General features: G+C 71.6%; 47 protein-coding genes, 1 pseudogene and 1 riboswitch (1 of these 49 running past the window's edge). Of the genes and pseudogenes, 16 read left to right on the top strand and 32 right to left on the bottom strand.

Annotation, left to right across the window (positions count from 1 at the left end):
* The 19 genes from IEZ13_RS05370 to IEZ13_RS05280 all read right to left on the bottom strand — a co-directional run.
* On the bottom strand, nt 1-52 hold the beginning of the coding sequence (locus IEZ13_RS05370) for a DUF167 domain-containing protein (RefSeq protein WP_229794470.1). Its footprint begins 227 nt before the window's first position; 52 of the gene's 279 nt are visible here — the first part of the coding sequence; its start codon is at nt 50-52; the stop codon falls past the left edge of the window.
* Nucleotides 53-72: 20 nt separating this feature from the next.
* Nucleotides 73-870, bottom strand: a complete 798-nt coding sequence (locus IEZ13_RS05365; protein ID WP_183217426.1) for a hypothetical protein — start codon at nt 868-870, stop codon at nt 73-75.
* 32 nt (nt 871-902) lie between these two features.
* The gene (locus tag IEZ13_RS05360) at nt 903-1,718 is read right to left on the bottom strand and encodes a DivIVA domain-containing protein (protein WP_183217424.1); all 816 of its coding nucleotides are present in this window, start codon (nt 1,716-1,718) and stop codon (nt 903-905) included.
* A 43-nt stretch (nt 1,719-1,761) separates the two neighbouring features.
* Nucleotides 1,762-2,067, bottom strand: a complete 306-nt coding sequence (locus tag IEZ13_RS05355) for a YggT family protein (protein ID WP_183217422.1) — start codon at nt 2,065-2,067, stop codon at nt 1,762-1,764.
* Nucleotides 2,068-2,109: 42 nt separating this feature from the next.
* The gene (locus IEZ13_RS05350; protein WP_183217420.1) at nt 2,110-2,925 is read right to left on the bottom strand and encodes a cell division protein SepF; all 816 of its coding nucleotides are present in this window, start codon (nt 2,923-2,925) and stop codon (nt 2,110-2,112) included.
* A gap of 231 nt (nt 2,926-3,156) precedes the next feature.
* Nucleotides 3,157-3,864, bottom strand: a complete 708-nt coding sequence (locus tag IEZ13_RS05345) for a YggS family pyridoxal phosphate-dependent enzyme (protein WP_183217418.1) — start codon at nt 3,862-3,864, stop codon at nt 3,157-3,159.
* Between the two features lie 37 nt (nt 3,865-3,901).
* A complete protein-coding gene (gene ftsZ, locus IEZ13_RS05340; RefSeq protein ID WP_183217416.1) occupies nt 3,902-5,026 on the bottom strand; it encodes a cell division protein FtsZ in 1,125 nt (374 codons plus the stop codon).
* Between the two features lie 294 nt (nt 5,027-5,320).
* On the bottom strand, nt 5,321-6,085 hold the full coding sequence (locus tag IEZ13_RS05335) for a cell division protein FtsQ/DivIB (protein ID WP_229794469.1): 765 nt from the start codon (nt 6,083-6,085) through the stop codon (nt 5,321-5,323).
* Between the two features lie 5 nt (nt 6,086-6,090).
* The gene (murC, locus tag IEZ13_RS05330) at nt 6,091-7,527 is read right to left on the bottom strand and encodes a UDP-N-acetylmuramate--L-alanine ligase (RefSeq protein ID WP_183217414.1); all 1,437 of its coding nucleotides are present in this window, start codon (nt 7,525-7,527) and stop codon (nt 6,091-6,093) included.
* A 25-nt stretch (nt 7,528-7,552) separates the two neighbouring features.
* The gene (murG, locus tag IEZ13_RS05325) at nt 7,553-8,656 is read right to left on the bottom strand and encodes an undecaprenyldiphospho-muramoylpentapeptide beta-N-acetylglucosaminyltransferase (protein WP_183217413.1); all 1,104 of its coding nucleotides are present in this window, start codon (nt 8,654-8,656) and stop codon (nt 7,553-7,555) included.
* Nucleotides 8,656-10,089 (bottom strand): FtsW/RodA/SpoVE family cell cycle protein, encoded by a 1,434-nt coding sequence (locus IEZ13_RS05320; protein ID WP_183217411.1) that lies wholly within the window; start codon nt 10,087-10,089, stop codon nt 8,656-8,658. The genes murG and IEZ13_RS05320 overlap by 1 nt, the downstream gene beginning before the upstream one ends.
* A gap of 65 nt (nt 10,090-10,154) precedes the next feature.
* A complete protein-coding gene (gene mraY / locus IEZ13_RS05315; protein ID WP_183217409.1) occupies nt 10,155-11,273 on the bottom strand; it encodes a phospho-N-acetylmuramoyl-pentapeptide-transferase in 1,119 nt (372 codons plus the stop codon).
* A complete protein-coding gene (locus IEZ13_RS05310) occupies nt 11,270-12,655 on the bottom strand; it encodes a UDP-N-acetylmuramoyl-tripeptide--D-alanyl-D-alanine ligase (RefSeq protein ID WP_183217407.1) in 1,386 nt (461 codons plus the stop codon). The genes mraY and IEZ13_RS05310 overlap by 4 nt, the downstream gene beginning before the upstream one ends.
* Nucleotides 12,652-14,157, bottom strand: a complete 1,506-nt coding sequence (locus IEZ13_RS05305; RefSeq protein ID WP_372441839.1) for a UDP-N-acetylmuramoyl-L-alanyl-D-glutamate--2,6-diaminopimelate ligase — start codon at nt 14,155-14,157, stop codon at nt 12,652-12,654. The genes IEZ13_RS05310 and IEZ13_RS05305 overlap by 4 nt, the downstream gene beginning before the upstream one ends.
* 56 nt (nt 14,158-14,213) lie before the next feature.
* A complete protein-coding gene (locus IEZ13_RS05300; RefSeq protein WP_183217405.1) occupies nt 14,214-16,520 on the bottom strand; it encodes a peptidoglycan D,D-transpeptidase FtsI family protein in 2,307 nt (768 codons plus the stop codon).
* A 6-nt stretch (nt 16,521-16,526) separates the two neighbouring features.
* Nucleotides 16,527-17,111 carry a cell division protein FtsL gene (ftsL, locus tag IEZ13_RS05295; RefSeq protein WP_189285728.1) on the bottom strand — a complete coding sequence of 195 codons (585 nt, stop codon included), beginning with the start codon at nt 17,109-17,111 and terminating at the stop codon, nt 16,527-16,529.
* Between the two features lie 62 nt (nt 17,112-17,173).
* Complete coding sequence (gene rsmH, locus IEZ13_RS05290; RefSeq protein WP_183217401.1) at nt 17,174-18,268, bottom strand: 16S rRNA (cytosine(1402)-N(4))-methyltransferase RsmH; 1,095 nt, start codon at nt 18,266-18,268, stop codon at nt 17,174-17,176.
* Between the two features lie 310 nt (nt 18,269-18,578).
* Entirely contained in the window at nt 18,579-19,010 is a 432-nt protein-coding gene (gene mraZ / locus IEZ13_RS05285) for a division/cell wall cluster transcriptional repressor MraZ (protein ID WP_183217399.1), read from the bottom strand.
* A gap of 385 nt (nt 19,011-19,395) precedes the next feature.
* Nucleotides 19,396-20,208, bottom strand: coding sequence for a C40 family peptidase (locus tag IEZ13_RS05280; protein WP_229794467.1), 813 nt, complete (start codon nt 20,206-20,208; stop codon nt 19,396-19,398).
* Between the two features lie 6 nt (nt 20,209-20,214).
* Nucleotides 20,215-20,352, bottom strand: a riboswitch (cyclic di-AMP (ydaO/yuaA leader).
* A gap of 440 nt (nt 20,353-20,792) precedes the next feature.
* On the opposite strand from IEZ13_RS05280, the gene IEZ13_RS05275 reads away from it, so the two are divergent.
* The 3 genes from IEZ13_RS05275 to IEZ13_RS05265 are packed head-to-tail and all read left to right on the top strand — an operon-like array spanning nt 20,793 to nt 23,513.
* Nucleotides 20,793-22,013 carry a Mur ligase family protein gene (locus IEZ13_RS05275; protein ID WP_183218328.1) on the top strand — a complete coding sequence of 407 codons (1,221 nt, stop codon included), beginning with the start codon at nt 20,793-20,795 and terminating at the stop codon, nt 22,011-22,013.
* On the top strand, nt 22,003-22,719 hold the full coding sequence (locus IEZ13_RS05270; RefSeq protein WP_183217397.1) for a type 1 glutamine amidotransferase: 717 nt from the start codon (nt 22,003-22,005) through the stop codon (nt 22,717-22,719). Before IEZ13_RS05275 ends, IEZ13_RS05270 begins: the two co-directional genes overlap by 11 nt.
* 50 nt (nt 22,720-22,769) lie before the next feature.
* Nucleotides 22,770-23,513, top strand: a complete 744-nt coding sequence (locus tag IEZ13_RS05265; RefSeq protein WP_183217395.1) for a TVP38/TMEM64 family protein — start codon at nt 22,770-22,772, stop codon at nt 23,511-23,513.
* Between the two features lie 350 nt (nt 23,514-23,863).
* On the opposite strand, the gene aroA is transcribed toward IEZ13_RS05265, so the two are convergent.
* A complete protein-coding gene (gene aroA / locus IEZ13_RS05260; protein ID WP_183217393.1) occupies nt 23,864-25,120 on the bottom strand; it encodes a 3-phosphoshikimate 1-carboxyvinyltransferase in 1,257 nt (418 codons plus the stop codon).
* A gap of 65 nt (nt 25,121-25,185) precedes the next feature.
* The gene (leuS, locus tag IEZ13_RS05255; RefSeq protein WP_372441840.1) at nt 25,186-27,987 is read right to left on the bottom strand and encodes a leucine--tRNA ligase; all 2,802 of its coding nucleotides are present in this window, start codon (nt 27,985-27,987) and stop codon (nt 25,186-25,188) included.
* 434 nt (nt 27,988-28,421) lie between these two features.
* Between leuS and IEZ13_RS05250 the strand changes: the two genes are divergently transcribed.
* The 3 genes from IEZ13_RS05250 to IEZ13_RS05240 are packed head-to-tail and all read left to right on the top strand — an operon-like array spanning nt 28,422 to nt 33,204.
* Entirely contained in the window at nt 28,422-29,456 is a 1,035-nt protein-coding gene (locus IEZ13_RS05250) for an AAA family ATPase (RefSeq protein ID WP_183217389.1), read from the top strand.
* Between the two features lie 2 nt (nt 29,457-29,458).
* Nucleotides 29,459-30,757 carry a DUF58 domain-containing protein gene (locus IEZ13_RS05245; RefSeq protein WP_183217387.1) on the top strand — a complete coding sequence of 433 codons (1,299 nt, stop codon included), beginning with the start codon at nt 29,459-29,461 and terminating at the stop codon, nt 30,755-30,757.
* Nucleotides 30,754-33,204: a transglutaminase TgpA family protein gene (locus IEZ13_RS05240; protein WP_183217385.1), complete on the top strand. Its 2,451-nt coding sequence runs from the start codon at nt 30,754-30,756 to the stop codon at nt 33,202-33,204. Before IEZ13_RS05245 ends, IEZ13_RS05240 begins: the two co-directional genes overlap by 4 nt.
* A gap of 218 nt (nt 33,205-33,422) precedes the next feature.
* On the opposite strand, the gene IEZ13_RS05235 is transcribed toward IEZ13_RS05240, so the two are convergent.
* From IEZ13_RS05235 to IEZ13_RS05200, 8 genes and pseudogenes are all read right to left on the bottom strand, one after another.
* Nucleotides 33,423-33,812, bottom strand: a complete 390-nt coding sequence (locus IEZ13_RS05235) for a DUF3040 domain-containing protein (protein WP_183217383.1) — start codon at nt 33,810-33,812, stop codon at nt 33,423-33,425.
* Nucleotides 33,813-34,140: 328 nt separating this feature from the next.
* Nucleotides 34,141-35,388, bottom strand: coding sequence for an alkaline phosphatase family protein (locus IEZ13_RS05230; RefSeq protein WP_183217380.1), 1,248 nt, complete (start codon nt 35,386-35,388; stop codon nt 34,141-34,143).
* Nucleotides 35,389-35,439: 51 nt separating this feature from the next.
* Nucleotides 35,440-36,180, bottom strand: coding sequence for a methyltransferase domain-containing protein (locus tag IEZ13_RS05225; protein WP_183217378.1), 741 nt, complete (start codon nt 36,178-36,180; stop codon nt 35,440-35,442).
* Between the two features lie 26 nt (nt 36,181-36,206).
* Nucleotides 36,207-36,581 carry an SSI family serine proteinase inhibitor gene (locus IEZ13_RS05220; protein ID WP_229794466.1) on the bottom strand — a complete coding sequence of 125 codons (375 nt, stop codon included), beginning with the start codon at nt 36,579-36,581 and terminating at the stop codon, nt 36,207-36,209.
* Nucleotides 36,582-36,644: 63 nt separating this feature from the next.
* Nucleotides 36,645-40,100, bottom strand: coding sequence for an error-prone DNA polymerase (locus IEZ13_RS05215; protein ID WP_183217373.1), 3,456 nt, complete (start codon nt 40,098-40,100; stop codon nt 36,645-36,647).
* Between the two features lie 12 nt (nt 40,101-40,112).
* On the bottom strand, nt 40,113-41,888 hold the full coding sequence (locus IEZ13_RS05210) for a DNA polymerase Y family protein (protein ID WP_229794465.1): 1,776 nt from the start codon (nt 41,886-41,888) through the stop codon (nt 40,113-40,115).
* A gap of 457 nt (nt 41,889-42,345) precedes the next feature.
* Nucleotides 42,346-42,988: pseudogene (locus IEZ13_RS05205) on the bottom strand (hypothetical protein); the annotation flags it as partial.
* Between the two features lie 446 nt (nt 42,989-43,434).
* Nucleotides 43,435-43,932: an SAV_6107 family HEPN domain-containing protein gene (locus tag IEZ13_RS05200; protein ID WP_183217371.1), complete on the bottom strand. Its 498-nt coding sequence runs from the start codon at nt 43,930-43,932 to the stop codon at nt 43,435-43,437.
* A gap of 485 nt (nt 43,933-44,417) precedes the next feature.
* On the opposite strand from IEZ13_RS05200, the gene IEZ13_RS05195 reads away from it, so the two are divergent.
* From IEZ13_RS05195 to IEZ13_RS05165, 7 genes are all read left to right on the top strand, one after another.
* The gene (locus IEZ13_RS05195; protein WP_183217369.1) at nt 44,418-45,224 is read left to right on the top strand and encodes an SDR family NAD(P)-dependent oxidoreductase; all 807 of its coding nucleotides are present in this window, start codon (nt 44,418-44,420) and stop codon (nt 45,222-45,224) included.
* Between the two features lie 30 nt (nt 45,225-45,254).
* Entirely contained in the window at nt 45,255-45,728 is a 474-nt protein-coding gene (locus IEZ13_RS05190) for a YbaK/EbsC family protein (RefSeq protein WP_183217367.1), read from the top strand.
* A 99-nt stretch (nt 45,729-45,827) separates the two neighbouring features.
* The gene (locus tag IEZ13_RS05185) at nt 45,828-46,463 is read left to right on the top strand and encodes a monooxygenase (RefSeq protein WP_229794508.1); all 636 of its coding nucleotides are present in this window, start codon (nt 45,828-45,830) and stop codon (nt 46,461-46,463) included.
* Nucleotides 46,460-47,017, top strand: a complete 558-nt coding sequence (locus IEZ13_RS05180; RefSeq protein WP_183217363.1) for a GNAT family N-acetyltransferase — start codon at nt 46,460-46,462, stop codon at nt 47,015-47,017. The genes IEZ13_RS05185 and IEZ13_RS05180 overlap by 4 nt, the downstream gene beginning before the upstream one ends.
* 3 nt (nt 47,018-47,020) lie before the next feature.
* Nucleotides 47,021-47,746: a carotenoid biosynthesis protein gene (locus IEZ13_RS05175; protein WP_183217362.1), complete on the top strand. Its 726-nt coding sequence runs from the start codon at nt 47,021-47,023 to the stop codon at nt 47,744-47,746.
* A complete protein-coding gene (locus IEZ13_RS05170; protein ID WP_183217361.1) occupies nt 47,743-48,825 on the top strand; it encodes a glycosyltransferase family 2 protein in 1,083 nt (360 codons plus the stop codon). Before IEZ13_RS05175 ends, IEZ13_RS05170 begins: the two co-directional genes overlap by 4 nt.
* Before the next feature lie 185 nt (nt 48,826-49,010).
* Nucleotides 49,011-50,447 carry a phytoene desaturase family protein gene (locus tag IEZ13_RS05165; RefSeq protein WP_183217360.1) on the top strand — a complete coding sequence of 479 codons (1,437 nt, stop codon included), beginning with the start codon at nt 49,011-49,013 and terminating at the stop codon, nt 50,445-50,447.
* 34 nt (nt 50,448-50,481) lie between these two features.
* On the opposite strand, the gene IEZ13_RS47415 is transcribed toward IEZ13_RS05165, so the two are convergent.
* The 3 genes from IEZ13_RS47415 to IEZ13_RS05150 form a co-directional block, all read right to left on the bottom strand.
* Nucleotides 50,482-52,200 carry a substrate-binding domain-containing protein gene (locus IEZ13_RS47415; protein WP_183217359.1) on the bottom strand — a complete coding sequence of 573 codons (1,719 nt, stop codon included), beginning with the start codon at nt 52,198-52,200 and terminating at the stop codon, nt 50,482-50,484.
* Between the two features lie 95 nt (nt 52,201-52,295).
* Nucleotides 52,296-53,051: a class I SAM-dependent methyltransferase gene (locus IEZ13_RS05155; protein ID WP_183217358.1), complete on the bottom strand. Its 756-nt coding sequence runs from the start codon at nt 53,049-53,051 to the stop codon at nt 52,296-52,298.
* Nucleotides 53,052-53,104: 53 nt separating this feature from the next.
* Nucleotides 53,105-54,028 (bottom strand): LysR family transcriptional regulator, encoded by a 924-nt coding sequence (locus tag IEZ13_RS05150; RefSeq protein WP_183218324.1) that lies wholly within the window; start codon nt 54,026-54,028, stop codon nt 53,105-53,107.
* Nucleotides 54,029-54,192: 164 nt separating this feature from the next.
* Between IEZ13_RS05150 and IEZ13_RS05145 the strand changes: the two genes are divergently transcribed.
* The 3 genes from IEZ13_RS05145 to IEZ13_RS05135 are packed head-to-tail and all read left to right on the top strand — an operon-like array spanning nt 54,193 to nt 57,535.
* The gene (locus IEZ13_RS05145) at nt 54,193-54,840 is read left to right on the top strand and encodes a succinate dehydrogenase cytochrome b subunit (protein WP_268240083.1); all 648 of its coding nucleotides are present in this window, start codon (nt 54,193-54,195) and stop codon (nt 54,838-54,840) included.
* A gap of 2 nt (nt 54,841-54,842) precedes the next feature.
* A complete protein-coding gene (locus IEZ13_RS05140; protein WP_183217356.1) occupies nt 54,843-56,792 on the top strand; it encodes a fumarate reductase/succinate dehydrogenase flavoprotein subunit in 1,950 nt (649 codons plus the stop codon).
* On the top strand, nt 56,792-57,535 hold the full coding sequence (locus IEZ13_RS05135; protein ID WP_183217354.1) for a succinate dehydrogenase/fumarate reductase iron-sulfur subunit: 744 nt from the start codon (nt 56,792-56,794) through the stop codon (nt 57,533-57,535). Before IEZ13_RS05140 ends, IEZ13_RS05135 begins: the two co-directional genes overlap by 1 nt.
* Nucleotides 57,536-57,671 lie beyond the last annotated feature (136 nt).

Below are 57,671 nucleotides of genomic sequence, written 5' to 3'. Positions count from 1 at the left end.
AGCGGCCGCCCACCCGGGTCCGGCCGGCGCCGGGACGCACCCGCACCGGCACCGAGACGCCCGCCGGGCCCCTCAACGCTGGTGGGCCACGGTGGCCACCAGCCGGTCCACCGGCCGGCACAGGCCGCACGGGCTGAAGCCGAGCTCGACCGCCTCGTTCACCGGCAGCGACTCGGTCAGCCGGCCGACCAGGTGCGGGCAGTCCGCCATGTGGTAGCGGGGCCGGCCGTCCACCACCAGCACCTCGGTGTCGAACCGCGCGACCAGCACCGCGTCGGCCGGCCGCACCGACTGGGGCAGCGGCTCGTCGTCGGGGTCGTCGGCGTCCGGCTCGTCGAACTCGTCCGGCTGCTCCACGGTGGCCCCGGCGGGGGCCGGGCGCCACGCCTGCTCGTCGGACGCCCCGGCGAACGGTGGGACGTCCTCGGAATCCGGGGTGGAATCCGCCGCGGAGTCAAAATCGGCATAGTCTGCGTGAGCGGGCCCCGCGGGCTCCCCGACGTCACCCGGATGAGGGTCTCCGGACGCCCGCGCCTCCTCCACATCGGCCGGATCGGGCTCGTCATAGCTGCGGGATTCGCCTGCGGCGGCCACCGGCTCGGGGGCAGAATCGCTAGCGTTGGTGGCGGCGGGAGCCGGCGACACCGGTTCGTCGAACTCGGGATCTCGGCGAGCGGGGCGCGGCGGCACCTCGAAAGCGCCCTCGGCCGCTCGCCGTGTGGCGGCCTGCCGGGTCCCGATGACGAGAGCGACCGCGGCCAGCAGGCTGACCACGATCGAGGCTATGAGAAGGCTGCTCGAGCCGTTGACCAGCCCTAGCGCGAGAAACAGAACCGCGACGGGGATGAGCAGGAGACTAGCAACGATCATGGCTCATCCTCGTCGCGGTGCGGGGGGCCGTGTCAGCGACCCGATTCGATGGAGTTGGTCCGGCTGCCGCCGTACGATCCGGCAAGACCGGCCGCGGCGAGACCGCCCGAACCGCCCACGGCCCGGTTGGAGTCGGCGCGGGTCAGCTCGGCCTCGAGGCCCTGACCGCGGCCGTCCAGGTCGCGGAGCTGGCTCTCCAGGTAGGCCTTGAGACGGGTGCGGTACTCCCGCTCGAACTGCTTCAGCTCCTCGATGTGCTTCTGCAGCGCGGTCCGCTTCGCGTCCAGGCCGCCCATGGCCTCCTGGTGGCGCTGGCGAGCGTCGCGCTCGAGGGCGTCGGCCTTGGCCCGGGCCTCGCGGGTGACCTCCTCCGCCTTGGAGCGGGCGTCGGAGAGAAGCTTGTCGGCCTCGCGGCGGGCGTCGGCCACGTGGTCGTCGGCGGTGCGCTGGGCCATCATCAGCACGCGCAGGGCCTGCTGCTCGCCGTCCGCGGCACTGGCGCCGGCACCGGCGCCGGGGCCCTGCGCACGGACCTGCTCCAGCTCGGCCTGCATCTGCCGGGCGGCCTGCTCGGCCGCGGTCTTGTCACGCTGGACACGGTCCAGCTGCGCCTTCAGCTCGTTGAGCTCGGCCGCGAGGCGGGGGTCAGCCGCGGGACCGGCGGGAGCGCCGCCCCGGCCACCACGCTCGACCTGGGCACGAAGCTCTGCGTTCTCCTCGATCAGACGGGCGAGCTCGCGCTCCACCTCGTCCAGGAAGGCGTCGACCTCCTCCTCGTCATACCCCCGCTTGCCGATCGGGGGCTTCTTGAAGGCGACGTTATGAACGTCGGCCGGGGTCAGCGGCATCGAAACTCCTCGGGTCAGTCGCGGCCGCGGTTGGGGCTGCTGTCTAGCTGTATTGCACGATCAGTCTTGCCAATACGAAGTCCATGAGCACGAACAGGATAACCAGCAGCACGATGGAAGCCAGGTCCAAACTCACGTTACCAATGCGCAGCGGTGGGATCACACGCCTCAACGCGTTGAGGGGCGGATCCGTGACGCTCCACACGGCTTCGAGTGCGGCCGAGGCGCCCCGGCTGGGTTGCCAGCGCCGTCCGTACTGGAGCACCGCACTCAGCACAAACCTGGCCAACAGCACCATGAAGAAGAGATACAGCAATATGTAGAGGATCTGGAACACGATCGACAGCACGTCAGGCGGATCCCTCGTTCGGGTCAATCAATTCCGGGTCGATCAGCTCGAGGTGAAGAAGCCACCCTCAGCGATCTTCGCCTTGTCCTCCGCGGTGACCTGCACATTTGCCGGAGAGAGCAGGAAGACCCGGTTGGTCACGCGCTCGATCGTACCCCTCAGGCCGAAGGCCAGCCCGGCGGCGAAGTCGACCAGCCGGCGAGCGTCCGACTCATCCATCTCGGTCAGATTGATGATGACCGGGACCCCGTCGCGGAAGTGCTCGCCGATGGTCCGCGCCTCCCGGTAGGTGGTCGGGTGCAGCGTGGTGATCTGGTACCGCTGCTCCTCCTCGACCTGGCGCTGGCGGACCGGCTCCGGATGCGCGGGCTGAGGCTTGAGGGCCAGGTTGTCCCGCGTGGAGTAGGTCAGGGCGCCGGACGGCTCGGGCGCGACCGACGGCCGGGTGATGGAGCGGACGCTCGCCCGATCGAGGCGCTCGCTCTCCTCCCGGTCCAGGTCGGCGCGCGACGAACGGTCCAGGTCACCGCGGGACGAACGGTCCAGATCGGCGCGCGACGAACGGTCCAGATCGGCGCGGGACGAACGGTCCAGGTCGCTGCGGGACGGTCGGTCGAGGTCACCGCGCGACGAGCGGCGGTCGGAACGGGCCCGCGGAACGGCGCGCTCCTCCTCGTCCTCGTCCTCAGCGAACTCGTCGGAGTAACGGTCGCTGGAGTAACGGTCGGGGCGCTCGCGCTCACGCTCGCGCGAACGGTAGGAGCTCTCCCGGTAGTTACGGTCCTCGTAACCGCGGTCGTCGTCCTCCTCGACGAGGCCGAGCCACACGCCCGCCTTGCGAAACGCGCCTCCGCTCATGCCTGAGCCCCCTCTTCCTGCCGAGAACCCATGGCCCCCACCTCCGTCCGCTGTTGCGGCCCGCGCCCCCTGGCGTGCCGCGTCCCCCCTCACGAGCCGGAAACAAGGTCCGATTCGGACCCCCGACCCGTTGCGACGCCGCGTCGTCGGACGCACCGGCCGCGGTGTGGATCATGACCCGCGACAGGTCGCGTAAAACAACACCTGTGTAGTTTGCTGCCCGCGGCAAGGCTACCGCAGCGAGTTTCGCATCCCGAGTAAAGATGTACCGATCCGTACGTGTGTCGCCCCGTGCTGGACGGCGGCCTCCAGATCCCCGCTCATCCCCGCCGAGACGGTCGTCGCACCGGGATGTTCGGAGGCCATCCGGCCTGCGATAACGGCCAGCCGGGCGAAGGCCGCGCCGGGGTCCTCACCGAGCGGCGCGACGGCCATCACGCCGCCGAGCCGCAGGCCCTCCGAGGAGGCCACCGCGTCGGATACCCGCCAGAGATCGTCTTCGGTCACGCCCCCGCGCGCCGGGTCGGCGTCCAGGCTCACCTGGACGAGCACCTCCAGCGGGACCTCCCGTCCCACGGCGGCCTTCGCCAGCGCGCCGGCGAGGCGGAGCGAATCGACCGACTCGACCACGTCCGCGTACCGGATCACCGATCTGACCTTGTTGCGCTGCAACTGGCCGACGAAGTGCCAGCGCGGGTGCACGCCGGCGGCATGCACCTCGGCCGCCTTGGCGGCCGCCTCCTGGTCCCGGTTCTCCGCCATGTCGGTGACGCCCAGCCCGGCGAGCAACAGGACGTCGCTCGCCGGGTAGGTCTTGGTCACCGCGGTCAGCGTGACCGCCCCGGGCGGCCTTCCGGCCGCCACGCAGGCACGCGCGATGCGCTCCCGCACCTGTTCGAGAGAGGCGGCGAGCTCAGCGCGCCGTCCGGGGTCGGTCAAGGGTCAACCTTCTTGGAGGTACGGGAGAGGGCGTGCCTCAGGAGCCGTTCTTCAGGAAGTCCGGCACGTCCACGTCGTCGAAGAGCACCCGGCTGCGCGGCGGCGGGGTGCTCGCCGGCGGCGGGGTGACCGGCGGCGGGACCGGCGGCAGCGAGGCTCCCCCGGTGGCCGGGGCCGGCACCTTGCGCATCGGCTCGGCCGGCTTGTAGGAGGGCGAGCCCGCGTCGAAACCGGCGGCGATCACGGTGACCCGCACCTCGTCGCCGAGAGCGTCGTCGATGACCGCGCCGAAGATGATGTTCGCGTCCGGGTGGGCCGCGTCGGTGACCAGCTGGGCCGCGTCGTTGATCTCGAAGAGCCCCAGGTCGGAGCCACCGGCGATGGAGAGCAGCACGCCGCGGGCGCCGTCCATGCTCTGCTCCAGCAGCGGGCTGGAGATCGCCTTCTCGGCCGCCTCGACCGCGCGGTTGTCACCGCGCGCGCTGCCGATGCCCATGAGCGCGCTGCCGGCGTTGCTCATCACGCTCTTGACGTCGGCGAAGTCCAGGTTGATCAGACCGGGGGTGGTGATCAGGTCGGTGATGCCCTGCACACCGGAGAGCAGCACCTGGTCGGCCTGACGGAACGCGTCCATCATGCTGATCCCGCGGTCACCCAGGGCGAGCAGCCGGTCGTTCGGGATCACGATCAGGGTGTCGCACTGGTTGCGCAGCTCGTCGATGCCGGCCTCGGCCTGCACCTGGCGGCGCTTGCCCTCGAAGTTGAACGGGCGGGTCACCACGCCGATGGTGAGAGCGCCCAGCTTGCGGGCGATGTTGGCGACCACGGGCGCGCCACCGGTTCCGGTGCCGCCGCCCTCGCCACAGGTGACGAAGACCATGTCGGCGCCCTTGAGCACCTCTTCGATCTCGTCCCGGTGGTCCTCGGCGGCGTTCTTGCCGACCTCGGGCTGGGCGCCGGCGCCCAGGCCACGGGTCAGTTCCCGGCCGACGTCGAGCTTGACGTCGGCGTCGCTCATCAACAGGGCCTGTGCGTCCGTGTTGATGGCGATGAACTCGACGCCCTTGAGCCCAACCTCGATCATGCGGTTCACAGCGTTCACGCCGCCGCCGCCGATGCCGACGACCTTGATGACCGCAAGGTAGTTGTGTGGAGGTGTCATCGGGCTCAGCCATCCCTTCCAGGGTTGGCGGACGTCGACGGCCCCTGCGGTCCCGGGAACCGCACTTCGACATCCGCTGCCGTACAAGGGAGGGCGAGGAAACCCTCACCCTCTACTAGAGGTTCAGAGTTATGTCAACCATTCGAACCTCTCGGGGCAACGTATGCGGACATGCGGCCTCAACCAAAGACCCGGAGCGGCGTGTCGCGTCCGCTTACGTGGTGAGTATCCGACTGACCCGTAACCTTGAACCATTTATTGCGTTCGTGATGCTTTGTCCGTTTAGCGGCATGACTAGCGAATGGTCACCACCGACGGGGCGCTCACGTCGATCTCGTCGCCCTTCTCCCGCAGCAGCGCGGTGGCCACGATGCTCTTCTGCTTGCTCGCGGTGTCGTCACCCCAGATGACCACCCGGCCCTTGCGCAGCTCCAGGCGGATCTGCACCGGCGAGGCCACCGAGATGGCCACCAGTTGCTCGCGCAGTTCGTCACTGAGCGCGGCCAGCACGGTCAGCGCCGAGCCGGTGTTCTCGTCGTTGCGGCCGGGTGTCGCCACCCGGGCCAGTGGCAGGCCCTTCGGTGTGGCGACCGCACGGAACGGCACACCCTCGTCGTCGATCAGCAGGAACTGCTCCCCGGCCGGCACCGCGGCCACCGGGGTGCGCTCCACCAGCTGAATCTCCACGGTCGACGGCCAGCTGCGGGTCACCAGCACCCGGTCCACCGGCGGCAGACCGCGCACCGCGGCGGCCACCGCGTCCAGGTCGACCCGGGCCAGCGGGCGGTCCGGCTCGACCGCGGCGGCGGCCCGCACCTGGTCGGCGGTGAGCACCTGGGCGCCCACCACCCGGACCTCCCGCACCCCGAACAGCGAGGTGCCGTAGACCACCCAGGCCAGGCCACCGGCCAGCAGCAGGACGCCCGCCCCGGTCAGCCAGGGCATGGCGGCACGCAGGCGCCGCTCCCGGGCGCGGGCCATGAACCGCCGCGCCGACGGCGGCACGGCGTCGGTGTCCGCCCGGACCAGCCGCCAGTTGCGCGTGCCCCCGCCCGCCACCGGAACTACCGGGCCAGGTCCGGCTGCTGGTCCGCCTCGGCCAGCGCGGCCAGCAGCTCGTCGCCCATCAGCGAGATCGGGGGCGCCCCCATGGTCACCACCACGTCGCCCGGACGGCTTCGCCGGACCACCTCGGCCGGCACGTCCTGCCAGTCCGGCACGAAGACCTTGTGCTCGTCGGGCAGGTCGATCGCCGCGGTCAGCGCCCGGCCGCCCTCGCCCGGGCCGCGGGTCTCGCCCGGACCGAACACCTCCATGCAGATCACCTCGTCGGCCACCTGGAGTCCGTCGGCCAGCTCGGCCTCCAGGTCCCGGGTCCGGTACACCCGGTACGGCTGGAACACCACGAGCAGCCGGCCGTCCCCGGCCACCTCCCGCAGCGTCCGGAGCGCGGCCTTCACCGAGGTCGGGTGGTACGCGTACTCGTCGTACACCCGCACGCCCGCCGCGATGCCCTTGCGCTCGAAGCGCCGCCGGACCCCCGGGAACGACTCCAGCGCCTCGACCACCTTCTCCAGCGGCAGGCCCAGCTTCAGGGCGGTGAGCACGGTGGCCGCGCTGTTCAGGCCCATGTGGGTGCCGGGCAGCGCCAGCTTGAACTCGCCGAGCGGCGCACCGTCCAGCTCGGCCCGGTAGCGGACCCCGCTCACCGACGAGACGACGTCGAAGATCCGCAGGTCCGCGCCCGCCGACTCGCCGTACGTGTAGACGGTCTTCCCGGCCGCCCGCAGCCCGGCGATCAGCTCCTCGGTGCCCGGCCCGTCGGCGCAGGTCACCACGAACCCGTCGGCCAGCGAGCCGAACTCGAGGAACCCGGCCTTCAGCGTCTCCAGGTCACCCCAGTTGTTGAGGTGGTCGCCCTCGATGTTGGTGATGATCGCGACATGCGGCCGGTAGATGAGGAACGAGCGGTCGTGCTCGTCCGCCTCGGCCACGAAGTGCGGCCCGGTGCCGTGGTGCCCGTTCGACCCGGCGGCCGACATCTCGCCGCCGATCACGAACGACGGGTCGTGCCCGGCGTGCTGCAGGATCACCGTCATGATCGACGTCGTGGTGGTCTTGCCGTGGGTGCCGGCCACCGCGATGGTCTGCCGGTTGGTCATCGTCGCGGCCAGCGCCTCGGAGCGGTGCAGCACGCGCAGCCCGCGGCGGCGCGCCTCGACCATCTCCACGTGGTCCTGCGGGATCGCGGTCGAGTAGACCACGGTGTCCACGCCGTCCAGGTTGGACGCCTCGTGTGCCATGTGCACCGTGCCGCCGAGCGCCCGCAGGGCGGCCAGGGCCGGCCACTCCCGCAGCTCGCTGCCGGAGACCGGCACGCCCCGCGTCAACAGGAGCCGGGCCAGGCCGGCCATGCCGACCCCGCCGATCCCGATCAGGTGCACGCTGCCCAGGTCCTCGGCGGTCATCTCACCGGCCGGCGTCAGCTCCGCCGTGTTCACAGTTCCACTCCCTCAATCCGCAGCATCAGCTCACCGCTTCGAGAACGAAGCGCAGGAGCTGCTCGTCACCGTCACGCCGGCCGTAACCCGCCGCCGCCGTGCCCATCTGGGCCAGCCGCTGCCGGTCCCGCGCCAGCGGGATGATGTTGCGCTCGATCCAGTCCGGCGTCAGCTCGCTGTTGTCCACCAGCAGGCCACCGCCCGCCTCCACCACCGGCAGCGCGTTGCGGCGCTGCTCCTGGTTACTGAACGGGTACGGCACATAGATCGCCGGCATGCCGAGCGCGGTGGTCTCGGCCACCGTGATCGCACCTCCCCGGCAGAGCATCAGGTCGGCGGCAGCGTAGCCGAGCTGCATGTCCGACAGGTAGGGCACGACGACATAGGGCACGGGCAGGTCGTTCGGCACCTCGAACGGGTCGTTGCGCCCGCCCTGCACGTGCAGCACCTGGATGCCGGCGTGGGCCAGGCGCTTGGCCGCGGCGGCCACGGCCAGATTGATCGTACGAGCGCCGGAGGAGCCGCCGGAGACGAAGAGCACCGGCAGGTCCGGCCGCAGTCCGAAGTGGTACAGGGCCTGGGGGCGCAGCGCCGGCCGGTCCATGTGGGTGATCCCGGTGCGCAGCGGCACGCCGACCAGCCGGGCGTTGCGCAGCGCCTCGGCCTGCTCCAGCTGGTGCGGGAACCCGACGGCGACGCGCTTGGTGAACTTCATGCCCATCCGGTTGGCCACGCCCGGCGGAACGTTCACCTCGTGGATCACGATGGGCAGTTCCCGGCGCCAGGCGGCCAGGTAGGCGGGCACCGACACGTACCCCCCGAAGCCGACCACCACCTCGGCCTCCACCTCGTCGATGATCTCGCCGGCCGCGTGGGCGGACCGGTACATCCGGTCCGGGGTGCGCAGCAGGTCGAGGTTGAGCGACCGGGGCAGCTGGAACGCCGGGATGGACCGCAGATCGTAACCGGCGGCCGGGATCAGCTGGTTCTCCATGCCCTTGGGGCTGCCCAGCGTGGTGATCCGAATCTGGGGGAAGTGGCGCCGCAGAGCATCGGCGAAGGCGAGCAGCGGATAGATGTGCCCACCGGTGCCTCCTCCGGCGAGAACGACCGACCGCAGCGGACCCATCACCGTCTCCTTCCGCCCCCCGAGGTTTCGGGTGCCCTGCCGGCCTTCTTCTGGGCAGGCGGGCGCTGCTGTCCCGGCCGCCGCGGCGGGGGGAGCGGCGGCAGCGGGGCCCAGACTAGCCGCACCCATCGCGGCGTCGGACGGGCGTTCAGGGCACGGGACGCGTCCGGTTCCGCACGGGCGAAGGACGCCAGCATCCCGATCGCCGCCATGGTGACGATCAGGGCGCTGCCACCTGCGGAGATGAACGGTAGCGGAAGGCCGGTGATGGGCAGCAGCTTCACCACGCCGCCCATGTTGATCACGGCCTGGGCGACCAGCCAGGAGGTGATCGCGGTGGCCGCGAGGCGGCGGAACGGGTCGGTCACCCGGCGGGCGATCCGGAAGCCGGTGTACGCCAGCACCGACAGCAGCACCAGCACCACGCCGCAGCCGACGACGCCCAGTTCCTCGGCCACGATCGCGAAGATGAAGTCGTTGCCGGCCTCCGGGACGTAGCCCCACTTGAGCGCGCTCTTGCCCAGGCCGACCCCGAACCAGCCGCCCTCGAAGATCGCCGACCGGCCCTGGATGAGCTGGTAGCACCAGCGCCCGGCCTCGGTGGTGGTGTCGCAGTTCTCCAGCGGCTCCATGAAGGCGGTCAGCCGGCGCCACCGGTAGTTCTCCGCGTCCGCCGCGCCCGACCCGGCGCCGCGGGAGGCGGCCGCGATCAGCAGGCCGACGCCGGCCAGGCCCAGCACACCCAGCGCGCCGAAGACCCGCAGCCGCACCCCGGCCGCCCAGAGCAGGCCGACGATCAGCGCCAGCAGCACCAGCATGGTGCCCAGGTCGTTGTAGCCGACCAGGACGAAGAGCAGGCCGATCACCGGGAACAGCGGCATGGCCAGTTCCCGCCAGTGACCGAGCAGCGGTCCCTTGCGGGCGATCACGTCAGCGCCCCACAACACCATGGCGAGTTTGGCCAGCTCGCCCGGCTGCATGCTGACCGGGCCGAAGTACAGCCAGTTCAAATGGGCTACGAGCGGGCCGAGCGTCGGGTCGCCGTCGGCGTTCCGGATCAGCACACCCAGCGAGGCCAGCGCGATCATCGCGGCGAGGAGGGCGAGCAGAAGGACGGAGATGACGAGCAGGCCCCGGCCGAGCACCCGCAACGTGACCGCGGGCAGTCGCTGGCAGATCCAGAAGGCGACCAGGCCGAGCAGCGCGTACACCGCCTGGCTGCTGATGTCCGTGAAGGCGTTGCCCTTTTCGGCGTACGCCTTCACGGAGGTCGCCGAGAAGACCATGGTGAGGCCGATCAGCAGCAGCAGGGTGCAGCTGCTGATCAGCAGGTAGTACGACGACAGGGGTCTGGCCAGCAGCCCGTGCACCGCGGGCAGCAGCTGCCGGCTCAGTGACGGGCGGGCCGCTTTCTGGATACGGTCGTCCGCCATACCCCCATCTTCGTCCGATGTCCACCTTCCGCCGCGTCACGTCGATGGCGTGTCGCGGGGGAGATCTATCCCATGACCGCCAGGTGGTCGCTGTAGAACAGGCCCAGACCGATGGCGGCGCAGATGCCCGCGATGATCCAGAACCGGACCACGATGTTGACCTCGCTCCAGCCGGCCAGCTCGAAGTGGTGCTGCAACGGCGACATCCGGAAGACCCGCTTGCCGGTGGTCTTGAACGAGATGATCTGGATGACCACGGACATCGTGATGATCACGAAGAGACCGCCGATGATGACCGACAGCAGGGTGGTCCGGGTGGCCACCGCGAGGCCGCCGATCAGGCCGCCCAGCGCCAGCGCGCCGGTGTCGCCCATGAAGATCCGGGCCGGGTTGGTGTTCCACCAGAGGAAGCCGACGCAGGCCGCCGCGGCCGCCGCGGCGATCATCGCGATCTCGAGTGGGTCCCGGACCTGATAACAGTGCTGCGCGGTGAGCGAGCCCGCCTGACCGACGTAGTCGTTGTCACCGCACCAGTGCCGGTACTGCCAGAACCCGATCAGCGAGTACGCGCCGAGCACCAGGATCGAGGCGCCGGTGGCCAGGCCGTCGAGGCCGTCGGTGAGGTTCACGCCGTTCGACATCGCCATGATGACGAAGACGAACACCATGACCGAGCCGACCTTGCCGACGTCCAGCCAGCTCACGTCCCGGATGAAGGAGATCTGCTCGCTGGCCACGGTCTGCCCGTTGGTGCTCGGGAAGTACAGGGCCGCGATGCCGAAGCCGGTGCCGATCAGCAACTGGCCGAGCAACTTGCCCTTGGCGCTGAGACCGTCCGAGTTGCGCTTGCGGACCTTGAGGAAGTCGTCCATGAAGCCGACCGCGCCACAGAAGACGAAGACGCCGAGCAGGACCAGCGCGGTCATGGTCGGCTTCTCCTGGGCGATCTGCCGCTCCGGGAGCGTGGTCAGGGCCACGTGCCCGGCGACGTACGCCAGGACGGTGGCGAGGATGAACGCCACGCCGCCCATCGTCGGGGTGCCCCGCTTGCCCAGGTGGGTCTGCGGGCCGATGGTGCGGATCGGCTGACCGGCCTTGAGCGCCGAGAAGACCCGGATCGCGATCGGGGTGCCGAAGAGCGAGATGAGAAAGGCGACCGCGGCCGCGACGATGACTGCCCTCACGTGGGCTGAACCTCCTCGGGGTGCCGCAGCCAGTCGGCGACATCCCATGTGCGGTACCGGGAACCCTTGACCAGCACGACGTCGTCGGCGTGCAGGTCCTGTTGCAGAATCTCGATCGCGGCGGCCTGGTCGGCGGCGAAGTGCCCCGTGCCCCGCCACCCGGCCACGCCGGCCGCACCGTCCAGAATCGGACTGGCCTCGCCGGCGACCGCGATCAGCCGGTCCACGCCCAGCTCGGCGGCGAGCCGCCCGACCTCGGCGTGCCCGGACACCTCGAACTCGCCGAGCTCGGCCATGTAGCCGAGCACGGCGGTGGTGCGCTTTCCGGAACCCATCGACGCCAGCGCCCGCAGCGCGGCCGCGGTCGACGAGGGGTTGGCGTTGTAGGAGTCGTCGATGACGACGATCCCGTCCGGCCGGGTGAAGACGTCCATCCGGCGGCCGGAGACGATCCCGACCTCGCCGAGCGCCGCCACCAGGTCACCGAAGTCCATGCCGGCGGCCAGCGCCACGGCGCCCGCCGCGAGCGTGTTGGCCACCTGGTGCTCCCCCGCCACGGAAAGCCGGACATCTCCGATTTGAGAGCCATCGGAGAGCCGGTAGGTGGCGCGGCCGGCGGAATTGAGCGATATATCCGAAGCTGTCAAGCCGCCCCGGGACCCGACCAGCACCACGGTGGCCGAGGTACGCGACGCCATCGCCGCCACCAGCGGATCGTCCGCGTTCAGGATCGCGGTGCCGGACGACGGCAGCGCCTCGACCAGCTCCCCCTTGGCCCGGGCGGTGCCCTCCACGGAGCCGAACTCGCCGATGTGCGCGGCGCCCACGTTCAGCACCACACCGATCGACGGCTGGGCGATCTCGGTCAGGTAGTGGATGTGCCCGATCCCCCGGGCGCCCATCTCCAGCACCAGGAACCGGGTCTCCTCGGTCGCCTGCAACACCGTGTACGGAAAACCGAGCTCGTTGTTGAGCGACCCGGCCGGCGCCACCGTCGGCCCCAGCCGGGACAGCAGCTGGCCGATGTAGTCCTTGGTGGTGGTCTTGCCGGACGACCCGGTCAGGCCCACCACGGTCAGCTTGTCCAGCCGGGCGACCACCACCCGGGCCAGGGCGGCCAGGGCGGCCAGCGGGTCCTCGACCACGACGCCGGGCACGCCGGTGTCCCGGGAGCCCAGGACCGCGGCGGCGCCCCGCTCGATCGCGACGCCCGCGAAGTCGTGGCCGTCCACCTTCTCCCCCGCGAACGCCACGAACAGACCGCCCGGGCCGATCTTGCGGGAGTCGTACTCGACCGGGCCGGTCACGATCACCGACGGGTCGCCGCCGGTCACCCGGCCACCGGTGATCTCGGCGATCTCGCCGAGCGGGAGCGGGATCATGCGTGAGCCTCCAGCGCCTGGGCGAGCTCGATCCGGTCGTCGAACGGCAGCACCTGACCGTTCACCTCCTGGCCCTGTTCGTTGCCCTTGCCGAGCACCGCGATCACGTCACCGGCGACGGCCTGCCGGACCGCCTCCTCGATCGCCGCCCGCCGTCCGGCCACCTCGATGACCTTCGCGGCCGTCGGCGCCTCTTCCGCGCCCGCGCGCACCGCGTGGCGTACGGATGCCGGGTCTTCGGTCCTGGGGTTGTCATCGGTGATGATCACCAGGTCGGCGCCCTGCGCCGCGGCCGCCCCCATCAACGGCCGTTTGCCCTTGTCCCGGTCGCCGCCGGCGCCGATCACGCAGACCAGCCGCCCACCGCGCGCCGTGGCCAGCTCGCGCAGCGCGGCCAGCGCCGCCACGATGGCGTTCGGCTTGTGCGCGTAGTCGACCACACCGAGGACCTCGCCGGGCGCCTCGACCTGCTCCAGACGGCCGGGCACGCCCCGGCAGGCCGCGATGCCCTCGCCCGCGACCGCCGGGTCGATACCGACGGCGACCAGCAGGGCCAGCGCGAGCAGCGCGTTCGCCACGTTGTGCAGGCCGGGCAGCGCCACCCCGGTCGCGACGGTCAGGCCGTCCGGGCCGTGTGCCGTGAACCGCTGACCGAATTCGGACGGCCGCACGTCGGAGGCCCACCAGGTGGCCGCCGTGTCCCCGGCCGCCGAGTAGGTGATCGTCCCCTCGCGGAACAGGCCCATCACGGCCGGGTCGTCGTGGTTGAGCACCGCCACTGCGGACCGGCCGTCGAAGAGCCGGGCCTTGGCCGCGAAATACTCCTCCGAGGTCGGGTGGAAGTCCAGGTGGTCCTGGCCGAAGTTGGTGTACCCGGCGGCGGCGAACCGGATCCCGTCGGCCCGGCCCATCACCAGCGCGTGGCTGGAGACCTCCATGACCACGGCCTGGACGCCGCGCTCCAGGGAGGCGGCGAGGACCGCCTGCAGGTCGGTGGCCTCCGGGGTGGTGCGGACGCTCTTGACCACCAGGTCGCCGAGACGGGTCTCCACCGTGCCGACCAGGCCGGTCACCAGCCCGGCGGCCCGCAGGCCCGACTCGACCAGGTACGACGTGGAGGTCTTCCCGGCCGTGCCGGTCACGCCGATCATGGTGAGCCCGCGGGACGGCTCCCCGTAGATCGCCGCCGACGCGGCGCCGAGCACCGCCCGCGGGTCGGCGGCGACGAGCGCGGGCAGCCCCGCGGCGAGCGCGGCGGGCAACCCGGCCGGGTCGGTCAGGACGGCCACCGCGCCGGACCGGGCGGCGTCCGCGATGAACTCCGCGCCGTGCCGGTTGGCGCCGGGCAGGGCCGCGTAGAGATCGCCCGGACGAACCGCACCGCTACTGTGGGTGATACCGGTGACCGGGACGTCACCGCCGGTCAGCTCTGCCGGTATCAGCTCCGCCAGCCGCGTCATCAGGCACGGCGTGACGGTCTCGGGACGTGGAATGCCGGACACGGCGTCAGACCCTACCCCGTACCCGGGGACTTGCTGTCAACGCCATGCGACCCGCTTCACTCCTTGATCTTGAACTTCGGCACCTTGCTACCGGACGGTGGCACATGGTTATGAAGAAGGGTGTAGTTCATCATCTCGCTGAACGCCGGGGCCGCCACGTCACCGCCGCCACCCTCCCGCACGTCCATCGATACGCCGATCACGTACCGCGGATTGTCGGCCGGCGCCATGCCGATGAAGGAGCTGGCGTTGTGGCTGGTGTACTGGCCGTCGATGAGCATCTTGCCGGTGCCGGTCTTGCCCGCCACCCGGTAGCCCTGGACCGCGGCCGCGCCACCGGTGCCGCCGTCGACGTCCACGACCGCCTCCATGATCAGGCGCAGCTGGCGGGCCACGTCGGTGTCCAGCACCCGGTGCGTCTCCGGCGCGGCGGCCGGGGTCACCTCGCCGTCCTCGCCGGAGATGGTCGCCTTGATCAGGTGCGGCTGGATGTAGACACCGTCGTTAGCGATGGCCGCGAACCCGGCCGCCATCTGGATCAGGGTCGCCGAGACGCTGTGGCCGATCGGCACCGAGCCGTACGAGGAGCCGCTCCAGTCCTCCGGCTCGAGCAGCTCGCCCTCGGCCTCGCCGGGCATCCCCTCGCCGGTGGCCTTCCCCAGCCCGAACTTCCGCTGGTACTCGTAGACCTTCTCCTTGCCGAGCCGGTCGGCGATCAGGATCGTGCCGACGTTCGACGAATAGGCCATCAGCCCCGGCAGGGTCATCCGGGTGCCGGTGTCCTGCGGATGGGTGTCCTCGAACTTGGTGTCGCCCTTCTTGATCGCCGGACCGATCTCGATGAGCTCGTCCGGCTTGATCAGACCCTCCTGGAGGGCCGCGCCGAAGATGAACGCCTTGTGGCTCGACCCCGGGTCGGTGACGATGCTGCTGGCCGCGTCGATCCGCTCGTCGGCGTCGTACTTCTCGGCGTCCGCGGCGTTGTAGGGCGGGTAACTGGCCTGGGCCAGCACCTCGCCGGTCTTGATGTCCAGCACCACGGCGCTGCCCACCGTCGCGTTCTGCTTGCGGCCGGCCGTGTTGAGCACCCGCTGCACCTGGTACTGGAGGTCCTGGTCGATGGTGAGCTGGAGCGAGCTGCCCGGCTGGGCCGATGTCTCCTGCTGGAATCCGCTCGGGATCGGCAGGTTCAGCTTCTTGCCGGTGCCGACCTCGAAGACCCGCTTGCCGTCGGTGCCGTGCAGCAGGTCGTCGTAGCGCGCCTCCAGCCCCTCGAGACCGTGGTGGTCGTCGCCGGTGAAGCCGATCAGGTTCGCCGCGAGGTCCCGGCCGGGCACGTCACGCCGCTCGTCGGAGTGCGTGTAGATGCCGGGCAGGCCCAGCTCCTCGATCTCGTCGGCCACCGCGACCGGCACACCACGGGCCAGGTAGCGGAACTTCAGCCACTTGCCGAGCACCTGCTTGCGCCGCATGTCCTCGAGCAGCTCGGACTGCCGGATGCCGAGCAGCGGCGCCAGCTTGGCCGCCGTGCCGGCCACGTCCTTGCGCAGGTCCTCGTTCTCCGGGTCCACGTAGACGTAGCGCGCCTCCACGCTGTGCGCGAGCACGTGGCCGTCCCGGTCCAGGATGCTGCCGCGCGGCGCCGGCAGCGCCACCGTGCTGAGCCGGTTCTCCCGAAGCTTGAGCAGGCTCTCCGCCTCCTCCGGGGAGGTCGCCACCTGGAGCACCACGAGACGGACCCCGATGGTGACGAACAACGACAGCGCGAGCACGGTGCCGAGCCGCAGCCGGCGGGTGCTGTTGGCGAGCTTCGGCGGCTCCGCCGGGACCGGCTTGGGCCGGCTGGCCACGGTCCGTCGTGGTCCGGCTCCGCCGTTTCCGGTACGGGCATTCCTGGTACGCGTGGACGACTCGCGTTCACGCCGCTCCGGTTGCCGTTCCCGGGGTTTGTCCGCGGCCCGGGGTTTGTCGGCCCTGCCGCCCCGGGGCTTGTCCACCTTGCTCTCGCGGGGTTTGCCGGCCTTGCTCTCCCGGGGTTTGTCGGCCTTGCTCTCCCGGGGAGCGGGCGGCTGCTCGGCCGGGCGGCCGCGACCACGGGTCCGCTGGCCGCTCTCGCCCCCGTCGAGCACCTGTAGCGCCGGCCGGAACGGGTCGGCGTTGCGGCCCCCGGTACGTGGCAGGCGCCCCCGCTCGGCCACGGTCCGGCCGCGCGGGGTGTACGCCCGCGCCTCCCCGATGCTGGAGAAGCCGCGCCGGCCCTCCCGGGGGTCGTCGGGCTGCTCGTCGCCCGGCAGGTCACGTGACGAACCGCGCCGGGGCTGTTTGCCCCGGCGCGGTGCCTCGTCCTCGTCTCGCGGCGTCATGCCGGCCTACTCCCCGGCGCCCGCGGACGGCGTGCCCGCCCGGCTCAGGTCATCCGACGCGGTCGGGGGCCGGTCGCCCTTGCCCGGCACCGGCGTCCGGACGATGGTGCCCTCCGGCAGCCAGATCACCGCGGGCGAGTCGGCCGGCACCAGACCGAGCCGGCGGGCCGCCGCGGCCAGGCTGCCCGGACCGGACTTCTCGACCAGCTGCCGGTCCAGCTCCTGCTGCTGCTTGTCGAGCGCCACCTTCTCCTTGCGGAGCGCGTCGAGCCGGAAGGACCGCTCCACGGTCTTGGTGTTGATCAGCAGGATGCCGACCACACCGACCAGGACCACGGCGATCACGGCCGCCGCGAAGGTGGCCCGTGGCGCGCGGATCGGCAGCGGCGGCGCGACCCACAGCCGGGCGCGGCCCGTGATCGGCGGCGCGTCGCCGGTCACCTCGATGTTCAGCGCGGTGGCTCCGTCGACCGAAGCAGCCGGCTTACCCGCGCTCCGGCCCCGGATCCCTGACCGGCGCGTGTCGGAACTCCCGGACGACCGGCGTGCCCCCCGCACACCGTTGCGCCCGGTCTCGGCATCGCGGCTCACCCCGGCGTTGTCGCGCGGTTGCGCCGATCGGCCCCCCGGCCGCGGCGCTTCGGATCGCTCGCTCATGCTCGTCCCTCCCCCTCTACCTCGTTCGCCCCCGGGCGTAACCGCCCTCGTCCCCCGCGAGTTGTAGACATCCGGGGCCGTTCGCGGACCGCCCCGACTGCCTGGTTGTGCTTACGGCTCTGCTCCTGCTCGTCGATCCGTTCCACGGCGCGCAGCTTCACCGAGGCCGCCCTCGGGTTCTCCGCCACCTCCGCCTCGCTGGGCGGCTCGGACCCACGGGTCAGCAGCCGCAGACTGGGACCGGTCCCGGGCAGTTCGACCGGAAGGTCGACCGGCCCGGTACTGCGCGACCTCGCGGTGAGTTCGCGCTTGACGATCCTGTCCTCCAACGATTGATAACTCATCACCACAAGACGCCCCTTGGGCGCCAACACGTCCAAAGCAGCAGGAACCGCTCGCTCGAGCACTTCCAGCTCGCCGTTCACCTCAATGCGTAGTGCCTGAAATGTCCTTTTTGCCGGATTTCCACCCGTTCGCCGCGCGGCGGCCGGGATGGCGTCCTTCACCAGCTCGGCCAGACGGGCGGTCGACGTGATCCGGCCCTTCGCCCGCTCGCGCACGATCGACGAGACGACCCGCGGCGCGAACTTCTCCTCGCCGTACTGCCGCAGGATGCGCACCAGCTCACCCGGCGCGTACTCGTTGACGATCTCCTCGGCGGTCACCCCGCGGGACTGGTCCATCCGCATGTCCAGTGGGGCGTCCTGCGCGTACGCGAACCCGCGGTCCGCCTCGTCCAGCTGCAACGAGGACACCCCGAGGTCGAACAGTCCGCTGTGGATCGCCGGGATGTCCAGCTCGGCGAGAACCCGGGGCAGTTCGTCGTAGACGGCGTGCACCAGACGAGTCCGGTCGCCGAACCGGATGAGGCGGTGCCGCGCGTGCGCCAGCGCCTCGGTGTCCCGGTCGAGTCCGACCAGGACCACGTCCGGAAACCGCTCCAGGACCGCTTCGGCGTGCCCGCCCAGACCCAGCGTGAAATCGACGTGGACGGCGCCCGGCAACTCCAGAGCGGGAGCGAGCAGTTCAACGCAGCGCTCGAGCAGCACCGGCACGTGTGTGCCCCGCGGCTCCCCCATGTCGCCCCCCAAGTTGCCTTACCCGTCCGCGTCTCACCCGGTTGTTCAGTTACTGCCGTTCCGGCCCGGTCCGCCCTCCGTACCGCCAGATCCCCATCCGCTCTGTCCGACGCCGGTGAACCGGCTCCGGACACACGCCTGGCGCCGGGGAAGAGGCGCCAGGAGCGGGAGCGGCTGGAGATCTCGCAGTACGGCGGCATCGAGGATTGTTCACGACGGTGGAGACCGGAGCCTCACCGTCACCCGATCCGCTACTCACGGAAGGTCGTGAACAACCCTCGGACGATCCGGGCCGTCGCGGCGGCCCACCGAGTGCCACGCCCTACAGTCCGCCGGGCAGCACCCCCTCCTCGATGCCGGCGAACTCTTCCTCGCTCGCCGAGAGGTAGTCATCCCAGGACTGCTTGTCCCAGATCTCGACCCGGGTGCTCGCGCCGATCACCACCAGATCGCGACCAAGACTGGCATACTCCCGCAAATGGGCAGGAATGGTCACTCTGCCTTGCCTGTCGGGCACCTCGTCATGCGCACTGGCGAAGAACACCCGGCTGTATGCCCGGGCCGCCTTGTTCGTCACCGGCGCCTCACGGAGCTGGCCGGCGATGCGCTGGAACTCCGGCATCGGGAACACGTAAAGACAGCGTTCCTGCCCCTTCGTGATCACGACACCTCCCGCCAGCTCATCACGGAACTTCGCCGGGAGGATCAGCCGGCCCTTCTCGTCGAGGCGCGGAGTGTGCGTGCCGAGGAACATCGGCCCCCACCCCTTTGCCGTGGCGCCCGCTCCTTCGCGGAGGGAGTGGACCGCCTGTCAACTCGGGCCGGCAGGTCCGGCTGCGCTCCTCCGCCCCTGCCACTGCGCCCCACTCTACTCCACTTCCCTCCACCTGCAACCCGAAAGCGATCGCTCGCGAGGCCTTTTCGCGGACGAAACCCCTGTTCACAGGTGGTGGAGTGGAGTGGAGGGCCCAGCGCATGATCAACCCCGTCCGGTTTCCGACATCGGGCGCTCCGGGTACGAAAACACCCGCCCCCGGAGCGTTGAGGGCGGGTGTGTGGAGGAATGTGGAGACGCCTGTGGGGTGTGACCCGAACCGGGTCACACCCCACCGCGCTGTTCCTTACTACTACTACGGGCCCTAGGCGACGAGGCGCCGCACCACGTAGTTCTTGTTCCAGATCTTGTGCTTGCCGACCCGGGCCCCGCTGTGCGGCGAGTCGTAGACGTAGCCGTTCCCGGCGTAGATCCCGGCGTGGTAGCCGTACGACCCGTTGCGGAAGATGATCAGGTCGCCGATCCGCTTGTTGCTCTTCGAGACGGACTTGCCGTACTTCTGCTGCGAGTTCGCCTTGTGCGGCAGGCTCTTGCCGGCCGCCTTCTTGTAGACGTACTTGGTGAAGCCCGAGCAGTCGAAGCGCTTCGGGCCGGCCGCACCGAACAGGTACAGCGCGCCCTTGTGCTTCTTGGCCTCGGCCAGGACCTTGGCGCCACTGGCGCGGACCGTGACCTTCATCTTGTTGGTGGCCTGCTGGTTGTACCCGGTCCCGGTGAACAGAGTCCGGACCCACACCGTCTTGGTCGGCTTCGCGGTCAGCGTGACCGCGCCGCCCTTGACGGTGTCGGTGTCCCAGGTACGCCAGGCGCCGTTGCTCCAGCCCTGGAGACGGACCGTGCCCTTGGCGACCTGGCCGGTGGCCGGGTCGATCACCTTGGCGGTGACCTTGAGAGTGGAGCCCCAGGCCAGGCTACGGGTGCTGGCCTTCGTGGCGATCTGGGGCGTGATCTTCGCGGCTGCCGCACTGGCGGTGACCGGGGTGACGGTGGCGGTCGCGGCCGCCGCCGGTGATGCGGCGACCAACTGGCCGGCGCAGAGGCAGAGCCCCAGGGACAGTGCGACGGTACCGGTGCCGACGGACGTGCGACGACGCCGGCGCGAACTGTGTTCGTGCACGGTAAAGAGATCCCTCCGGCACGCCTGCGAGGTTAGCTGTCGGGTTCGGGCGGGAAGGCATGCCCGGCCGCGGGTGGGTGCGGCTTCACCCCGAGGTCGCTCCCGGCTCCGTCACCCGTGGAAGCCGGGTGGCGCGGGAGAGACCAGAAATGGGTCCCCCGTCCCTGCCCCCGATTGCCTTGTCGTGGTCTGGCCAACTGCGGTGTCGCACCGTCCGGTCCGGGGCAGGGCTCGGCGTGAACCGGTCCGGTGCGGCCGGCGGGCGGTGTGCCGCCGGCGAATCTTTGGTACCTGAATTCGGCCATGATCGTCAGCGCCACATTGATGACTCTCCGTGTTTGGCATATTTGGCGCTGTCCAATTTGTTACCTCGGCGAGACAAATGCCGCTACGCAATGTGCCTATCTAATAACGCTCGGTCGAGGGTTACGGGTGAATCAGGACACAGAAAAAGTCCGTCACCCTGTTGGGAGCACGTCCGAATCGTCCGGACCTCGGAAAAGCCGAAGTGGTCGGTGATCTTGACCGTCTGGCAACTCGACGTAACCTTCGCGTCCGGTACCCTCGCTGGCGTGACGGACGGAATGCCTCTCATCGCCAAGGTCGCGACCTCCGTGTCGAAGACCGCGGCCGCGCTCTCCAGGGCCGCCGGTCGCGGCGACGGCTCGGTGATCGGTGGCTGGATCGGTCTGAAGATCGACCCCGATCTCCTCGCCCACCTCGCGTCGGGCCGCGCCGTCGCGCTGGTCTCCGGCACCAACGGCAAGACCACCACGACCCGGCTCACCGCGGCCGCCGTCGGCGTGCTCGGCCGGGTCGCCACCAACTCGTTCGGCGCCAACATGCCGACCGGCCACACCTCGGCGCTGGCGAAGGAGGGGCACACCCCGTTCGCCGTGCTGGAGGTGGACGAGCACTACCTGCCCCAGGTCATCGACCAGACCCGGCCCAAGGTGGTGGCCCTGCTCAACCTCTCCCGCGACCAGCTCGACCGGGCGAAGGAGGTGGCCATGATGGCGCAGCTGTGGAAGACCACGCTGGCCGGCCACCCCGACATCCGGGTGGTCGCCAACGCCGACGACCCGATGGTGGTGTGGGCGGCCAGCAGCAGCCCGCAGACCACCTGGTTCAGCGCCGGCCAGCGCTGGCACGACGACTCGTTCGTCTGCCCGGAGAGCGGCCACCCGATCGAGCGGTCCGGCGGCGACTGGTGGTGCACCGGCTGCCCGCTGCGCCGCCCGCGCCCGCAGTGGGTGGTCGAGGACGAGGGCGTGATCGATCCCCGCGGCGACTGGCACCTGGTGAAACTCCAGCTGCCCGGCCGGGTGAACATCGGTAACGCCGCCACCGCGCTGGCCGTGGCCGGCGAGTTCGGGGTCCGCCCGATAGAGGCGCTCCCCCGGCTCTCCCGGGTGGCGTCGATCGCCGGACGGTATGCACAGGTCGACCGTGACGGCCGCAACATCCGCTTGTTGCTGGCGAAGAACCCGGCAAGCTGGCTGGAGGCCTTCGACATGGCCGACCAGGCGCCGACACTGCTCTCCATCAACGCCCGCGACCCCGACGGCCTGGACACGTCGTGGCTCTACGACGTTGATTTCTCGCCGCTGCGCGACCGGCCGGTGCTGATCACCGGTGACCGGGCGTTCGACCTGGCGGTCCGCCTCCAGGTGAACCACGTGCCCTTCCGGCACGTAAACAGTTTCGACGAGGCGCTGCGGTCCGTTCCGCCCGGCCGCCTCGAGGTGATCGCCAACTACACGGCGTTCCAGGACATTCGAGCGGAGTTGGACCGTGTCAACTGAGTCCCTGCGGATCGTGTGGATCTACCCGGATCTGCTGTCGACGTACGGCGACCGGGGCAACCTGCTCATCCTCGCCCGCCGGGCCGCCGACCGCGGCATCCCGGTGGAGACCTACGAGGTCCGGTCCGACCAGCGGATGCCGAACAGCGCCGACATCTACCTGATCGGCGGCGGCGAGGACGGCCCCCAGGCACTGGCGGCTCAGCGCCTGCTCGCCGACGGTGGCCTGCACCAGGCGGTCAACCAGGGCGCCGCGATCCTCTCCATCTGCGCGGGTTACCAGCTTCTCGGTCACTCGTTCTATGCCAAGGGGGCCAAGTGCGCCGGGCTGGGACTGCTCGACATCACCTCCGACCGGGGCGAGACCCGGGCGGTCGGCGAGTTGCGCGGTGACATCGACCCACGACTCGGCCTGCCTCCACTGACCGGATTCGAGAACCACGGCGGGCGTACCCATCTGGGCGCGCACGCCGCACCACTCGCCCGGGTGACCGGCGGCATCGGCAACGACGGCCAGACCGAGGGCGCCTGGGCGGGCAAGATCCTGGGGACGTATTCGCACGGCCCGGCGCTGGCCCGCAACCCGGCGATAGCCGATCTGCTCCTTCGCTGGTCCACCGGGGCGGATAGGCTCACGCCCCTCGACGACACCTGGAGCGAGCGCCTCCGGAACGAACGGCTCGCCGCGGCGAGCCCGGCGGTATAGACCGGCACCACCGAGTCCTGAAACGACGACAGTTGGGGCGGTAGGCCTGCATGACCGACAACCTGATCGACCCGCGGGGCACTGAAATCTCCGCGGACCCTCAGGCCATTGACCACGCTGCCGCCCCCACCGCTCCCACTCCGGTGGCGTGGAAGCGCCGTCTGATCCGGTTCTCCCTGCTCGGCGCCGGGGTCGGCGCTCTCGCCGGCCTCGCCGCCGTGCTGCCGCTCCGGGACATCGCCGACACCCTGTCCGCCATGGGCCCGAGCGCCGTGTTCGCGGTGGCGTTCCTCGGCGGCATGCTGCTGTCGGTGCTCGTCCCGCGGACCCTGATCACGATGACCTGCGGCGCCCTGCTCGGCGCCGTCACCGGATCCGCGGCCGCCCTGGCCGCCGCGGTGATCGCCGCGGTCGCCACCTACTACGCGGGCCGCTGGGCCGGCCGCGGCGCCCTCCAGGCCCGCGCCGGGAGCCGTCTGGCCCGCCTCGACGGCTGGCTGAACCGTCGCGGCCTCGCCGCGGTCCTGCTGGTCCGCTTCCTGCCGCTGGCCCCGTTCGGCCTGGTCGGCTACGCCTACGGCACCACCAGCGTGTGCCGCAAGCGCTACCTGCTCGGCACCACCATCGCCGCCATCCCGTCCACGGTCACCTACGCCGTGATCGGCGCCGCGGTCGTCGCCCCCGGCGAGATGAACTTCCTCACCCTGGCCCCGGCCGCGTTCAGCTTCGTCCTCTCCACGGCGATCATCCTGCGCTGGCGCCACACCGCCCGGCGCGCTCCCGTCGCCGCCTGACGGCGCCGCCACCACGAACACCCGGGTCCGGCCTGGTGCCTCCGCACCGGCCGGGCCCGAACCATTTTCCACTGCCCCTTTCCGGTACGGGCTACGAGCACCCCACCGCAACCGTGGCCGCCGCCCTGGCGCACGGACCGGCTGATGGCAACGCAAGCCCTCACCCCACCGCCGGGCGGTGCTGCCGGGTCACCCGACGGCCCTCCGGGCCACCCGCCCCGGCTGGCTGCCGACGCAGCCGCAACGCCGCCGGCCGGGGCGGGTGGCCGCACACGCAGGGCGTCGTGTGTGCGGTGACCGGCCACATCACGGCAGCACGTACACACGGAGGCCGGATCGTGTGCGCGGGATCACCCCAGGGTGGCGAGGTCGGTGAAGTAGGCGGGGTAGGTCTTGGCGACGCAGCCCGGGTCGGCAATCTCGATGCCGTGCGCGCGCAGGCCGATCAGTGAGAGGCTCATCGCCATCCGGTGGTCGTCGTAGGTCGCGAACCGGGTCGGCCGCGGCGCTCCCGGGTGGATGGTGAAGCCGTCGGGGTCCTCGACCGCGTCGATCCCGGCCCGGCGCAGCTCGGTGACGACGGCGCCGACCCGGTCGGTCTCCTTGCCACGGATGAAGCCGATGCCCCGGACCCGGGTCGGCCCGTCGGCGAAGACGGCGACCGCGGCCAGGGTCTGCGCGGTGTCCGAGATGTCGGCCATGTCGACGTCGATGCCACGGAGGCGGTCACCGCCGCGGACGGTCACCGCGTCGGCGGTACGGGTCACCGAGGCGCCCATCCGCTCCAGGACGTCGGCGAACCGCACATCACCCTGGAGGCTCCCGGTGCCCAGGCCGGAGACGGTGACCCGCCCACCGGTGATCGCCGCCGCCCCCAGGAAGTAGGAGGCCGCGCTGGCGTCGGGTTCGATCGCGAAGTCGGCCGGCCGGTAGGCGCCCGCCGGAACGGTGAGCCCGGTGACGGTCACCCCGAAGGCCGCCATCACCGCCTTGGTCATCTCCACGTAGGGCACCGAGACCAGCGGCGAGGTGAGCGTGACGTCGATCCCGCGGTCCATCAGCGGCCCGGCCATCAGCAGGCCGGACAGGAACTGGCTGGAGATGTGGCCGCTGACCTCGACCGGGCCACCGTGGGCGGGCCCGGTGACGGCGGCCGGGAGGAAGCCGGGCCGGTCCAGCTCCTCGACGCCCGCGCCGATCTGCCGGAGCGCGCCGAGGACGGGGCCGAACGGGCGGGCCCGCAACTGCTCGCTCCCGTCGACGACGGTTCGGCCGCCGAGGAGGGCCGCCGCCGGGAGGAGGAACCGTGACGTGGTGCCGGACTGGCGGGCGTCGATCGTTCCGGCGCCACCGGCCGTACCGGGGTCGATGCCGCGCACGACGACCGTACGATCGCTCTCGAAGAGGGTGACCGTCGCGCCGAGCGCGCCGACCGCGCTCATCATGGCCCTGGTGTCGTCGGCGAAGAGCACCCCGGAGAGGGTGGACGTGCCGTCGGCGAGCGCCGCGCAGAGCAGCGCCCGGTTGGTGATGCTCTTGGAACCGGGCGGCCGGACGGTCGCGTCGACGGGCCTGGTGAGCGGGGCGACGGCGAGAACGTCAGACATACCGCCCATCCAAACAGGCGACGGCCCGCCGCGGCGTACCGCGACGGGCCGTGTCCACCCAGTGGTCAGACGACGACGCTGACCAGGCGCCCCTTGACCACGATGACCTTCTTCGGCTCCTTACCGCCCAGCGCCTCGGCGACCGCGGCCAGCGCGGCGGCGCGGATCTCGGCCTCGCCGGTCTCCGGGGAGACCTCGACGCGGCCGCGGACCTTGCCGTTGACCTGCACCGGGTAGGTGATCGCGTCGGCGACCAGCTGGGCCGGGTCGGCGACCGGGAAGTCGGCGTACGCCAGCGAGCCGTCGTGCCCCAGCTTGCTCCACAGCTCCTCGGCCATGTGCGGGGCGAACGGGGACAGCATCAGCACCAGCGGCTCGACCGCCTCGCGGGAGGCGACCGGCAGCGGGGTCAGCGCGTTCGTCAGCTCGATCAGCTTGGCGATCGCGGTGTTGAACCGCAGTTCCTCCATGTCCTCGCGGACACCGGCGATGACCTTGTGCAGGACCTTGCGGGTCTTCGGGTCCAGCGGCTCGTCGGTCACCCGGACGGCGCCGGTCTCCTCGTCGACCACCAGACGCCAGGCACGCTGCAGGAAGCGCTGCGAGCCGACGACGGCGCGGGTCTCCCACGGGCGGGACACGTCCAGCGGGCCCATCGCCATCTCGTACACCCGGAACGTGTCGGCGCCGTACTGCTCGCACATCTCGTCGGGGGTGACGACGTTCTTCAGCGACTTGCCCATCTTGCCGTACTCGCGGTTGACCTGCTGGTCGCCGTGGTACCACTTACCGTCACGCTCGACGACCTCCTCGGCCGGCACGATGACGCCGCGGTCGTCACGGAACGCGTACGCCTGGATGTAGCCCTGGTTGAACAGCTTCTTGAACGGCTCGAACGACGAGACGTGCCCCAGGTCGAACAGCACCTTGTGCCAGAAGCGGGCGTACAGCAGGTGCAGGACGGCGTGCTCGACACCGCCGACGTACAGGTCGACGCCGCCGCAGTCCTCGGAAGAACGCGGGCCCATCCAGTAGGCCTCGTTCTCCGGGTCGACCAGTTTGTCGCCGTTGTGCGGGTCCAGGTAGCGCAGCTCGTACCAGCAGGAGCCGGCCCACTGCGGCATGGTGTTGGTCTCGCGGGTGTAGGTCTTCGGGCCGTCGCCCAGGTCCAGCTCGACCTGCACCCAGTCCTTCTTACGGGACAGCGGGGTCTCCGGCTCGGTGTCCGCGTCGTCCGCGTCGAAGGTGCGCGGCGAGAAGTCGTCCACGTCCGGCAGCTCGACCGGCAGCATCGACTCGGGCAGCGCGATCGGCAGGCCGGTCTCGTCGTAGACGATCGGGAACGGCTCGCCCCAGTAGCGCTGCCGGCTGAACAGCCAGTCCCGCAGCCGGTAGGTGGTGGCGCCACGGCCCTTGCCGTTCGCCTCCAGCCACTCGATCATGGCGGCCTTGGCCTCGGCGACCTCCTTGCCGTCCAGCCAGTCGCTGTTGATCGCCGGTCCGTCGCCGGTGAAAGCCCCTTCACAACCTTCAGGAGCCTTCACCGTACGGATGATGGGCAGCTCGAAGACCTCGGCGAAGGCCCAGTCCCGCTCGTCCTGGCCGGGCACCGCCATGATCGCGCCGGTGCCGTAACCGGCCAGCACGTAGTCGGCGATGAAGACCGGGACCTGGGCGCCGTTGACCGGGTTGGTCGCGTAGGCGCCGGTGAAGACGCCGGTCTTGACCTTGCCGTCGGCGGTCCGCTCCTCGTCGGTCTTCGCGGCGGCCGCCCGCCGATAGTTGTCCACCGCCGCCGCGGGCGTGTCCGCGCCGCCGGTCCAGACCGCGTGCGTCCCCTCCGGCCAGACCGCGGGCGTGATCCGCTCGACCAGCTCGTGCTCCGGGGCCAGCACCATGTAGGTGGCGCCGAACAGGGTGTCCGGGCGGGTGGTGAAGACCTTGATGACGCCACCCTCGACCGGGAAGTCGACGTGGGCGCCGCGCGACCGGCCGATCCAGTTGCGCTGCATCAGCTTGACCGGCTCCGGCCAGTCCAGCGTGTCCAGATCCTCGACCAGGCGGTCACCGTAGGCGGTGATCCGCATCATCCACTGCTTCAGGCTGCGCTGGAACACCGGGAAGTTGCCGCGCTCGGAGCGGCCCTCCGGGGTGACCTCCTCGTTGGCCAGCACTGTGCCCAGGCCCGGGCACCAGTTGACCGGGGCCTCGGAGACGTACGCCAGGCGGTGACCGTCGATGACCTTGCGCTTCTCGGCGGCGGACAGGCCGGCCCACTCCGGGCCGCGCTCGCCGGCCTCGTAGGAGGCGATCAGCTCGCTGATCGGGCGGGCCTTGCGCACCGACGGGTCGAACCAGGAGTTGAAGACCTGCAGGAAGATCCACTGGGTCCAGCGGTAGTACTCCGGGTCGGTGGTCGAGAAGGACCGGCGGTCGTCGTACGCCAGGCCCAGCCGGCGCAGCTGCTGCCGGTACCGCTCGACGTTGGCCGCCGTGGTGACCGCCGGGTGGGTGCCGGTCTGCACCGCGTACTGCTCGGCGGGCAGGCCGAACGCGTCGAAGCCCATCGGGTGCAGCACGTTGAAGCCGGCCATCCGCTGGTAGCGGGTGTAGCAGTCGGTGCCGATGTAGCCCAGCGGGTGACCGACGTGCAGGCCGGCGCCGGACGGGTACGGGAACATGTCCTGGACGTGCAGCTTGGGCGCACCCGCTCGGGGGTGCGTGGGATCAGCCAGCTCACCGACCGGATTGGGCGCGTGGAAGGTGCCCTTCTCGGCCCAGTGGTCCTGCCAGCGCAGCTCGATCTCGCCGGCCATCGCGGCGGTATAGCGGAACGGTGGGGTCTCGGTCTCGCTCATCTTCACCATCTCGTCTACGTCTCGTCTTTTCGGAAAGAGGGCATAAAAAAGCCCCTCGCGCAGGAGGGGTAGCCGTGCCTGGTCCGACTAACGGATCAGCACGGCCGGCTAAGGAGCAGGAAAGACCGAGCCATGCGTGCATGGTACCCCTCCCCCGTCACGGACGGCGACCGGTATGGCGGGCGCGTGAAATACTCCCGGCTGTCCACAGGCGACCAGTCTTTGGATGGTGGATGGCACGCGTTCGTCCGGTATCCCCCGAAAACCGATATCAACAGGGTCACGATCAGGCCTTTCGGCGATGCGGATGTACGGGGATAACCTGTGGGGACGGGTGGCGAGCGCCGAGGCCCACGGCCGCTGGGCGCCCGCGACCCTACGGTGCCCCTTGACGGTGGGTGATCTCCACCTGACGGGGGTAGACACGTATTTGGAGGAGGCCCGTGACAACGCCGACCTGGGGCGAGCCGTCAGGCCCGCTGACGAGCGCCGAGTTCCGCACCGCGACGCAAGCCATCATGGCCAACATCGAACAGGTCATCGAGGGCAAGAGCGCGACGGTGCGACTGGCGCTCGCGGTGCTGATCGCCGAGGGCCACCTGCTGATCGAGGACGTGCCGGGCGTCGGCAAGACCAAGCTCGCCAAGGCCCTGGCCCGCTCGATCGACTGTTCGGTGCGGCGCATCCAGTTCACGCCGGACCTGCTGCCCAGCGACGTGACCGGAGTCAGCGTCTACAACCAGGAGACGCGGGACTTCGAGTTCAAGCCGGGCGCGGTCTTCGCCAACCTGGTGGTCGGCGACGAGATCAACCGGGCCTCGCCGAAGACCCAGTCCGCCCTCCTGGAGTGCATGGAGGAGCGGCAGGTCACCGTCGACGGCACCACCTACGAGCTCCAGGCGCCGTTCATGGTGGTCGCGACGCAGAACCCGATCGAGATGGAGGGCACCTACCCCCTCCCCGAGGCGCAGCGGGACCGGTTCACCGCCCGGATCGCGATGGGCTACCCCGACCCGCGGGCCGAACTGGCGATGCTCAGCGGCCACGGCGACCACGACCCGCTCAACGACCTGCGGGCCGTGGCGGACGCCGCACTGGTCCGCCGGCTGATCGAGACGGCCCGCGCGGTGCACGCCGCCGACGCCGTCCAGCAGTACGCGATCGCCCTGGTCACCGCCACCCGGGAGGCCCCGGAGATCCGGCTCGGCGCGTCGCCCCGGTCCACGCTCCAGCTGCTGCGCACCGCCAAGGCGGTGGCCGCTCTGGAGGGCCGTGACTACGTGCTCCCCGACGATCTCCAGGCGCTGGCCGTGCCGGTCCTCGCGCACCGGATCATCCCGACCGCGGACGCCCAGCTCAACCGGCGGACCACGGACGCCATCGTCTCCGAGATCGTGCACCGGCTGCCGCTGCCGCACGCCCGCAATCCCTACGACACCCGTGACGGGCGCGCGTCGTACGAGTCACGGGGGCGTTGAGGATGCGGGAGGCGCTGCGGGGGCTCACCACGCGCGGCCGCTCGTTCCTGGCCGCGGCGATCGCCGCCGCGGTCTCGGCGCTCATCCTCGGCGAGCGGGACCTGCTGCGGGTGGCGGTGCTGCTGGCCGCCCTCCCTCTGCTCGCCGCGTGGTATGTCGGGCGTAGCCGCTACAAGCTGGCCTGCACCCGGTCACTGGAGCCGGGGCGGGCCCCGGTCGGGTCGAGCGCGCGGGTCATCCTGCGCCTGCAGAACCTGTCCCGCCTGCCCACCGGCACCATGCTCCTGGAGGACCGCCTGCCGTACGCGCTGGGCAGCCGCCCCCGCGTCGTGCTGGAGAAGCTCGGGGCACATCAGGCCAGCTCGGTGGCGTACACGGTGCGCGCCGACATCCGTGGCCGCTACCCGATCGGCCCCCTGATCGTCCGGCTCACCGACCCGTTCGGGCTGTGCGAGCTGACCCGCTCCTTCCCCAGCGTGGACCGGCTCACCGTGATCCCGCAGGTGGTGGCGCTGCCCCGGGTCCGTCTGGCCGGGGAGTACGCGGGCACCGGCGACAGCCGCGCCCGTTCGGTGGCGGTGCACGGCGAGGACGACGCGGCCACCCGCGAGTACCGGCGCGGCGACGACCTGCGCCGGGTGCACTGGCGGTCCACCGCCCGGACGGGTGAGCTGATGGTCCGCCGCGAGGAGCAGCCCTGGGAGAGCCGGGCCACGATCGTGCTGGACACCCGGGTCTACGCGCACCGCGGCGAGGGCCCGACGGCCAGCTTCGAGTGGGCCGTGTCGGCGGTCGCCAGCATCGCGGTGCACCTGCGCGAGGCCGGCTACAAGCTGCGCCTGGTCACCGGCACGGGCACCGACGTCGACGCCTCCGAGGCCGGCGGCGAGAGCCTGATCCTGGACACCCTGGCCGACGTGAAAGCGGAACAGAACGGTGACATCTCGATCCTGGTCGAGCACGTCCGGCGGCGCAGCGACGGCGGCCTGGTGATCGGCCTGTTCGGCGCGCTCACCACCGCCGAGGCGGGCCTGCTCGGCCAGCTCCGCGGCAACGGCGCCACCTGCATCGGGTTCACGCTGGACAGCTCCACCTGGATGCCGCTGGCCGACGGGGAACGGCAGGAGGCCGACCGGGAGCACGCGGCCGCGTCGCTCGCCCTGGTCCGCGGCGGCTGGCGGTCGGTCCCGGTGACGCACGGCGACACCCTGGCCGCGCTCTGGCCGACGGTGGGGCGGGGCTCGCAGGGCTTCGCGTACCGCGCGGCGATGGCCGAGACGGTCAGCGGGGTGGTCCGATGACCGGCCGGCGTCGCCTCGGGCTCGTCGCGGCGGCGGCCACGCTGCTCGCCGCGGCGCCACTGTCGTCGATCTTCAAGGACTGGACCTGGTTGATGCAGTGCCTGCTCACGGTGCTGCTGATCCAGGGTGCAGCGGTGGCCACCCGGACCTTCCGGTTCCCCACCTGGGCACAGACCGTGAGCATGGTGGCCGCCTTCGTCCTGTCGCTGACCTGGCTCTTCCCCAGCGGCGGGGAGTTCTTCATCCCGCAGCCGGACACCTTCGGCCACTGGATGGATCTGATCCACCAGGCCGGGGAGGACACCCGGTCGTACGGCGTGCCCGTCCCCGACCGGGACGGCCTGCTGTTCGTCACGGTGTTCGGCGTCGGCGTCGTGGCCATCGCGGTCGACCTGCTGACCGCGGTGTTCCGCCGGCCCGCCCTGGCCGGCCTGCCGATGCTGGCCATCTACTCCATCCCGGTCGCGATCTACCTGGACAGCGTGCCCCCGGTGCCGTTCATGATCGGCGCCGTGGGGTACATGTGGCTGCTCGTCGCCGACAACGTGGACCGGGTGCGCCGCTTCGGCCGCCGGTTCACCGGCGACGGGCGGGACGTGGACGTCTGGGAGCCGTCCCCGCTGGCCGCCGCCGGGCGCCGGATCGGCGTGGTCGGCGTACTGGCGGCCGTGGTGCTGCCCCTGGCCGTGCCCACCGTGAGCGGCGGGCTGCTCTCCCAGATCACGCAGAGCGGCCCGGGCATGGGCACCGGGCCGGGCAACGGCAACGGCGGCCGGATCAACCTGTTCGCGTCGCTGAGCGGGCAGCTCAACCACTCCGAGACGGTCAAGCTGCTCCAGGTGAAGACCGACGAGCCGGAGCCGTTCTACCTGCGGTTCGGTGTCGCCGAGGTGCTGACCGAGAACGGTTTCGCCCACGACACCCCGAAGGGCGACTCGCTGAGCAAGGGCCTGCCCGATCCGCGGCAGGTGGCGGCCACCAGCGCGGCACGGTACACGCAGCACCAAGCCCAGGTGCAGGTCACCGACCGGCTCCAGCAGAACATGGCGCCCCTCTACAGCTACGCGCTGTCAGTGGGCAACCTCAACGGCAACTGGGCGTACGACCCCAGTCAGCAGGTGCTGTTCTCCGGGCGGGCCACCACCAAGGAGCAGCGGTACGACATCACGTACCTGCGGCCCACGTTCAACGCCGCCGCGCTGCGCCAGTCGGACTCGCTGGATCCCGGTGACCCGCTGATGGCGTTCACCGCCCGGCCACCGGACGCGACGGTCGAGGAGAAGGTGGCGGCGCTGATCGCCGGCAAGGACAACGACTACGACAAGGTCCGGGCGATCTACGACTCCTTCTCCCAGGAGAAGGGTTTCAAGTACAGCCTGTCCGTGCCGTCGACCGGGAAGGCCTCGGAGGTCGCCGAGTTCCTGAACAACAAGGCCGGCTACTGCCAGCAGTACGCGGCCGCGATGGCGTGGATGGTCCGCGCCGCCGACATCCCGGCCCGGGTGGCGTTCGGTTTCACCCGCGGCAAGGCGATCGGCGACAACACCTACGAGATCACCAACCGGAACGCGCACGCCTGGACCGAGGTCTACTTCCAGGGCTTCGGCTGGGTGCCGTTCGACGCCACGCCGTCCGCCGCGGTCACCGGCTCGGCCCGCTCGGCGTGGGCGCCCGACGTGGACCGGCCCGCCCCGGCGGCCTCCACCTCGACCGGCCCCGGCGCGACCGGCGCGAACTCGTCGGCGGGCCCCGGCGCGGCCGAACGCCCCAACCGGGCGGAGAACGAGGGCAACCAGACCGGCGCGGCCGGCCCGATCACCGACGAGACCTCCTGGACCGGTCTGTGGATCGCCGGTGGCGTCGCGCTGATCATCGCGTTGCTGCTGGTCCCGGCCCTGCGCCGGATCCTGGTCCGCCGTCGGCGGCACGCCGCCACGGTGCCGTCGCCAGCACCGGCGGTCCTGTCCGCCGAGGGCGGTGAAGGGATCACCGACATCACGGTGACCAGCGACACCGGCCGGGCCCGCGAGGACGCCCACGCCGCCTGGGACGAGCTCATCGACTCGATGATCGACTACCAGGTGCTGGTGGACCCGACCGAGACGCCCCGGATCACCGCCCAGCGGCTGATCCGCGAGTCGTCCCTCACCGGCGACCCCGCCGAGGCGGCGACCCTGCTGGGCACCGCCGAGGAACGCGCCCGCTACGCCCGGCTCCCCCTCCAGGGCGCCGAACTCGCGGTCGCCCTCACCCGGGTCCGTTCCGGCATGGCCGAGGGCGCCCCCACCGGGACCCGCGTGCGTGCCCTCCTCCTGCCCCCGTCGGTGCTGCTCAGCTGGCGTCTGGGCCTGGCGGAGTGGTCCACCCGGGCGGCCGAACGGATGAGCAGCCTCGGCGAGACCCTGTCCCGCTTCAACCCGCGGCGCCTTCTGAACCGGGCACGCTGAGATCCACAACAGCCGCGAGGCGCCACTCACGCCGAGTGGCGCCTCGCGCTCCTTCTGTCCGGTACGGGCGATGCCCGCTCTCAACATCAGCGGCCCTTCCCGCCCGGGCAAGCGGCGCGCGGCACGGCGGGTCAGCTGACCGGGCGCGGGTATGACGACGGCGGCCGGATGGTCCGGCCGCCGGTCATCGGAGCCGGCTTGCCAGCCGGCTCGGTGGGTCAGCGATGCCCCTCCGGGCGTTGGCGCCACCGGTCCTCGAGCCGCTCCAGGAAGCCGCCGCTCTTGCGGCTCGAGCGGGTGCGGCGGGTCGCCGTGCCTCCGACCGATTTCAGGTCGGGTGCTTGGCTGCGGCGCCTCGACTGCATCGCGAAGGCAGCGGCACCGAGCATGACGACGAAGCCTGCCACACCGAGCGGCGTGTTCTGGTCCACCGTCCCGTAGACGACCAGACCCAGGCCAAGGACGATCACGAACGCGGCGATGAGGAGCCGGCGCCGTGCGTGGAAACGCGGGTCGCTGGCCCGCACAGCCGAGGCGAACTTGGGGTCCTCGGCAAGCGACCGCTCGATCTGATCGAACAGCCGCTGCTCGTGCTCCGAGAGCGGCACGGCATTCCTCCCCGGGCGCATGTCCGGCCCCGCGGCGGGGTCGGGGTGGTGCAGGTGTGATGATGCGGGGCAGCCGTCGGCTGCCTTATCACGCAAGTCTACGAGCGGGTCGGCGGGTCGGAAAGCGGGACGACGACCGAGTGCGGGTGATTTTCGGGGTAGCGAAGATCGGTTCGTCCCAAAAGACCGATCACCGCGCCGCACAACCCGTCCGTCACGGCAGCGTGTGTCCCTGATCACCGGCCGTGAGCTGCTTGGACACATGATCCCACGAAGACGTCGGCGAGCACTCCCGAAATCCAGACAAATCGATTGAAGCAAATAGATCTTATCGGGCGATCAAGAACGGAATCGTCATCTCGGCCGCCGTACCGGAGCCGTGGTAGGCGATCAACTCGCCCACTCTCGCCGGTTCCCAGCCGGAGGCGAGCACGACGGCCCGGCGCCGGCACATCACCACCACGTCCCCGAGCCGATCGGCGTGCCTCGGCGGGACCGGGCCGTACCAGCCCTCGGCGATCGCCTCGTCCCGCGACAGCACCCGGGCGTCCTCACCCAGGACCGCCCGCCAGTTCGCCATGACGTCGTCCCGGGAACCGTCCGCGACATACAGGTAGCGAACCCGGGGCTCGCCGGTCACGCCGATCACCCCGGCTCCGAGGACCGGGTCGGCGCCCAGGTCGTACCGGGCGGAGCCGGGCACGTTGAGCTGGCCGTGGTCGGCGATCACCAGGAGCGCGGCGCCGGCCGGGAGCCCGTGCACCAGCCGGTCCAGCATCCGGTCGACCCCGCGGACCGCCGCGCGCCAACTGTCCGAGCAGACCCCGTCCAGGTGTCCGGCCCGGTCCAGGTCCGGGTGGTAGCCGTAGACCAGGCCGGGTCCGGACCGCAGCGCCGCCAGCATCCCGTCGGTCACCGCGGCGCCGTCACCCGCGCCCAGGTACCGGCCGCCCCGGTTGGCGGCCAGGCTGAGCCCGGTCCCCTCGAACTCGGGTGCGCTCACCACGGTGACCGGCACCCCGGCATCCATGGCGGTCTCCATCCGGGTCGGCACCGGCTGCCAGTCCCGCGGATCCGGGTCGTCAGCCCATTGGATGTGGTTGAGCACCCGCCCGTCCGGACGGCGCAGGGTGAACCCGAGCACTCCATGGGCGCCCGGCGCCACCCCCGTACCGAGCGTCACCAGACTGACCGGGGTGGTAGACGGGAACCCGGCGGTCAGCGCCCCGGCGCCGTCCGGCGCCCCGGAAACGCCGATCACGGACGGGCCACTCCGGGCCAGATCGGCGAGGACCGGGGCGAACGGAACGGCCTCGGGCAACTGGTACGTCCCCAGCCCGTCCACGAGCAGCACCCCGACCCGGTCCACCCCGTCGAGCCGCTCCCCGAGGCCGAGGACGTCGACCGCGCCCGGCACCCCGAGCACCGCGCACACGCTGGGCAGCAGGTCGGCGAGACTGCCCGCCCCGTAGGCGGGCGCCACGGTCCGGAACGCCTCCTCCGGCAGCCCGTCCTCGGGCACCGCCCCGACCGGCCGCGGCCGCTCCGCGAACAGCTCACTCCCGGAAACCGTCATCGCCGCCCCTCACCCGACCAACAAGTCACGGCTCGAACCACCCGGGGCGGGTCATGGCCGGCGGGCGAAGAGGTGCAACTGGGAGGCGACGTCGCGGAACGGGGGCCGGGCGCTCAGTTCCAGTTCGAGTTCCAGCACGGCCTGCGGGTCCTCCTCGAGGACGGCTGCGGGCAGAAGGTCGGCGATCACGCGTACCCCATGGGTCTCCTCGACCTGGAGCCCCGCGGCGGTGAGCAGATCGCCCGCGCCCGCCGCGTCGTAGCGGCGCAGCAGCGTGTCACGCGGCCCGGCCCGGCCGGCCGGGTCGGTGACCAGCGCGGCCGCCGCCTTCAGATGGCCGTTGACGGCGCGGCCGAGGATCGCCGCGGCCCGGCTCGCCACCAGCACGCTGGCCGCGCCGCCGGGGCGCAGCGCGGCGGCGATGGCGGCGACCACCCCGGCCGGCTCGTCGACCACCTCGAGGACGGAGTGGCAGAGGATCAGGTCGGCGCTGCCCGGCTCGACGAGGGAGGCGAGCGCGTCGCCGTCGCCCTGCACGGCACGGACCCGGCCGGCGACGCCGGCTTCGGCGGCCCGGCGGGTGAGGGAAGCGAGCGCGTCGGGGCTGGAATCGATGACGGTGACGATGTGGCCGGCCTCGGCGAGCGGAACGGCGAACCCGCCGGTGCCCCCGCCGACGTCGAGGACGGTCAGCTCGCGACCCTGCCGCTCCAGCTCCCGGCGGAGCACCGCCCAGACCGCGGCGGTGCGAGCCGTGACGTGCGGACGACCGGTACGCGTAGAAGTTTCCACGAGGGCAGCGTAACCGCGACGTCCATTCAGAATTGGAACAGCACGCCTGTGGCGCGGGCCATCTCGCAACTGTTGCCGTAGGTCTGCTGCCACCGGACGCTGCGGCCCTCCCAGGTGCCCTGCACCCGGGCGGTGACCGGCGCGTAGAGCAGCATGCAGAACGCGTCGCCCGGCTTGAGGCGGGACGGGTTCCCGTCGATGTCACGCAGCGTGGCACAGGCCTGGACGGGCCGGGGATGGTCGCCGCCGGCCGGGCGGCAGGTGAGATGGACGACTTTGGCCTGGTAGGTGAGGGTGAGCTTGGAGTGGGCGGCCCCTCGTGGGCCGGAATCTCCGGTGTCGGCCGCGGCCGGGCCGGCGGCACCCGCCACGGCGGCGAGCGTCGCGGCAAGACCGATCATCGTACGGATCATGAGGCACCCCCGGATGTTTCCCGAAGCACCATATACCGTAAAAGGAACGAATCACCGGAAATCGCGGGACGCGGGTGTCACCGGTGGACTGATCGCGTCGAGCCGGTCCGCCACCAGGTTGAGCACCCCCTCCGCCTTCTCCAGCCGGCCGCGCACCAGCAGCGCCGAGCTCATCCGGGCCACCTTCCGGTAGCGCTGCCACAGACCCGGCGAGCAGGTCACGTTCAGCATTCCGGTCTCGTCCTCCAGGTTCACGAAGGTCACCCCGCCCGCGGTGGCCGGCCGCTGCCGGTGGGTGACGATCCCACCGACCCGGATCCGGGTGCCCGCCTCCACCGCGGCGAGCCGTTCGATCGGCAGCGCTCCGGCCCGGTCCAGTTCCTCGCGCAGGAAACGGGCCGGATGCGTCTCCGGTGACAGACCGGTCGCCCACACGTCCGCGACCAGGATGTCCACGTCGCTCATGCCGGGCAACACGGGCGCCTCGGTGCCGGTCACCGTGCCCGGAAGGCGGTCCGGCTTGTCCTGCGAGGCCGCCCCCGCGGCCCACAGCGCCTCCCGGCGCGAGAGCCCGAAACCCGCGAACGCGTCGGCCGTGGCGAGCGCCTCCAGGTGGGCGGTGGAGCATCCGGTACGCCGGGCGAGATCCGTCATTGACCGATAAGGACCATGGGTACGGCGTTCCTGCTCGATCCGCTCGGCGAGGTCGGCACCGATCGTACGAATGCTGGAGAGGCCCTGACGGACGGCCGGGCCGCCGATCCCCCAGGCGTGCGGTGGCTCCCCGGCCGCGGATCTCCACCGGCTCTCCGGTGTGGTCTCCAGCGTCGCCGTGGCATCGCTGCGGTTGATGTCCGGCCGGCGCACCTCGACCCCGTGCCGGCGCGCGTCGTCGACCAGCGTCTGTGGCGAGTAGAAGCCCATCGGCTGCGCGTTGAGCAGGGCCGCGCAGAACGCCGCCGGGTGGTACCGCTTCAGCCAGGCGCTCGCGTAGACCAGGTAGGCGAAGCTCATGGCGTGGCTCTCCGGGAAGCCGTAACTGGCGAACGCGGAGAGCTTCACGAACAGGTCGTCGGCCAGCTGTCCGGTGATCTCGTTGGCGGCCATCCCGTCGTACAGTCGCTTTTTGATCCTCTCCATCTTCTCCACCGACCGTTTCGAGCCCATCGCCCGCCGCAGCTGATCGGCCTCCGACGGGTCGAAGCCGGCGACGTCGATCGCCAACTGCATCAACTGCTCCTGGAAGAGCGGCACGCCGAGGGTCTTGGCCAGCGCGTTCTCCATCAGGGGGTGCGGCACGCGGGGCGCCTCCAGGCCGTTCTTCCGGCGGATGTACGGGTGGACGGAACCGCCCTGGATGGGTCCCGGGCGGATCAGCGCCACCTCGATGACCAGGTCGTAGAACTCCCGTGGCTTGAGGCGGGGCAGCGTGGCCATCTGGGCGCGGCTCTCCACCTGGAACACCCCGACCGAGTCGGCCCGGCAGAGCATCTCGTAGACCTCGGGGTCGTCCAGCGGCATAGTCCCGATGTCCAACTCGTCCTCGATCATGTCGTACGCGTAGTGCAACGCCGACAGCATGCCGAGCCCGAGCAGGTCGAACTTGACCAGATCGACGGCGGCGCAGTCGTCCTTGTCCCATTGCAGGACGGTGCGGCCCGGCATGCGGCCCCACTCGACCGGGCAGACCTCGATGATCGGCCGGTCGCAGATCACCATGCCGCCCGAATGGATGCCCAGGTGGCGGGGGAAGGTCTGCACCTCGTTGGCGAAGTCGCGCACCGTCTCCGGCATGTCGGTGTCGGTGGCGGCCACGTCGCCCCACCGGTCGATCTGCTTGCTCCAGGCGTCCTGCTGGCCCGGGGAGAAGCCGAACGCACGGGCCATGTCCCGGACCGCCGACCGGGGCCGGTAGGAGATCACGTTCGCCACCTGGGCGGTGTGCTCCCGGCCGTACTTCTCGTAGACGTGCTGGATCACCTCCTCCCGTCGGTCCGACTCGATGTCGACGTCGATGTCCGGTGGGCCGTCCCGCTCCGGGGCGAGGAACCGCTCGAAGAGCAGGTTGTACTTCACCGCGTCGACATTCGTGATCCAGAGCGCGTAGCAGACCGCCGAGTTGGCCGCCGAGCCCCGGCCCTGGCAGTAGATCCGGTTCTCCCGGCAGAACCGGACGATGTCGTAGACCACCAGGAAGTAGCCGGGGAAGCCGAGCTCCTCGATCATGCGGAGTTCGTACTCGATCTGCTGATAGGCCTTCGGATTCGCCGCCGGTGGACCGTAACGCTGGGCCGCACCCTCCATCGTCAGCTTCCGCAACCAGCTCATCTCGGTGTGCCCGTCGCCCACCGGGTAGTCCGGCAGCCGGGGCGCCACCAGGTCCAGGTCGAACGCCAGGTCACCGCCGTAGACCGCGGCGTTCTCCACCGCGCCCGGATAGCCGGCGAACCGGCGGGCCATCTCGGCGCCGCTGCGCAGGTGGGCGGTGCCGGCCGCGGGCAGCCAGCCGTCCATCTCGTCCAGGCTGCGCCGGGCCCGGACCGCGGCCAGGGCGGTCGCCAGCCGGCGGCGGGACGGGGTCGCGTAGTGCACGTTGTTCGTCGCCACCACCTCCAGGCGACGGCTGCGGGCCAGCTCGAACAGGGCGTCGTTGCGGTCGCCGTCGATCGGGTCGCCGTGGTCGGTCAGCTCCACGGCCACGTTCGGCGCGCCGAACAGGGCCACCAGACGGTCCAGCTCGTACGCCGCCCGCTCCATGCCCCCGGTGGCCAGCGCCGACGGCACCGTCCCCTTCCGGCAGCCGGTCAGCACCAGCACGTGATCACGCAGGGTCTCGGCGACCCGCTCCAGGTCGCCGTAGTCGGGGCGGCCCTTCTCCCCGCCGCGCAGCTGCGCCTCGGAGATCACCCGGGCCAGCCGGGCATACCCCTCGTGGCCGTGCGCGAGAGCCGGCAGGTGCGTGCCCTCCGGGTCCGCCTCGCCGTTCTGCGGCCTGGTCAGGCCCAGCGACAACTCGGCTCCGAAGATCGTGGGCAGGGAAAGTTCGCGGGCCGCCTGCGAGAAGCGGACCACACCGTAGAAGCCGTCGTGATCGGTGACCGCCAGCCCGGTCAGGCCGAGCCGTGCCGCCTCCTCGGCCAGCTCCTCCGGGTGGCTGGCGCCGTCCAGGAAGCTGAAGTTGGTGTGACAGTGCAATTCGGCGTAGTCGACCGTCCCCTCGGCCCGGACCAGTCCCGGCGCCGGGCGGTAGGGCTCCCGCTTCCGGCTCCAGGCCGGCGAATCGCCGCCGTCGCCGTCCACGATCAGCGGATCCACCACCTGCTGCGCGGGAAGCGCCCACAGCGCCCGCCGCCTGCCCTTCCCCTCCGGCTCCGCCTCGTGACCGCCCTTCCCCTCCGGCTCCGCCGCCGGGCCGTTCTCTTCGTCCTCCGCCTCCGCCGGGCCGCTCTTTCCGGACAGCGCCCTCTCCAGCCGCCACCAGGGCACGTCCGGGTTGTGGAAGCTCATCGAAACTCCTGCTCAGTCATAGACGGCCTCGACCATCCAGTGGCCACCGGCGAGGGTCAGCAGAAGCGCGCGCCCGTCCGCGAGCGCCATCTGGAACCGGGCCCGCCGCCGCGACTCCCCCGCCGCCCACCAGCGCTCGTCCACCGGCCACGGCCCGGCCCAGCCGGTGATCGCCACCGGCTCCCGCCGGCCCACCGTCAACGTCGCGGGAGCCCCGGTCAGCTCGAGCCGCGCGCTGACCCCGACCGCCCGGCCCTCCGCGTCGGCGACCGCGGCCGGCAGCGGATGCCCCAGCACCACGGCCGGCGAAGGCCGCGGCAGCCGCCCGGGCCACGGCGGCAGGGCCGCCGGTTTCCGCCCGGCACGCCGGCGCTGGCCGGCCCGCACCTCGACCATGGCGAACCCGTCCGCACCGGAGGTCTCGACCCCGTTGGAAGGCTCCGCCCGGAGCCCGCCCACCAATCTCAGATGGGAGGCCCGCGGGGCGTCCAGCCGCAACGGCGGAGCCACCGCCCTCTCCAGGACCGGAACCGTCTCGATGCCGGGGATCGGCTCGGCCTGGCCGGCGACCGGTCGTTCCGGTTCCCGTTCGTCGCCCCAGGGCACCAGCCGCACCCGGTCGTCCGCCGACCGGCCGCCGCTCAGCACCGGCGTGACCACCGCTTCCGGGCCGAGCAGACCCTGGACCCGGCTGAACGCCCGGTGCGCACGGTCCCGTTCCGCTCCGGTCTCACCCCAGAGCCCCGGTTGCAGGCCGACGTGAGCCAGCACCCCGTCGGGCACCAGCCGCAACCGCACCAGTCCCGCGGTGGGCCGTGCCGTCCTCCCGCGCCGGGCGCCGGTGAGCCAGCCGTCCAGCTGCCACCGCACCCGCTCGGCGATGGCGGCGGCCCCGAGCAGACCGTCGTGCCGCCACACCCGGAACAGCTCCTGACCGTCCGCTGTGACCGCCTCCACCCCGAGCCGGGTGCACGCCAGCCCGTGCGCGGCCAGCCTGTCGTGCAGGCGTTCGGCCAGCGCCCGCCCCGCGAAGGCCGCCACGTCCACCCGGGCGAGCGGCTCGTCGTAGGTCTCCTCCACGGTCAGATCGGCCGGTGGCCGCCGCACCGCGAGCGGCCGATGATCGCCCCCGGAGGCGAGCCGGTGCGCCAGGGCCCCGGAGAATCCGAACCGGGTCAGCACATCCCCCGCCGGCAGCGCCGCGAAATCACCGAGCGTCTTGACCCCGAGCCGCTTCAGCAGGTCGGTCAGCTCCGGCTCTTCAAGAGCCTCGACCGGTACGCCGGACAGAAACTCCCGGCTACCCCCCGCCTCGACGATCCGTCCCGCCCGTGCCGCGATCCCGGCCGCGAACACTCCGTCGGCGAGCCCGATCTGGCACTCCACCGCGCACTCCAGGGCGACCTGCTCGACGATCCGCTCGGCGGCCGCCTCCTCCCCGCCGAAGTAGCGGGCCGGCCCTCGGGCGGCGACCGCACAGGCCCCCGGCCGGATCACCTCGACCCCGGCCACCACACCTTCGATCGCGACCACCACCGGCTCGAACGCCCGTGCGTCCCGCCCCGGATCGTGCTCCACGACCACCAGTTGCGGGCAGCGTCCCTGCGCCTCCCGCCGCCGGAGCCCTCGCCGCACACCTTCCCGCCGGGCCGCCTCGGAACAGGCCAGCACCCGGTTTCCGAACATCACCGCGACCGGCTCGGCCCCCGGCACCCCCGCCACGATCTCCGCGGCCACCACCGGCCAGTCCGGGCACCAGACCAGCAGGGTACGAACAGCCGCTTCCACTAGGTCCTCCCCGGCGCACACGTCAGAGCAGGCCCGTCCGCCCCCGGCAGGGCCGATCCCGACGCGGGCGGCGAGCCCTCACCGGCCGAGGAGGAGACCGTCCGGCTCAGCAGGAGCGGCACAGACCCCGAAAGCCGCCGAGACGCCTCACCCGAGGAGGACGGCGAAGACCCCGAGAAGGGCGGAACCGCCGAGACCGAGCCGGGCAACGCGGGCGGGGAGAACGGCCGAGCCGGCACAGATCCTGAAGCCGGCACAGATCCCGAAGCCGGCACAGGGCGCACGGAGGCCGGGAAGCCCGACGAGGACGGCGCGTGCTCGGAGGGCGCCGGGCACGACGCGGCGGGGGTGGGTGGTGGGGGTGCCGAAGACGGCGTGATCCGCTCGGGCGGGGTGCCCGGGGGCGGCTCGGGGAGCGTGGACGGCGGGGGCGGCGGGATGGTGTCCCGGACCGTGACGCCCGGCATCCACATGGTGATCTCCCGAGGCCGGGTGGCCGCACCCCGGCCGCGGGACACGACGGTGACCTCCCGGCGGCGCAGCCGGCCCCGGCCGGATCCGAGACCCTCCCACCGGCCCTTGCCGACTTCGAGGGTCACGTCGGCGCCGGCCCAGTCACCGAACGGCACCAGCACGCTTCCCCGCTGCCGGGCCCGCGCGGCCAGCCGGCTGGTGACGGACGCCGACACCGGCCCGGGAACCGCCGCGACCACCACGTCCACGCCGTCGATCAGCGCGGCCACCACGGTGGGCCAGTCCGGCCCCGGGTCGGGCACCAGTGCGAGCCGCTCCAGCACGATGCCGCTCTCCGCGGCGGCGAGCGCGCCCAGCGCGGGCACTCCGACCACCGCGCACCAGGAGCCGTTCCGCGAGGCGGCCGCGAGCAACGCCAGCATCAGCGAGGTCCGGCCATTGGCGGGCACGCTCTGCCCGGCGGCGACGGCCACCGTGCTGCCCCGCCGGAGCCCGCGCCCCGGCAACAGCCCGCTCAGCTCGGGCGCCACCGGCAGCAGCCGGTGCGCCCCCGGTTCGCCGGTCCCGGTCGCCGTCCGGACCAGCTCCGCGAGGGCGGCCGCACCATTGATCATGCGCCCTGCCACGTCATGCCCCGCTCTATCCCACAATCCCCGTCACATCACTGCCCACCCGGCCACCGCCGGCGCTCAACCGCCGAACCGCCCACCGAGCCCGCCCAAGAAGCCCCCGCCCACCGAGATCTGACCTGCCGGGACCCGAGCTGCCGGGACCCGAGCTGCCGGGGCTAGGGCCACGGAAACCGGGCCACCGAGATCGCGCCTGCCAAAGCTCGTGCCGCCGAAGCCCGAGGCCGCGGAGAGCCAGGCCGTCGAAGCCCGGAGCGCCGGGACGCGGGGACCTGGTTGCCGGGGGGCTCGAGCCGGTGCGAAGCAGCCGTCGACGCCCCTCGTGGAACGCGTCCGGTGAGGCGAGCCGCACCGGGCAGGGCCGCCGCTGAGCCGGGTCTACCCGGGTCGGGCGGCCGGCGCGCGGCCGAGGGAACGGCCGGCCCACGACGGCGAGCGGGCGGTCACGCGGCCAAGGGTGGCTGGTACGCCAGCCCGAGCGCGGACTCCGCCACGGTGACGAACTGCTCGGCGGCGCGCAACAGGTCGTCGGCCTCGCGGGCGCTCACGACATGGGGGATGCCGGCCTCGGCCGCCGCGCGCTTGCCGGCGCCGAGCGCGAAATAGCCGGCCCAGTCGCTGAACTCGGGCGCCACCAGAACCAGCAGGGACCAGACACTGGTCGCGCGGCTGCGGCGGCCGGGCGCGGCTGGCCGGGCACGGGCGGCGAGCAGGGCGGCGGCCGCGCGCAGGGCGGCCAGATGCGCCGCCGCGTAGCGCAGCCCGTCAGGGGTGGTGTGCGCCGCCTCGATCAAGCCCGCCCGGGCGAGCGCCAGCAACTGGGACGGTGTGCGGTGCGGCAGCATGTGAGCCGGGACCGTGGGCGAATCCGCCCGGGGGGCCGCGCCGGCGCTCGCCGGACCGGGAGCCGCCGTGAGGCCGGGGGCCGTGGTGCTCGCCATCGTCGTATCTCCTCGCCTGTTCCGCATCCGACGTGTGGGTCGAACCGATCGCTGCGGAGGAAGACGCAGCATGCCGTGCCGGGAACCGGGGCTCCGAAATGGGCAGCCGGAGCCCCGGCGGGCGGCCCGTCCGAGCCGCCCGGCGGCAAGCCGGCCGGGTGTGAAGCTTCCCCACACCACACCCGGCCGGCACCGCCGGCGGGTCCGTCGCCCACCACCGGGGGTCGGGGGTGGCGAGCGACGGCCTGCCTTGAGGCCCGGACCCGCGAATGCCCGGACCAGGGTGTGCGGCGCTTCGCGGGCCACCGCACCCGGGACACGTGCCGCGAAACACGATCCCGGAGCCGAACGAACACCCTTTCGAACATCCGTTCTAACTACCGCAGAGACTAACACCCCCCTCCGACAAAAAGGCAACCTTCACGGCGTCGCGCCACCGGCATTTTCGAACGGATGATCGACGGCTTCGTGACTACCATGGCGGCATGGCGACGATCGTGGTGACCGGGGCGAGTTCCGGGGTGGGCCTGGCCGCGGCGGAGCGGTTCGCCGCCCGCGGCGACGAGGTGGTGCTGGTCGGCCGCGATCCCGGTCGGCTGGCCACCGCCGTCGAAAGGGTGACGGCGGCAGGAGGGCGGGAGCCGGCCGCCTTCCGGGCCGACTTCGAGAGTCTCGCCGAGGTGCGCGCCCTGGCCGATCAGCTGCGCGCGGCCTATCCACGGATCGACGTGCTGGCGAACAACGCCGGTGGCATGGTCGGGGAGTTCCGCCGCACCGGCGACGGCCTCGAGGCCACCATCCAGGGCAATCATCTGGCGCCGTTCCTGCTGACCGGCCTGTTGCGGGAGCAGCTGCAGGGCGGCCGGGTGGTGAACACCGCGTCCCGGGCGCACCGGCACGGCAGCCCCGATCCGGAGCGGCTCGCCGGCGATCCGGAGAGATACAGCTCGTGGCAGGCCTACGGGGCGAGCAAGGCGGCCAACATCCTGTTCACCGCCGAGGCGGCCCGCCGCTGGCCGGAGGTGTTCAGCGTGTCCTTCCACCCGGGTGTGGTGCGCACCAACTTCGGCACCGGCCGGGTCACCCGGCTCTTCTACCGTTACGCACCCTTCCTCGTCACCCCGGAGAAGGCCGGTGAGCTGCTGGTCTGGCTGGCCACCACCCCCGAGGCCGAGCTGGTGGACGGCGGCTACTACGTGGGCCGCACCGTCACCCGGCCGGCCGCCCACGCCGGCGACAGCGCACTGGCCGCGCGATTGTGGGAGGCCAGCGCCAAGGCTGTCGGTAATTGACCGAAGCGGACAGTCGGGCAGGATGAGGCGATGCAGAATCATCCCAACGTCGTCGCGGTCCGGGAGGCGCTGAGGGAAGCGGGCGCCGACGTGACCGACATCGTCATCCTCGACGAGGCGGTGCACACCGCGGCAGCGGCCGCCGCCGCGCTGGACGTGACGGTCGGCCAGATCGCCAACTCGCTGATCTTCGACGCCGACGGCGAGCCGCTGCTGGTCCTGACCTCGGGCGCACACCGGGTGGACACCGCCAAGGTGGCCGCCTCGATCGGCGTGACGAAACTGCGCCGCGCCACGCCCGAGTTCGTCCGGGAGCACACCGGCCAGGCGATCGGCGGGGTCGCCCCGCTCGGCCATCCGAAGCCGGTGCGCACCCTGGTCGACGTCGATCTGGAGAGCTATCCGGTGATCTGGGCGGCCGGCGGCGTACCCCGGTCGGTCTTTCCGATCACCTATCCGGAGCTGGTCCGCGTGACGGCCGGAAGCCCGGCGGAGGTCGCGTAGCCGGAGGCCCGGCAGAGGCCGCGGTACCGTGGCGCGGTGACCGATGATCTGGTCAGCCTGCACGTCTGGCGGGTCCCGCGGCAGGCCGTCGGCTCCGCCATGCTGCGCATGGCCTTCGCACGCCGCCATCTCGAAGCCCGCCGCCATCTCTCCGGGGTCCGGTTCGGCCGATTCCTGGGTACGGGCACCGGCTCCACCTTCGGCCCCGGCGACACCGACCTGACCCGCTGGGCGGCAATCACCGTGAGTGACCGCCCGGTGCGGTTCCCCACGTGGGAGAAGATCGCCGTGAAGCAGGTGCGGGTAGACCTGGAACCGCTGGTCAGCCGCGGTGAGTGGGGTGGCCGGAGCCCGTTCCGCGCGACCGGTCGCCGCCCGGACGGGATGGTGCTGGCGCTGACCCGGGCCCGGTTGCGGCCGTCCCGGGCGCTGCGGTTCTGGCGGGCGGTGCCGGCGGTGGCCCGGGAGGTGGCGGCCGCTCCGGGGCTGCTGGCCCGCTTCGGGGTGGGTGAGGCGCCGATCGGCTGGCAGGGCACGGTCAGCGTGTGGCGCGGCGCGGCGGATCTCACCGCGTTCGCGTACCGTCAGCCAGAACACCGCGCGGTGATCGCCCGCACCCCCGCCGACCGCTGGTACGCGGAGGAGCTGTTCGCCCGTTTCGCGGTGCTGGACATCAGCGGCGACCGGACCGTGCTGGGATGGACCGCTGACGAAGAGGAGCGGACGACGCGATGAGGCTCGTTGCTTGGCAGCCGGATGACCTGCTGCGCCGGCTCGACGACGTGGTGGCGGTCTACGGCGAGGCGATGGGCTACCGCAAGGAGCTGTTGCAGACCCGCCGCGGCTACATCGGCTCGCACGCGCGGCGGCCCGGGTTCCGGGCGGTGGCCACGCTGACCGCGGAGGGCCGGGTCGCCGGGTTCGGGTACGGCTACACCTCCGCTCCCGGCCAGTGGTGGCACGACCAGGTCCGGTCCGCGCTCGACGAGCCGGCCCGGCATCGGTGGCTGGCCGACTGTTTCGAGGTGGTCGAGCTGCACGTCCGCCCGGCGGCGCAGGGTCACGGGATCGGCGCCCGGCAGTTGCGTGCCCTGCTGGCGATGGCCGAGGGCAGGACGGTGCTGCTGTCCACTCCGGAGGCCGACGAGCAGACGTCCCGGGCCTGGCGGCTGTACCGGCGGTTCGGGTTCAGCGACGTGCTGCGCCATTTCCTGTTCCCGGGGGACGAGCGGGCGTTCGCGATCCTCGGGCGGGAGATCCCGATCGTCGAGCGGCAGGCCGGCGGTTGATCGGTGTGGTTCCTGCTCGGCGGGCTGGTGCTGGCCCAAGTCTGGTATCCGCTCACCACCGGTGACACCCGTGCCGGGCTGACCGTGGCCACCGTGCTGATCGGCGTGCTGCTGTCGGTGACGCACGCGCTGCTCAGCCGTGGGGTGCGGGCCGCGGCCGCGCTGATCGGCACGGCGATGCTGGGTGGTTTCGCGGTCGAGGCGATCGGGGTGGCGACCGGTTTCCCGTTCGGTTCCTACCACTATTCCGGTCAACTCGGGCCGAAGCTGCTGGGCGTACCCCTGATCATCCCGCTGGCCTGGACCTGGATGGCCTGGCCGGCGTGGCTGGCGGCGCTGCGCGTGGCCGAAGGGCGCGCGGCCCGGATCGTGGTCGCGGCCGTCGGTCTGGCGGCCTGGGATCTGTTCCTCGATCCGCAGATGGTCGCCGAGGGTTACTGGCGCTGGCACGATCCGGTTCCGGCGCTGCCCGGTGTGCCCGGCGTCCCGATCGGTAACTACCTGGGCTGGCTCGGGTTCGCGCTGCTGCTGATGACGGCTCTGTCGTTCGCGGCCGGGCCCGCCGTGGCTACGCCCGGTGACGGCCCGATGCTGGCGCTCTGGTTGTGGACCTACTTCTCGTCGGTTCTCGCGCACGCCGTCTTCCTGGGCCTGCCCGCGTCAGCGATGTGGGGTGGCGTGCTGATGGGCGCCGCCGTCCTACCGCTGCTGCCCCGGCTGCGCGCATGATCGTCTGGCTCGCGCTGGCGCCGTTGCTGCTGCTCACCGCGCACACCGCGGTCAACGCGCTGCTGCTGCGCCGCCCGCACCGGGACGCGATCACCGGCGAGCGGGTCGCCGTCCTGCTGCCGCTGCGTGACGAGGCCGGGCGGGTCGCCCCCTGCCTGGAGTCGCTGCTGGCCCAGCGCGGCGTCCCGGACCTGACCGTCCACATCCTCGACGACGCCTCCACCGACGGCACCGCCGACGTGGTCCGGACGATCACCGCCGGGGACGAGCGGGTACGCCTGCTCACCGGGGCCGCCCCGCCCGCGGGCTGGCTCGGCAAGCCGAACGCCTGCCGGCAACTGGCCGACGACGCCGCGGACGCGGACGTGCTGGTCTTCGTCGACGCGGACGTGGTCCTGGAACCGGATGCGATCGCCGGGGCGGCCGGGCTTCTGCGGCGTGCCGGGGTGACGCTGCTCTCGCCGTACCCTCGGATCGTCGGCGCCGGGCGGCTGGTGCAACCGCTGTTGCAATGGTCCTGGCTGACGTTTCTGCCGCTGCGCGGCATGGAGCGCTCGCCGCGGCCGTCGCTGGCCGCCGCGGGCGGGCAGTGGCTGGTCCTGGATCGCGCCGGCTATCAGCGGGCCGGTGGCCACGCCGCGGTCCGCGACGACGTGCTCGAGGACATCGGCCTGGCCCGCGCGGTGAAACGCTCCGGCGGCCGGATCGCGCTCGCCGACGGGTCCCGCCTGGCCACCTGTCACATGTACGGCTCCTGGCGAGAGCTCACCGACGGTTACGGCAAATCGCTGTGGGCGTCGTTCGGCTCCGCGTTCGGCGCCGCCGCCGTCGTGGTCCTTCTCCTTCTGCTGTACGCCGTGCCGGTGCTGTTCCTGGTGAGCCCCTGGTGGGACGTCGCTCTGGCCGCCTGCCTGCTCGGGGTGACCGGCCGGGTGATCAGCGCGGTGGCGACCGGGGGCCGGGCCGTCCCGGACGCGTTCACGCACCCGCTGTCGATCGTGCTGTTCGGCTGGCTTGTCGCGCGCTCGTTCCACCGGCGGCGCCGGAATCTGCTCACCTGGCGCGGCCGTGCTCTCTGACCTCGACCCGGCAGGTCCGCCCGGCGGCGCGTCACGGCCTGGACCCGCGAAGAGCTCGCCGGAGCTTCCGGGGACGGGCCGAGTGCGGTTGGGGGCGGCTTTCCGCGTACCCCCAAAGAAAACGCACCCGGAGGAATGCGCGGCACCCAGGGTGATCATGCTGGGAGCGTGCGGGAGGCGATGCGGTGAGTGAGATCGTGGTGATCGGCGCCGGGGTCGGCGGGCTGGCCGTGGCGTTGCGGCTGGCCGCCGCCGGGCATCGGGTGACCGTGCACGAGCGGGCGGCGCGGCCGGGCGGGAAGCTGGGCGTCCACGAGCGGGACGGCTACCGTTTCGACACCGGCCCGAGCCTGCTCACGCTGCCGGACGTGTTCGCCGACCTGGGCCTGGGCCTGCGGCCGCAACCGCTGGATCCGGTGGTGCGGCACGTCTTCCCGGACGGTGTGACGCTCGACTCGTCCTCCGATCACGGTGTCTTCCTGGAGCGGATCGGCGCGGCGCTGGGCCCGGAGGCGGCCGCGGACTGGGACCGGTTCTGGCGGCGGGCCGCGCGGATCTGGCACGCCTCGTGGGAGTCGGTGTTGCGGCGTCCGGTGAGTGCCGCGTCGCTGGCGCGGCTCTCCTGGCGGGTGGGTGATCTCGCGGCGATCGCGCCGTGGTCGTCGCTGCGGGCGCTGGGCCGGCGCTACCTGCGCGATCCGCGGTTGCGCATGCTGCTGGACCGGTATGCCACCTATACCGGGACGGATCCGCGCCGCGCGCCCGCGGCGCTCGCCGCGATCCCCTACGCCGAGCTCACGCACGGTGGGTGGTATCTGCCGGGCGGTCTGGTCACGCTCGGTGACTCGCTGCACGCCCGGTGCGCCGATCATGGGGTACGGGTGAGGCTGCGCTCCGAGGTGACGGCGATCGAGGCGGACCACCGGGTGCGCGGCGTGCGCCTGGCGTCGGGCGAGTTCCAGCCCGCCGACGTGGTGGTCTCCAACGTGGACGCGATCACCCTGTACCGGGATCTGCTGCCCGCGCCGAAGCCGTTGCGCGGGCTGGCCGACCGGAGCCTGGCCGGATTCGTGCTGCTGCTCGGCGTGCGCGGGAAGACCCCGGAGCTGGCGCATCACACGGTGTTCTTCCCGGCCGACTACGACGCGGAGTTCGACGCCGTCTTCGGGGCGCCGGGGCGGCGGGCGCGGCCGGTGGACGATCCGGCGGTGTTCGTCACCCGGGCCGACGATCCGCTGGTTCGCCCGGACGGCCGGGAGGCGTGGTTCGTGCTGGTCAACGCGGCACGGCAGGGCACCGAATGGTCCGCTGTGGACTGGCGGCGGCCGGGGCTGGCCGAGGCCTACGCGGATCACGTGCTGGCGGTGCTCGCCCGGCGCGGGCTGGACGTGCGGGGGCGGCTGGAGTTCGCCGAGACGCGTACGCCGGCCGACCTGGCCGAGGCGACCGGGGCGCCGGGCGGGGCCATCTACGGAACCGCGGGTGGGCTGCTGCGGCCCGGCAACCGGGGGCCGGTGGACGGGTTGTTCCTGGTCGGCGGGTCGGTGCATCCGGGCGGTGGGCTGCCGATGGTCACCCTGTCCGCCCGGATCGTCGCCGATCAGATCGGCCCGGCTCGTTGATCGGCGGCTCGCGCCTTAGTCGGCGGCTTGCGTCTTAGTTGGCGGCTCGCGCCGCGAGGAAGGCCTTGGCCATGGCGGAGGCCAGGTCGGCCGGGTTCTTGGCGGCGATCGCCTGGCCGCCGGTGGCCTTGGCCATGCTCTGCAACGCGGGCATGTTCGCGTCCGGGCCGTAACCGACCGCGATCACCGGGACCGGCCGGGCCGGGTCCCGGCCGGCCGCGAGCCGCTTCTGGAACTCCTGCTGGGACATGGCGAACCTGGTCCCGCCGTCGGCGCCGTCGGTGAGCACCACCACGACCGAGGGCCTACCGGACTTCACCTCATCACGCATCGCGTCGACACCGTCGAGGACGGTCTGGTAGAGCGGCGTGCCGGCGTTCGACTGCGGCCGGTACGTCTTGATCTTCTCGGTCAGGGCGTCCCGCCGCTTCTTGCCTCCGGCGTCCCCGTTGATCGGCCCGAACGACACCTCCTCGGTGTGCGCCGGACTGTTCGCGGTGCCGGCCCCGAAATACCACATACCGATCGTGGTGTCCCGGTTGAACAGCTGGGCCGCGCTCGCACCGGACTCGCGGAGCAGGGACGCCTTGGTGGCCGGACCGCCGCCGATCTTCTCGTTCATCGAACCGGAGGCGTCGATCAGAAGCAGCACCTGGAAGGCGAGGCTCTGGAAGCCGGCCCACTGCCGGGCCGGGTCGAGCAGGGCCTTGCCGGTGCCGGGCAGGCGGGCGCCGCCGGCCGTCGGCTCGGTACGGAAACCGGCCTCGGTGAGCGCCTGCTTGGTGATCGCGGCGCGCAGCCGGTCGGCCAGGCCGGTCTTGGCGCCCTTGCGGATCGCGTACGGGTAGTCGGCCTCGACCATGCCGTCGGAGGGCGCCGCACCGGTGAGCGCCACCCGGTGCCCACCCTTCTGATAGGCGAGGAGTTGCTGCTCGATCGCCGGGAAGACGCCGACGTCGTAGACCGCGGAGGTGGTGTCGGACTGCGCGGCCATCCGGCCGAGCAGGCGGCCCGGGTCGGCGGCGGCGTCGGTCAGGCGGCTGCGCAGGGTGAGCGCCCGGAGCTGGGCGATGCCGGGGTCCCTGGCGGCCAGGGCGGTGGCCGCGTGCACGCCGTGGACGCTGAGCAGGCCGGTGGTGGTCGTCAGTGGATCGGACATGGTGGCCACCGGGATCCGCTCGCTGGCGACCCCCTCGATCAGCTCGTTCCAGGTGGTCTTGCCGTCCTTGATGTACAGACTGCCGATCGCCTCGGGCGCGGTCAACATGATCGGCGAGTACGCCAGGGTGGCCCCGGAGGTGCGGAAGGCTAGCTCGTTCTCCTCGGCGATGCGCAGCCAGGCGCTGCTGGACGGCACCCAGACGTCCGGCTGGTCCACCGCGGCGAGGGTGACGCCGGGCTCCTCGGCCCGGACCAGGATCGGCGCGCAGCGCTGCCCGGGCGGGTTGAGGGTGACGGCGGCGGCCCGGATCACCGGCTCGATCTCGGGGGCCGCGGCCACGGTCAGCTCCGGGTCGGGGCAGGGCGCGACGCTGGGCTGGGTCGACGACGGCAGCGGGGCGGCGCTGGGCTGAGTGGCCGGCTGGGCGGAGCCGTTGCGCATGAGCTGCCAGGCGACCCCGCCGGCGACCAGCAGGACCACGATCACCAGGGCGGCGGAGAGCAACATGCGGCTGCGAGCCTGCGGGGGTTCGTCGCCCCAGTCACCGTGGTGCGGCGGGGGCAACTCCCTTGGCCACTCGTTGTCGGACATGTCACCCAACCCCGTCGTAATGGTCGGTACCGATGCGTGCCGGATAGTAGTCCGGGATTCATGTCCCGCAATGGTTCAACGGGTAAAGCGGCACATCACGGCAGCATTCGAGGCTCAGCGATCGCGATCACTATCAGTTCACCGTCCCCGCTGAGCCCGGGTGGCTCACGGCCCCACCCGCCGTAGATCTGATCCACCCGGAAACCGGCAACCCGCAGCGAGTCGCGCAGCTGGACCTCGTCGCGGAAGCGGTGGGCGGCCGAACTGGTCAGCTCCAGCCCGTCGTCGAACCGGTAGTGATGGACGACCGACACCACGTCCTTCTCGGTCGAGGCGACCTCGCTCCACGCCTCCACCACCGAGCCGTCGGCCAGCACGATGTCCCGCCGGGTGTCGTCCGGCGCCCACCCCCGCCACGGCAGGCCGGCCGGGTCACGGCTGTCCAGGACGAGCCGCCCGTCGGTGACCAGGGCGCCGCGCATCCGGTGCAGCGCCCCGGACCAGTCCTCGTCGGTGACGATGTGCTCGGCGACGTGACCGGTCATGAAGGCGGCGTCGAACGTCCCGCCCGGAAGGTCCTCGAAGGACCCCTGGAGCCAGCGGACCCCGGCCGCGCCTTCTTTCCGTCGGGCCGCGTCCAGCGCGGCCCCGGCCGGGTCGACGGCGGTCACCTCATGGCCGGCGCCGGCCATCGCGATGGCCAGCCGCCCGGTGCCGCAGCCCATGTCGAGGACCCGCGGCGCGGTGCGCTCAGCGAGCACCCGCATGAAGAAGTCGTCCTCCCAGCCCCACAGGTGCTCGATGTCGTAGACCTCGACCAGCCGGGGATGCCGGTACTCGCCATGCCACACACTCGGATGCTAAACGCGGGGTGCTCACTTGACTACCCGAAGTGGACGGTGGATCACAGGGCGCGTACCCCGAACGGGAGTTCGCCGGCCGCGATGTGCTCGATGACCGCCTCGCGCAGGGCGGCCGCCGCGTGCGGCAGGATGGCGGCCCGGCGCTGGGCGAGCGCGATGGTCCGCCGCATGCCGGGCGGGGCCAGGGGCGTGGCGCGCAGCAGCGGCCGGTTGACGAGCACCATGCTCGGCACCAGGGCCACCCCGAGGCCGGCCTCGACGAAGGCCAGAACGGCGTCCATCTCGCCGCCCTCCACCGCGAACTTGGGGGTGAACCCGGCCCGCTCACAGGCTTGCAGGGTCACGTCACGGATGTCGTACCCGTCGCGGAACATCACCATCGGGGTGTGCCGCAACTCGGTGAGGTCCAGCTGCCGGGCCACGGTGGGCGCCGGCCCGGAGGCGACCGAGGCCACCACGAGGCTCTCCCGGAGCACCTCGACGGTCTCCAGGGCCGGGTCGGCGCCCTGCTCGGGCAGCACGATGAGGGCCAGGTCGAGGGTGTGGGCGAGCAGGTCGGCGATGAGGTCCTGGGAGCTGCCCTCGGTCACGTGCAGCCGGATGCCGGGATGCTCGGCGCGGTAGCCGCGCAGCACGACCGGGAGCAGGGAGGAGCAGAGACTGGGAGTGGCGCCGAGCCGGACCTCGCCACGGCGCAGGCCCACGATGTCGGCGACCGCGTCCCGGGCCGCGTCGGCATCCGCGATCATGCGCTGAGCCAGCGGGAGCAGCGTCTCCCCGGCCACGGTGAGGGTGACGCCGCCGCGGATCCGCTCGAACAGGGGCGCTCCGAGTGACATTTCCAGGGTGTGAATCTGCTTACTCAAAGTAGGTTGGGAGACGCCGAGTTCGTCCGCCGCTTGGGTGAAATGTCTAAACTCTGCCACCGCTACGAAGTACCTGAGTTGTTGCAGCTGCACCGTAATAGCCTATATCTATGGAAGGCCGACCCGGCATGCATTAGACGAATCGTTCAGGACTTCTTACCTTCCAACTCGTGGCGGTAGACACTCCTATTCCGAAGACGACCAACGCAGCGGGTGCGACGGCACGCCCCGCGCCGCGGAAGTCGGTCCGGCCCTCGTCGGTCATCCTCAAACTGGTCATGGCAGTCAGCGGCGCGCTGCTGGTGCTGTTCCTCTTCGCGCACGCGGCGGGCAACCTCAAGATCTTCGTGGGCGAGACGGACTTCGACCACTACGCGGAGTGGCTGCGGGATCTGGGCACGCCCCTGCTGCCGCACGGCTGGTTCCTCTGGCTCCAGCGGATCGGCCTGCTGGCCGGCATCGGCCTGCACATCTGGGCGGCCACGGCGCTGACCATCCGCGCCAAGAAGGCCCGGCCGGTCAAGTACGCGCACCGGCCCAAGATCCAGGGCAGCTACGCCGCGCGCACCATGCGCTGGGGCGGTGTGATCATCGTGCTGTTCGTGATCTACCACATCCTCGACCTGACGACCGGCACGTTCAACCCGGCCGGCGGCGACGTGGACCCGTCCGCCCGGGTGATCGCGGGCTTCGCCCCGGACCGCTGGTACGTGACCCTCTTCTACACCCTCGCGGTGGTGTCCGTCGGCTTCCACCTGCGGCACGGCATCTGGAGCGCGTTCCGCACGCTGGGCCAGCAGACCACCAAGGGTGAGCGCCGGGCCAAGGCCGTCGCGCTGGTCCTCTCGGTGGTGCTCGTCGCGATGTACCTGTCGGTGCCCTTCGCGGTCCTGACCGGATTGGTGGGTTGATCATGGTTGCTAACGAATTCTGGGCCGAGGGCGAACCGGTCGTCGACAAGGCCGCCCCGGACGGGCCCGTCGAGACCCGCTGGGAGCGCCGCAAGTTCTCCGCCAAGCTGGTCAACCCGGCGAACCGCCGCAAGCTGACGGTCATCGTGGTCGGCACCGGTCTGGCCGGCGGCTCGGCCGCGGCGACCCTGGCCGAGGCCGGCTACCGGGTCAAGTCGTACTGCTACCAGGACAGCCCCCGCCGCGCGCACTCGATCGCCGCGCAGGGTGGCATCAACGCCGCGAAGAACTACCGCAACGACGGCGACTCCGTCTACCGCCTCTTCTACGACACGGTCAAGGGCGGCGACTTCCGGGCCCGCGAGTCGAACGTCTACCGGCTCGCCCAGGTGTCGGTGAACATCATCGACCAGTGCGTGGCCCAGGGCGTCCCGTTCGCCCGCGAGTACGGCGGCCTGCTCGACAACCGCTCCTTCGGTGGCACCCAGGTGTCCCGGACCTTCTACGCCCGGGGCCAGACGGGTCAGCAGCTGCTGCTCGGCGCCTACCAGGCGATGGAGCGGCAGATCGGCCTCGGCAACATCGAGATGAACGCCCGGCACGAGATGCTCGAGCTGATCATCGTCGACGGCAAGGCCCGCGGCATCGTCGTGCGGGACATGGTCACCGGCGAGATCACCACCGAGTTCGCGGACGCCGTGGTGCTCGCCTCCGGCGGCTACGGCAACGTCTTCTTCCTCTCCACCAACGCCAAGGGCTGCAACGTCACGGCGTCGTGGCGGGCCCACCGCAAGGGCGCGCTCTTCGCGAACCCCTGCTACACGCAGATCCACCCGACCTGCATCCCGGAGTCCGGCTCGCACCAGTCGAAGCTGACCCTGATGTCGGAGTCACTGCGTAACGACGGCCGGGTCTGGGTGCCGAAGCGGGCCGAGGACTGCCAGAAGCCCGCCGGGGAGATCGCCGAGGAGGACCGCGACTACTACCTGGAGCGGATCTACCCGTCGTTCGGCAACCTGGTGCCGCGGGACATCGCGTCGCGTGCCGCCAAGAACGTCTGCGACGAGGGCCGCGGCGTCGGCCCCGGTGGTCTCGGCGTCTACCTGGACTTCGCCGACGCGATCAAGCGGCTGGGCCGCAAGGCCGTCGAGGCGAAGTACGGCAACCTCTTCGAGATGTACGAGCGGATCACGGGCGAGGACCCGTACGAGACGCCGATGCGCATCTACCCCGCCGTGCACTACACGATGGGTGGCCTGTGGGTCGACTACGACCTGCAGTCCACCATCGAGGGCCTGTTCGTGGTCGGCGAGGCGAACTTCTCCGACCACGGCGCCAACCGGCTCGGCGCGTCCGCGCTGATGCAGGGCCTGGCCGACGGCTATTTCGTGCTCCCGAACACGATCAGCAACTACCTCGCGAACGGCCCGTTCCCGGCGGTCTCGGAAACCGACGCCCCCGTGGTCGAGGCGCGCAAGGAGGTCGAGGACCGGATCGCCAAGTTCCTCTCGATCGACGGCGACCGGACGGTGGACTCGTTCCACCGCGAGCTCGGCCAGATCATGTGGGAGTACTGCGGCATGGAGCGGACCGAGGAGGGCCTGACCAAGGCCATCGGTCTGATCCGGGCGCTCAAGGAGGAGTTCTGGACCCGGGTGAAGGTGCCGGGCAAGGGCGAGGAGCTCAACCAGAACCTGGAGAAGGCCGGCCGGGTGGCCGACTTCCTCGAGCTCGGCGAGCTCATGTGCATCGACGCGCTGCACCGCCGCGAGTCCTGCGGTGGCCACTTCCGGGCCGAGAGCCAGACCTCGGACGGTGAGGCGCTGCGCCACGACGACGAGTTCGGCTACGCCGCGGCGTGGGAGTACTTCGGCGCCGACGGCAAGCCGACCCTGCACAAGGAAGACCTCAACTTCGAGTACGTCCACCCGAGCACGCGGAGCTACAAGTAATGGACATCAAGGTCAGGGTGTGGCGTCAATCCGGTCCCACGGCCGGCGGGAAGATGGTCACCTACGACGTCAAGGGCATCTCCCCCGACGCGTCGTTCCTCGAGATGATCGACGTCCTCAACGAGACGCTGATCCTCAACGGTGACGACCCGATCGCGTTCGACCACGACTGCCGCGAGGGCATCTGCGGCGCGTGCAGCATGGTCATCAACGGCGTGGCGCACGGCCCGGAGAAGGCCACCACCACCTGCCAGCTGCACATGCGGAAGTTCAAGGACGGCGACGTGATCGACGTCGAGCCGTGGCGTGCCGCCGCCTTCCCGGTGATCAAGGACCTGGTCGTCGACCGGAGCGCCTTCGACAAGATCATTCAGGCCGGTGGCTACATCACCGCCCCGACCGGCACCGCGCCGGACGCCCACGCCGCCCCGGTGCCGAAGAAGGACGCGGACGCCGCGTTCGAGGCGGCCACCTGCATCGGCTGCGGCGCCTGCGTGGCGGCCTGCCCGAACGGCTCGTCGATGCTCTTCACCGCCGCGAAGATCGCCCACCTCGGTCTGATGCCGCAGGGCCAGCCCGAGCGGGACAGCCGCGTCATCGACATGCTCCAGGCCCAGGACGACGCCGGTTTCGGCGGCTGCACCAACGCCGGCGAGTGCACCACGGTCTGCCCGAAGGGCATCCCGCTGAGCCTCATCGGCCGCCTCAACAGCGACTACCGCAAGGCGATCAGCAAGCGCTGATCCCCCGGCTCCAGGTATCGGGCACAACGGCGTGCCCGATACCCGGCTTCTTCGGATGCCCGGCACAGCGTCGTGCCGGGCATCCGTTCTTCTGCCCGCGCCTTCCTGCACTCTCCTGCGCCCTCCCACGCTGCAC

This window comes from Actinoplanes campanulatus, from assembly GCF_014647795.1.
GTDB classification, from domain to species: domain Bacteria; phylum Actinomycetota; class Actinomycetes; order Mycobacteriales; family Micromonosporaceae; genus Actinoplanes; species Actinoplanes campanulatus.
The sequence above is the reverse complement of the archived record's forward strand: the minus strand, read 5'-3'. Positions and strand labels throughout refer to the sequence as shown.

What these genes read in the sequence shown, in the direction of transcription:
- IEZ13_RS05310 (WP_183217407.1), bottom strand. Translation starts at nt 12,655, where the DNA reads ATGATCCCGCTCCCGCTCGGCGAGATCGCCGAGATCACCGGTGGCCGG.
- IEZ13_RS05185 (WP_229794508.1), top strand. Translation starts at nt 45,828, where the DNA reads ATGCTGCGCATGGCCTTCGCACGCCGCCATCTCGAAGCCCGCCGCCAT.
- IEZ13_RS05320 (WP_183217411.1), bottom strand. Translation starts at nt 10,089, where the DNA reads ATGGCGGACGACCGTATCCAGAAAGCGGCCCGCCCGTCACTGAGCCGG.
- IEZ13_RS05365 (WP_183217426.1), bottom strand. Translation starts at nt 870, where the DNA reads ATGATCGTTGCTAGTCTCCTGCTCATCCCCGTCGCGGTTCTGTTTCTC.
- murG (WP_183217413.1), bottom strand. Translation starts at nt 8,656, where the DNA reads ATGGGTCCGCTGCGGTCGGTCGTTCTCGCCGGAGGAGGCACCGGTGGG.
- IEZ13_RS05275 (WP_183218328.1), top strand. Translation starts at nt 20,793, where the DNA reads ATGCCTCTCATCGCCAAGGTCGCGACCTCCGTGTCGAAGACCGCGGCC.
- IEZ13_RS05215 (WP_183217373.1), bottom strand. Translation starts at nt 40,100, where the DNA reads ATGAGCTTCCACAACCCGGACGTGCCCTGGTGGCGGCTGGAGAGGGCG.
- IEZ13_RS05170 (WP_183217361.1), top strand. Translation starts at nt 47,743, where the DNA reads ATGATCGTCTGGCTCGCGCTGGCGCCGTTGCTGCTGCTCACCGCGCAC.
- aroA (WP_183217393.1), bottom strand. Translation starts at nt 25,120, where the DNA reads ATGTCTGACGTTCTCGCCGTCGCCCCGCTCACCAGGCCCGTCGACGCG.
- mraZ (WP_183217399.1), bottom strand. Translation starts at nt 19,010, where the DNA reads ATGTTCCTCGGCACGCACACTCCGCGCCTCGACGAGAAGGGCCGGCTG.
- IEZ13_RS05220 (WP_229794466.1), bottom strand. Translation starts at nt 36,581, where the DNA reads ATGATCGGTCTTGCCGCGACGCTCGCCGCCGTGGCGGGTGCCGCCGGC.
- IEZ13_RS05265 (WP_183217395.1), top strand. Translation starts at nt 22,770, where the DNA reads ATGACCGACAACCTGATCGACCCGCGGGGCACTGAAATCTCCGCGGAC.
- IEZ13_RS05135 (WP_183217354.1), top strand. Translation starts at nt 56,792, where the DNA reads ATGGACATCAAGGTCAGGGTGTGGCGTCAATCCGGTCCCACGGCCGGC.
- IEZ13_RS05195 (WP_183217369.1), top strand. Translation starts at nt 44,418, where the DNA reads ATGGCGACGATCGTGGTGACCGGGGCGAGTTCCGGGGTGGGCCTGGCC.
- IEZ13_RS05180 (WP_183217363.1), top strand. Translation starts at nt 46,460, where the DNA reads ATGAGGCTCGTTGCTTGGCAGCCGGATGACCTGCTGCGCCGGCTCGAC.
- IEZ13_RS05350 (WP_183217420.1), bottom strand. Translation starts at nt 2,925, where the DNA reads ATGAGCGGAGGCGCGTTTCGCAAGGCGGGCGTGTGGCTCGGCCTCGTC.
- IEZ13_RS05230 (WP_183217380.1), bottom strand. Translation starts at nt 35,388, where the DNA reads ATGACGGTTTCCGGGAGTGAGCTGTTCGCGGAGCGGCCGCGGCCGGTC.
- IEZ13_RS05190 (WP_183217367.1), top strand. Translation starts at nt 45,255, where the DNA reads ATGCAGAATCATCCCAACGTCGTCGCGGTCCGGGAGGCGCTGAGGGAA.
- IEZ13_RS05240 (WP_183217385.1), top strand. Translation starts at nt 30,754, where the DNA reads ATGACCGGCCGGCGTCGCCTCGGGCTCGTCGCGGCGGCGGCCACGCTG.
- IEZ13_RS05360 (WP_183217424.1), bottom strand. Translation starts at nt 1,718, where the DNA reads ATGCCGCTGACCCCGGCCGACGTTCATAACGTCGCCTTCAAGAAGCCC.
- leuS (WP_372441840.1), bottom strand. Translation starts at nt 27,987, where the DNA reads ATGGTGAAGATGAGCGAGACCGAGACCCCACCGTTCCGCTATACCGCC.
- IEZ13_RS05140 (WP_183217356.1), top strand. Translation starts at nt 54,843, where the DNA reads ATGGTTGCTAACGAATTCTGGGCCGAGGGCGAACCGGTCGTCGACAAG.
- IEZ13_RS05300 (WP_183217405.1), bottom strand. Translation starts at nt 16,520, where the DNA reads ATGACGCCGCGAGACGAGGACGAGGCACCGCGCCGGGGCAAACAGCCC.
- ftsZ (WP_183217416.1), bottom strand. Translation starts at nt 5,026, where the DNA reads ATGACACCTCCACACAACTACCTTGCGGTCATCAAGGTCGTCGGCATC.
- IEZ13_RS05245 (WP_183217387.1), top strand. Translation starts at nt 29,459, where the DNA reads ATGCGGGAGGCGCTGCGGGGGCTCACCACGCGCGGCCGCTCGTTCCTG.
- IEZ13_RS47415 (WP_183217359.1), bottom strand. Translation starts at nt 52,200, where the DNA reads ATGTCCGACAACGAGTGGCCAAGGGAGTTGCCCCCGCCGCACCACGGT.
- IEZ13_RS05200 (WP_183217371.1), bottom strand. Translation starts at nt 43,932, where the DNA reads ATGGCGAGCACCACGGCCCCCGGCCTCACGGCGGCTCCCGGTCCGGCG.